The sequence below is a fragment of the Sphingopyxis sp. genome (assembly GCF_035686825.1).
Lineage (GTDB): Bacteria > Pseudomonadota > Alphaproteobacteria > Sphingomonadales > Sphingomonadaceae > Sphingopyxis.
On the sequence record NZ_DASRYZ010000003.1, the window covers coordinates 394986 to 450683 of the forward strand.

Here is a 55698-nt window from a genome sequence, read left to right on the forward strand (position 1 = left end):
AACCGCCGCTCCGGCCCTGCTCTTCTTCATCCTGCTCTTCGCGATTCCCAACAGCCCGCGCTGGCTGCTCGCCAAGGGGCGCCGCGAAGAAGCGAGCATGGCGATGGTCCGCATCGGCACGCCGGCCGCCGAACTCGACCGGATCGAAGCGGCGCTCGAACGCGATCCGCCGGGCGAGAAATTGTCGTGGCGCCGGCACCGCCGGCCGATGCTGCTCGCCATCCTGATCGCGATGTTCAACCAGCTCGCGGGCATCAACGCCGTCCTCTATTATCTGAACGATATTTTCGCGCGCGCGGGATCGCTTTCGCCCGATCGCCAGGCGGTGCTGATCGGGATCGCCAATCTGGTCTTCACGCTCGCCGGCATGGCGCTGATCGACCGCCTCGGGCGCAAGACGCTGCTACTCGCGGGTGCGGCGGGCATGACGCTGTGCCTCGCCGCCGCTGCCGGCGTGCTGTTCGGCGCTCTGGACAACGCGCTGATGCTGCCCGCGCTGATCGGGTTCATCGCCTTTTTCGCGACCAGCCAGGGGGCGGTCATCTGGGTCTATATTTCGGAGATTTTCCCGACCCCGGTGCGCGCACGCGGCAGCGCGCTCGGTGCCAGCACGCACTGGCTGATGAATGCGCTGATCGCCGGGATATTCCCGGTGCTTGCCGCCTGGTCGCCCGGCGCGCCCTTCGCCATCTTCGCCGCCGCGATGGTCGTTCAGTTCGTCGTCGTCGCAGCGGTCTTTCCCGAAACCAAAGGCGTCGATCTCGACGAGATGGCGCAGCGGATCGACTAGGGTCAGCGCCCCGCCTGCATCAGGATCGATTCCGACGGCAGGATATGATCGAGGAAGGGGATGATCGCGGCGCCGATCGCCGAGGCGTCGTCGGCCGCGCCCGCCCGCCGCACCGGCGCCACCACCGGAAGCTGGAGCCCCGTCATCCGGGCGTTGAGCCGCTCGACGAGGCCGTCGACCAATTTGCCAGGCAGCCGCCCGCCGATCAGGATGGCGGCGGGGTTGATCAGGCAGTTGACCGCGATCAGCGGCTGGACGAGCGCGTCGGCGGCATCGTCGAGCCATTTGAGGATCACCGCTTCGCGATCGGGCGAACTGCCGAGCAGCGCGTCGGGGCCGTCGACGTCGTGCCCTTCGGCTTCGAGCCGCGCGTAAAGCGCCGACAGCGACACGGTGTCCTGCACATTGGCGCCGTCGCCGCGTTCGGGGTCGGGCATCGCCCAAATCTCCCCCGAGCGCGAATCGGCGCCGCGAACATAGCTGCGGTCGATGACGAGCCCCCCGCCCAGCCCCGCACTGATCAACAGATAGAAGAAGCTCGGTAGCGCGATGCCGTCGCCGAGATGCACTTCGCCGAGCGCCGCCGAGGCCGCGTCATTGTCGGCGTGCAGCGGCCAGGGAAGCACCTCGCCGAGCAGCGCGCCGAGGTCGATCCCGTCCCACGCGTCATATTCCTTTGGTCGGTGCGGCAACGCGATGCGGCCAAGGTCGTCGGGGAGCGCGATCCCGACGCCGAGGATGCGCGTCCGATCGACCCCGCCCTCCTCGAGCAAGCCAGGGAGGATGTCGCGCACATGATCGACGACCGTTCCGGGAAGCGCAAAAGCGATCTCACGCGTGTGGCGGCTGCGGATCTTGCCGGCCAGGTCGAGCGTCACCAGCGTGATGTGATCGCGGTCGATGTTGAGCCCGATCGCAAAGGCGCCGTCGGGATCGATGACGATCCGCATCGCGGGCTGGCCGCGCTTGCCCTGCAGCCGGCCGGCGGGCTTGACGAGGCCGAGATCGATCAGCCGCTTTGTGATGTTCACGATCGTCGGCGGGGTGAGGCCGGTCACGCGTGCAAGGTCGCTGCGCGTCGTCTCTTCGGTCAGGCGGATCGCCTGCAGCACGATCCGCTGGTTATAATCGCCCGCGCGCTCGAGATTGGTGCCCGACAGGCTGAGCGTCAGCCGCGCGTCGCGCGCCTCGGGGCCGCTCGTGGCCGATTGGCGGCGGTCGCGACCCGGAAGGTTGAGGCTCATTGCAGGACTGTCCTCCAAGCTGGTTCGAATGCCCGGCGCCCCCCGCCAAACAGACTCATGCCATAAATATATATGCTTTAATAATTAGATTTTCGATAAAGCGAAGCGACGCCGCGCTGTCAATCGGCTGCGTTGAGGATTTCATCGTTTTGCCGCGATATAGGCGGCAACCTGTTCCTCAAGGATGTTCAGCGGCAGCGCGCCTTCGCCAAGCACCGCTTCGTGAAATTCGCGAATGTCGAAGCGCGGGCCGAGTTCGCGTTCGGCGCGCTCGCGCAGTTCGGCGATCTTCAACTGCCCGACCATGTAGCTCGTCGCCTGCCCCGGCCAATTGAAATAGCGGTCGACCTCGCGCGCGATGTCGGTGTCGGAAACCGAGCTGTTGGCGCGGAAATAGGCGATCGCCTGTTCGCGCGTCCACCGCTTCGAATGGATGCCGGTGTCGAGCACCAGCCGGATCGCGCGCCATACCTGCAGCGACAACATGCCGAACCGGTCGTAGGGCGTCTTGTATATGCCCATTTCGTTCGCGAGCCGCTCGGAATAAAGCCCCCAGCCCTCGATATAGGCGCCATAGCCGCCGAACTTGCGGAACTTCGGGATGCCGGCCAGTTCCTGCTGCCGTGCGATCTGGAAATGATGGCCCGGTGCGCCCTCGTGCGCGGCGATCGCCGCGACCTGAACCTTTTGCGTCTGGTTCATGTCGACGAGATTGACATAATAGATGCCGGGCCGCGACCCGTCGGCCGAGGGCGGGTTATAGAAAGCCGTCGAAGCGGTCGCCTCGCGCCATTTCTCCACCGCGCGCACCTCGAGCGCCGCCTTGGGCAGCACGCTGAAATAGCGCGGCGCCGCTTCCATCGCCGCCGCGATCACCGCGCGCGCATCGGTCAGATAGGCTTCGCGGCCGGCCTGCGTGTTCGGATATTTGAACTTCGGATCGGTGCGGATATGGTCGAAGAATTGTTCGAGGGTGCCCTTAAAACCGACCTCGCGCTTGATCGCTTCCATCTCTTCGCGGATCGCCGCGACCTGCTTCAAACCCAGTTCGTGGATCTGGTCGGCCGTGAGGTCGGTGGTGGTCGAATTTTTCAGCCGGTCTGCGTAATAGGCCTCGCCGTCGGGCAGGCTCCACACGCCGAAATTGCCCTTCGACTTCGGCTCGATCTCGTCGATCGCGGCGATCAGCACCTCATAACCGTGCTTGAACGGGCCGGTCAGCGCCGCGGTCGCATCGGCGATCAGCTTCGCCTTGACCGCATCGGGCGCATCGAGCGCGCCGACCTTTTTGCGGAAATCGGCGAGCAATGTCGAATCCGCGCCGTCGTCGAACGGTGCGCCGACGAGGATTTTCTTCGCATCGGCGCGCGCGGGCGCGAAATTGACCTTGTTGGGCACGGCGCCGGCGGCCGCTTGCTCGCGCATCGTCGCCGCGACCTCGCGCATCACGCGGTCGGTGTCGCGCAGGCGCGCGATATAGGCCTCGGCATCGGCGACCGTGTCGACCTTGTGATTGTTGATCAGCAGCACCGGAATATCGCCCGCCGGGCTGCCGTTGGTGGTCACCGGAAAACGAAGCTTGCGGAACGGCAAGGACGCACGGCGGCGCTCGACGTCATATTCGAACAAGCGGTAACTGACGCGCGCGCTCGCGCCCAATTGCTCGGGCCGAAAGCGCGCGTGCATTTCCTTGAGCTGGCGCTCGAGCAGCGCCTGCTCGCGCACCGCCGCGGCGTCGGTATAATCGTCGAGCCGGTCGTAGTTGGTCTTGAGCCCGAGCTGCGTCTGGCTTTCGGGCTGGAGCGCGATCCGCGCGTCGAAGGCGTCGTCGAGAAAGCCGAGCAGCGCTTCGTCCTGCGTCGTCGCCGGCGCGGCCGCAGCCATCGCCGCGGCGGGGAGGACGGCGAGCGGCAATATGGGCGCCAACATCAAGGCAAGTGCGAAACGCATGGAAATTCTCCTGTTGAATGCGTTGCTTGTAGCCACCGCTTGCGTCGGCGCAATCACTACCAGACGGCACCGGTCGATGGCAGGACGACCTCCCTTCGGCGATTGCAGATGCGAAACGGCCCGGCTAGCGACTTGCGCATGACAAAACGCCGTTTCCGCCGCTTTGGCCTGTTCGCCGCCCTTGCCTCCCTCGGTCTGGCGCTATCCCACACAACAGCGGCATCCGCCGACGCACCCCAGGCAACGCTTTATACCGGCGCGACGGTCATCGACGGCACCGGCGGCGCGGCGCGCGCCGATCAGGACATATTGGTCGAGGGCGAGCGGATCGTGGCGATCGGCGCGCATGACGCGCTGGCGTCGCGGGCCGGGACGGCCCGGCGGGTCGACCTGTCCGGGCGCTTCGTCATCCCGGGGTTGATCGACAGTCATGTCCATCTCGCGACGCCGCCGAACCGGAAACGCGCCGAGGCGATCCTGCGCCGCCAGCTCTATGGCGGGGTCACCGCGGTACGCGACATGGCCGACGATCTGCGCGCCGTCGGCGATCTGGCGCGCGCTTCACTGGTGGGCGAGATCGCCGCGCCCGATATCTATTATGCCGCGCTGATGGCGGGCCCGCCTTTCTTCGCCGACCCGCGCGTCCTGTCGGTCAGCCGCGGCTTTGCGCCGGGAACGGCGCCGTGGATGCAGGCGATCGATGCGGACACCGATTTGCGCACCGCGGTGACGCTGGCGCGCGGGACGTCGGCGACCGCGATCAAAATCTATGCCGATCTTCCGGCCGAGCGCGTCGCGGCGATCACCGCCGAGGCGCACCGCCAGAAGATGATGATCTGGGCGCACAGCGCGGTCTTTCCCGCCCGTCCCGCCGACGTCATCGCCGCGGGCGCCGATGTCATCAGCCATGTCTGCTATCTGGGTTATGAAGCGCAGCCGCGGATGCTCGCGGCCTATGAGGACCGCACGCCGGTCGACGAAACGCGCTTCGCGCCCACAGGCGACGATCCCGTCGTCGCCGGCCTCTACCGGGCGATGGCGAAGCAGGGCACGATCCTCGATGCGACCGGCAGCCTGTTCGTGAAGTTCGAGGCGGCGCGCAAGGCCGACGTCGAGGCGAAGCCGCTGCGGTGCAGCGGCGCGCGGACGATCCGTCTGACGCAGCAAGCGTGGCGTGCCGGCATTCCGATCGCGACCGGCACCGACTTCGTCGACCCCGCGAGCAACCCCTGGCCCGAGGTGCATGCCGAGCTGCGCTATCTGGCGGATGATGTCGGCATGCCGCCGCTCGCCGTCATCCATTCGGCGACGCTGGTCGGCGCCCGCGCGGCCGGGCAGGACAGGGATATGGGGTCGATCGAGCCCGGCAAGCTTGCGAACTTCGTCGTGCTGGGCGCCGACCCGCTTGCCGACATCGACAATATCGAACGGATCGAGATGACCGTGAAGCGCGGCCGCGAATATCGGCGCGCCGGCTATATCGCGCCGACGCGGGAGGAATTGAGCGAGGCGGATTGACCGGCTGGCTGGGGCGGCAGGATTCGAACCTGCGAATGGCGGCATCAAAAGCCGCTGCCTTACCACTTGGCGACGCCCCAACGGCCGGTGCGACGCGCGCTCTATAGCGCGTCGCCGCTTAATGCAAGGCGGGTCGGATCAGAGCCGCGTGACCCAGCCGTGCGGGTCGGCCGCGCGGCCGCGCTGGATGTCGACGAGTTTACCCTTCAGCATTTCGGTGACCTGGCCAGGGCCGCCGGCGCCGATCGTGAAGCTGGTTTCGCCGCGCGTCACCTTGCCGACCGGAGTGACCACCGCGGCGGTGCCGCAGGCGAAGCTTTCGGTCAGCTTGCCGCTTTCCGCATCGGCTTGCCACTGGTCGATCGCATAGGGTTCCTCGCGCACCGTCAGGCCCGCATCCTTCGCCAGCGTGATGATCGCGTCGCGCGTGATGCCGGGCAGGATCGTGCCGGTCAGCGGCGGCGTGACGATGCTGCCGTCGTCGAAGACGAAAAACATATTCATGCCCCCCAGCTCTTCGATCCAGCGATGCTCGGCGGCGTCGAGGAAGACGACCTGGTCGTGCCCCTTGGCGATCGCCTCGCGCTGCGCGACGAGGCTGGATGCATAATTGCCACCGCATTTGGCGGCGCCGGTGCCGCCGGGTGCGGCGCGGGTATAATCCTCCGACACCCAGAGCGAGATCGCGGGGGCGCCCGACTTGAAATAATTGCCGACCGGCGAGGTGATGACGAGGAACTGATATTCGGACGCCGGTTTGACCCCCAGAAACACTTCGCTCGCGAACATGAAGGGGCGGAGGTACAGCGCGCCGCCGTCGACGGGCGGGAACCAGCTGGCGTCGGCCGCCACCGCTTCCTTCACCGCCGCGATGAACATCTCCTCGGGAAGTTCGGCCATCGCCATCCGGCGCGCGCTCGCGTTGAAGCGCGCGGCATTGGCCTCGACGCGGAACAGCGCCATCGACCCGTCGTCGAGGCGATAGGCCTTCAGCCCCTCGAAGATTTCCTGCGCATAATGGAGCACTGCGGTCGCGGGATCGAGCGTCAGCGGCCCGCGCGGCATCACCTGCGCATCGTGCCAACCCTTCCCCTCGGCATAGCGGATCGACACCATATGGTCGGTGAAGACGCGCCCGAAAAGCGGGTCCGCAATCGCCGCCGCCCGTACATCCTCCGCCGCCGGATTGGGGTGCGACAGATGGGTGAAGGCGGGAGCGGACATGCGAAAACACCTTTGCTTTGCTGGTTTCGGGAGCGCGCCTCTTGCCAAAGAGCGGCACCGCGCGCAACGGTAGCGACTATGCCGGATGAAAATTTTCTTTCACAAGTTCCTGCCGCCTCAGCCCTTTTCTTGCGCGAGGAAGAAGTGCGTCGTGGCATCGAGTTCCTCTTTTTCGCCCACGCCTCGCTCTGGCGCGCGATCGATGCGCGGCTCGCCGAGAAGGAGCTGGGACGCGCGCACTACCGCGCGCTCTATTTCATCGCGCGGCAACCCGGGCTGACGATTTCGGACCTGCTCGCACTGCTCGGCATCACCAAGCAGTCGTTGGGACGGGTGGTGAAGGAACTCGAGGCGCGTGACTATCTGACGACGCGGCCAGGCAACCGCGACCGGCGCGCCAAGGAGCTGCGCCTGACCGACGCCGGCCGCACGGCCGAACGCGAGATATTCGCGGCGCTGCGCGATACGATGAGCCGCGCCTATACCCACGCGGGACAGCAGGCGGTGACCGGCTTCTGGCAGGTCAGCGAGGCGCTCGTTCCGCCGCGCGAGCGCCGCCGGATCGCGGAGCTCGGGAAGGAGCCGGGTTAGATCAGCCCTCGCCGCGCGCGATGTCGGCGAGTTCGCGCCCGCGATCGCGCGCCGCGCGCAGCACGTTGGTGAGTAGCGCCGCGAGCTGGCCGTCGCTGTCGAGCACGTCGAGCCCGGCCTGCGTCGTGCCGCCCTTGCTCGCGACCTGCGCGATCAGCACGCCGGGCTTTTCGCCGCTGTCGGCGAGCAGCGCAGTCGCGCCGCCGAAGGTCGCGGTCGCGAGCTTCAGCGCGTCCTCGGCCGACAGGCCGAGGCGCTCTCCGGCGGCCGCATAGGATTCGATCAGGCGAAAGACGAACGCCGGGCCGCTGCCGGTGAAAGCCGTAACCAGATCCATCGTCGAGTCGTCGGGGAGCGCGACGACCGTGCCGAGCGGATCGAGCAGATTGTCGATCGCCGCCTCGTCGGCGTTGCCGTCGCTCGCGACCGCCGACACGCCGGCGCCGATGCGCGCGGCGAGATTGGGCAGGATGCGGACCTGCGCCCGCGCCGCCGGGAAGCGCGCCGCGAGGTCGGCGAGCGAAACGCCCGCGAGGATCGACAGCAAATGCGTTTCGCCCGAGACGACCTCGGCGAGTTCGGCCGCGACTTCGCCTAGCTGCTGCGGCTTCATGCCGAGCATGATCCACTCGGCCGCGCCGCCCGCACCTAGCCATTCGGCGAGCGACGCGAATTGCGCGATGCCCGCACGCGGCGCCGCGAACGGATCGACGATCGTGACCACGGCCGGATCAAGTCCCGCTTTCAGCCAGCGGTCGAGCATCGCGCCCGCCATATTGCCGCACCCCACGAGCAGCATCCGGCCGGTAAAATCCTTCAAAGTCTTCGTCATGGTCCCTGGTTCTTCTTTGTTACCGGCAACTGCTCTCGGGACCCGAGATCAGGTCGAGGCAGCGGCCGTCGATCTTGTTTGCATCCACCGTCAAGCCGATCAGCGAGGCCAGCGTCGGCATGATGTCGACGGTCATCACGGCGTTCGGCTGTTCGAACGCGACCAGCCCCTTGCGCCAGAATAGGATCGGCACGCGGCGGTCATAGTCCCACACCGAGCCGTGCGTCGCGACATAGCCGACGCCCGCTTCGGGGATCGGGGTGACGCGCGGCTTCAACGCGATGATGAAATCGCCCGAACGCTGCGGATGATAGGAGGCGCGCAGCTTGTCCATCAGCGTCCAGGTGTCGGGCGCGCGCTTCGAGATCGGATGCGCTTCGAGTTCCTCGCGCGTCACCACCGCCTCGATCTGCGGATGCGCGCGGAGGCGCGGCAGGATTTCGGCGAGCACGGCCTTACGCTGCGCCGCGGTCAGCGTCTTGGCCAGATAATAGTCGCCCCCGTCGCCATAGAGGATGGGCTGCGGCAGGCCGAGCTTTTCGGCGACCACCTTACTCATCGCCTCGGGATCGAGCGCCTTGTCGACGCGCTGCGCATCGGGCCAGGCGTTCTGGCGGTTGCGCTCGGGCAGGTCATGGCCGCCATGGTCGGCGGTCAGCGCGACGGCGTAATCGATGCCTGTCGCATCGAGCCGCGCGAAGAAATCGCCGAGCTCGCGGTCGAGCCCCGCCATCTGGATGCACATCTCGCTGCCTTCGGTCCCGGTGCCGTGGCCGACATAGTCGGTCGCCGACAGCCCGACGATGAGGAGGTCGGTGCTGTCCCCCTCGCCCATCTTGCGCACCTGACGCAGCGCCGCGGCGGTCGCGAGCACGGCGCCGTCGGCTTCGGGCGACGCCATGAAGCGGCGGAAGTCGCCGGCGTCGCGCGCCATCCGGCCGGTACCGACCGAGCCGCCCTTGTCGAGCGGGATCGCGATGTCGTGCGGCGCGCAATCGGCGGGCAGCGTCAGCGCGGGGCGCGCCTGGCCGATCGCGGCGGCGATCGCCGCGCTCGCCTGCTGCGCGGTCGGCGACAGGGTAGTGCCGCGATATCCGGTGAGGCCGGTCGGCACGAGCCACATCAACTCGTCGGCCTGGCGCCCGCCCATCATGATCGCCGAACGGTCCTTGCCCGATACCGAGACGACCTGCGTCTTCGGATCGCGCGCCTTCATCAGATCGCCGAGCGTCGGAACGAGCAGATGATCGACCGATGGCGCGTATTTGCCACCGCCCGAGCTGGTGCCCGCGACCTTTTCGTCCTCGGCGCAATAGATGCGCTTGTCCTCGCGCGCGGCCGACAGGTCGAAATAATGGTTCGCGACGATGCCCGTGTGCGCCGGGTGGTTGCCGGTCAGGATCGTCGAATGGCCGGGGCAGGTTTCCGTCGCGCCGTGCGCCTGATAACCCGCCGGGAAGACGACACCCGAAGCGAGCCGCGCGAGCCCGCCGGTGAAACGGCCGCGATATTCGGCGAAAAGGTCGGCTGAAAACTGGTCGACGGCGATCATCACGATGAGCTTCGGCGCCGGGGTCGCCGCCGCAAGTTTTTGCACCGCCGGCGCCGAATCCTGCGCAAAGCCGGTCCCGGCGGCGGCGAGGCAAAGCGCGGTGGCAAGGGCGGCGGACAAGGATTTCAGCTTCATGGACGGTTTCTCCATAACAGGGTCAGGGTTTTGCCCCTAAAGCGCGGGCTGTCCTCTCGACGAAAGCCGCCTATATGGCAAGCCTTCGAACGACCAACAGCTGCGGACGGGCCATGAATTTGCTGAGTGAGGCTTTTGTGACACGCATCGGGCGCGCACTGCTCGCCGTGCTGGCGCTGATCCTCGCCGCTTTCGGTCCCGCACACGCGCAATCGACGCATATCCAGCCGAAACTCGTCGCCGAATCGGCAGCTCCCGCGCCCGGCGGCGCGACGACGCTGGCGCTGACCATGGCGCCCGACAAGACGTGGCATGGCTATTGGGTCAATGGCGGCGACGCGGGCTTCGGCCTGTCGGTCGAATGGAACGCGCCCGAGGGCGTGACGATCGCACCCTTCCGCTACCCCGTTCCCGATGCGCTGATCCTCTTTGGCATGATGAACCATGTCTATGAGCATCCCTATGCGCTGCTCGCCGAGGTGCGGGTCGACAAGAACGTCGCGCCCGGCACCGACCTGACGTTGTCGGGGATCGCCAACTGGCTGGCCTGCACCGACAAGGTGTGCGTTCCCGAAAAGGCGGTGATCTCGGTCGCCCTCAAAGCCGGCGACGGAACCGTCCCCGAAGCGGCGCGCACCCGCTTCGACGGCTGGCGCGCGCTGCTTCCGCAGCCGCTCGACCGGCACGGCGTATGGGAGCGGCGCGGCGAGATGGTGCGCTTCGCCATTCCGCTGCCCGCCAGCACCCAAGTCGACGCGCCGCATCTGTTCGTCGAGACGCAGGATGTGGTCGATTATGCCGCGCCCCAGAGTTTCAGCCGCAACGGCAATCAGATCATCGTCGAGACGCGCGCCAAGGGCGAGAAGGCCGGGCCGGTTTCGGCGCTGCTGAAGCTGGGCGGCGGGCGCGGCCTGTCGTTGACGCTCGAACCCGGCACCGTGCCGGCCGCGGGTGAGGCGATTGCGGGATCGCCGGACGCGATCGACGGGACGCTGTTCTGGACCGCCCTCGGCGGTGCGATCCTCGGCGGGCTGATCCTCAACCTGATGCCGTGCGTCTTCCCGATCCTCAGCCTCAAGGCGCTCAGCCTCGCGCGGTCGGGCGGCGACGCAAGGACCGCCAAGGTCGAGGCGCTCGCTTACACCGGCGGCGCGGTCGTCACCGCGCTGCTACTCGGCGGCGCGTTGCTCGCGCTCCGGGCGGCGGGCGGGCAGGTCGGCTGGGCCTTTCAATTGCAGCATCCGGTGAGCGTGCTCGCGCTGCTGATCCTCTCGCTGGCGATCACGCTCAACCTGCTCGGATATTATGAATTGCCGTCGTTCGGCGGCGGACAGGCACTCGCCGAAAAGGGCGGCGCGGCGGGCGGCTTCTGGACCGGCGCGCTCGCGGCGTTTGTCGCGACCCCGTGCAGCGGGCCGCTGCTCGGCGCGGCATTGGGCGCGACGCTGGTGCTACCGGCGTGGGCGGCGCTGCCGATCTTCGGCGGGTTGGGGCTCGGTCTCGCGCTGCCCTTCCTCGCGATCGGTTTCGTCCCCGCCTTGCGGCGCCGCCTGCCTAAGCCCGGCCCGTGGATGGACCGGTTCCGCAAATGGATGGCGTTGCCGATGGGGCTCACCACGCTCGCGCTGACATGGCTCTTGTGGCGACAACTCGGCAGCGGCGAGCAGCTTCTCTGGCCCAGCCTCGCCGTTGCGATGGCGCTTGTCCTTCTGACGCATTACGGCGCGATCCAGCGCGGCGACCGGCGGTCGTGGCTGTTGATCGCGTCGGGCCTGCTCCTCGTCGTCAGCCTCGCGGGCACGGTGGTCGAGGTTGCCGAAGCGGAACGCACCGCCGATGGCTCGGGATCGACCTTCTCCCTCGATGCGCTCGCCAAAGCGCGCTCCACGGGCAAGCCCGTGTTCGTCTATTTCACCGCCGACTGGTGCCTGTCGTGCAAGGCCAACGAAGCCGGCGCGATCAATCGCGAAGCGGTGCAGACCGCCTTCGACAAAGCGGGAGTCGTGACGCTCGTCGGCGACTGGACCAATGGCGATCCCGTGATCACGCGCACGCTTGCCGAACATGGCCGCAACAGCGTGCCGCTCTACCTCTGGTATGCCCCCGGCGCCGCCGAGCCGGAAATCCTGCCGCAAATCCTGACCCCGGGCCTGCTCACCGACAAGGCGGGCGGTTGATGGCGAAACAGCGCGCCGACCAGTTGCTCGTCGACCGCGGACTGGCCGAAAGCCGGACACGCGCGCAGGCGCTGATCCTCGCCGGGCTCGCCTTCGTCGGCGACCGCAAGATCGACAAGGCGGGACAGCAAATCGCCGACGATGCGGAAGTGAGCGTCAAGGGCCGCGATCATCCGTGGGTGTCGCGCGGCGGGATCAAGCTCGACCATGCGCTGACTCATCTGGGCTGGGACGTGACGGGCGCGGTCGCGATCGACGTCGGATCGTCGACCGGCGGCTTCACCGATGTGTTGCTGAGCCGCGGCGCGGCGCGTGTCTATGCGGTCGATTCGGGGACCAACCAGCTCGCCTGGAAGCTGCGGCAGGACGCGCGCGTGATCGTCCACGAACAGACGAGCGCGCGCATCCTGACGCCCGAGCATATCCCCGAACCCGTCGACCTGATCGTCTGCGATGCGAGCTTCATCGCGCTGTCGAAAGTCCTGCCGGTGCCGATGCGCTTCGCGAAACCCGGCGCCCGCATGGTGGCTTTGATCAAGCCGCAGTTCGAGGCCGAACGCCACGAAGTCGGCAAGAAAGGCGTCGTGCGCGACGCCGCGGTCCATGCGCGTGTCTGTGCCGAGGTGCGGGGCTGGCTGACCGGCGAAGGCTGGGACGTCACCGATCTTGTCGAAAGCCCGATCACCGGACCCGAAGGCAATGTCGAATTTCTGATCGCGGCGGTGAATCGAGCCGCTTGACGCTGCGCCGCACAATCGCGACACAAATGCAACGGATTCGCATTTGGGGGATATTGCGGACATGACCGAAATCGCGACACAGGGCCAGCTTCGCATGTCCTATTTACGCTGGGCGCTCGTCACCGTGCCGGCGATCGTGCTGATCGGCAGCCTGATGGGGCTGCTATCGAACAGCGGTTACGGCAATCGCTGGTTCGCGGCACTCGACCTGCCCTCGATCACGCCGCCGGGCTGGGTGTTCGGCACGGTATGGCCGATCCTCTACATCTGCCTCGGCCTGTCGCTCGCGATGATCCTCCATGCGCGCGGCGCGAAGGGACGCGGCTTCGCGCTGCTGCTCTTCTTCGTCCAGCTCGTCGCCAATTTCGCCTGGTCGCCGCTCTTCTTCGGCCAGCATCAGGTGACGACGGCGCTCTATCTGATCATCTTCATCCTGATGGTCACGATCGCGACCGCCTTCGCCTTTGCGCCGATCCGCAAGGCAGCCGCATGGCTGCTCATCCCCTATATGGCGTGGCTGAGCTTTGCCGCGATCCTCAATTTCCAGATCGATCAGCGCAATCCCCACGCCGAAACCCTTGTCCCCGCCGCCGCCAGCACCCAGATAGGGTGATGGCAAGGGGATAGCCCCCACTAAGGAATATCAGACATGCAGAGCGAAAACCGCTTTTTCGACGACCTCGCCAAGATGGTGAACGGCATTGCCGGGACCGTCGCGGGCGCCGGCCGCGAAGCCGAAGCCGCGATGCGCGACCGCGCGAAGGAATTTGTCGGCCGCATGGATTTCGTCAGCCGCGAAGAATTCGAGGCGGTGAAGCAGATGGCCGCCACCGCGCGCGCCGAAGCCGAAGCGCTGAAGGCGCGCCTCGACAAGCTCGAAGGCGTCGCGAAGCCGGCCGCGAAACCCGCTGCCAAACCCGCGGCGAAAATCAAGGCCGCTCCCAAAAAATGAGCGTCGCCCTCCGCGCAGGCGGGGGCCGCTATCGGCTTAGTGCAAGGTTGCCAGCGTCCCCCGCTCGCGGGGCGGCGGCGTTGCCGGACTCGCCAGCGTGGACGGAACCCGCTAAAGGCGCGCGCATGAGTGACGATCTATACGACGACGATGACGGCCAGGACGCGGCGCCGATGGAAATGCTGGCGTCCTATTTCGCCGCGCACGACTGGCCGCACGAGATGGTCGGCGAGGACGAGATCGTCGCGACCGCGCAGGGCAGCTGGACGACCTATGAATTGCGAGCGGTGTGGCGTCCCGACGACGGAGTGATCCAGCTCCTCGCCTTTCCCGACATTCGCGTCGTCGAGGACAAGCGCGCGGTGGCGCACGAGGCGCTCGCGATGATCAACGAGCAGCTCTGGCTCGGCCACTTCGAACTGTGGTCGAACAGCGGCACGATCCTCTTCCGCCACGGCATGCTCGTCGGTGCGGATGCGGCGCTGTCGCTCGACTTGACCGAGACGCTGATCGAAAGCGCGATCGACGAATGCGAACGCTTCTATCCGGTGTTCCAGTTCGTGCTGTGGGGCGGCAAGACCCCGGCCGAGGCGCTCGCGGCGTCGCTCATCGAAACGCGCGGCGAGGCTTAACCCCCTCCTTCCCCCCGGGTGCGGTGCGTTACCGCTTCTCGAACTTCGTCAGCCCCGTGCCCAGCTCGTTCGCCCCGATCGCCAGCGCCTCGCCGCTCCAGTCGGCAACGAATACCGACCGGCGATCGATGCCCGCGGGCAGGCTCGCGCGATTGCCCTCGATGACGAGCCCGCGCGACGGATTCTTGCGCTCTTCGGCCGCGACGGCGATAAACGCCGAATAATTTTCCTTGTCGCGCCCCTGCACGAACAGGTTGTTCGAAATCCGCCCGACCGATCCCGAGGACAGGTCGATCATATAATTGGTCGCCTTCCCCTGCGTGTCGTCGAAGCTGTTGTCGTTGACGTCGACCTCAGCCGCGCGCGTCTTCAGATAATGGCCGCCGCTGCCCTTTTCGAAGCGCGAGCGGGTGACGGCGACGCGGCCGTAGATGCCGGTGTAGACGCTGTGCGCGCAGCTCAATCCGCGGTCGCAGCGGCCGAGGCGCGAAAAGGTCGAGCGGTCGATCGTCAGCGTTGCTTCGGGATCGTCGGCGGTGAGGATGCCCTGTTCGCTGTCGCGGAACATCGCGTTCACGATGTCGAGATCGCTCGTTTCGAGCCGGATGCCTGCGCCATTGCCGTCGGGGACGCGCATATTCTGAAAGACGATGCCGTCGATGCGCGCGCCATCGCCGCGCAGCACGAGCGCCGCCTTGCCCTCGCAAGTCACGCCGTCGAAGATCGCCCGGCCCGGCTCGGCGGCGACGAAGGCGATGCGCCCGGCGGTCTGCACCGCGCAGTCGCGGTGATAGCCGGGGGCGATACGGATCGTCCCCTCGCCCTCGCCGATCGCATCGACCGCGTCCTGCAAGCGCGAAAAGCCTCGACCATCGACACTGTAGGGCGCACCGCCCGTTTGAGCGGGAAGCGGCACCGGCGCCAGAAGCAGCGGAAGGGCGAGCAGCGGCAGCATGGGCCGGCGAAGGATCGACGTGAACATGCGCCGCCCATAGCGGCTTTTGGCGCGCCCGTCGTCGGCGAAGCTGGTTAATCCGGCGGCTGTCCCCTTATCGGACAGCCGCCGGCAAGCGCGTTAATCGAGGTTGGGCCGCAGCCACCGCGTCGCGGTTTCGATATCGACCCCGCGGCGCGCCGCATAATCCTCGAGCTGATCGCTCCCGATCCGCGCGACGCCGAAATACTGGCTTTCAGGGTGACCGAAATAAAAGCCGCTGACCGCCGCGGTGGGTAGCATCGCGAAGCTTTCGGTGAGCACCAACCCCGCATTCTCGCCCGCCTGAAGCAGCTCGAACAGGATCGGCTTCAGACTATGATCGGGGCAAGCGGGATAGCCGGGGGCAGGGCGGATGCCGCGATATTCTTCCTTGATCAGCGCCTCGTTGGTCAGCTGTTCGCCCGGCGCATAGCCCCATAATTCGGTGCGGACATGCTGGTGCAGCCGCTCGGCAAAGGCCTCGGCGAAACGATCGGCGAGCGCCTTCAGCAAAATGTCCGAATAATCGTCCTTGTCCGCGCGGAAACGCTCCGAATGCGGCTCGATGCCGTGGAGGCCGACCGCGAAGCCGCCCATCCAGTCGCCCGCCGGATCGATGAAGTCGGCGAGGCACATGTTGGCGCGGTCGCGGCTCTTCTTGATCTGCTGGCGCAGGAAAGGAAGCGTCACATGGCGTTCCTCTTCGGCGAGATGGATCGTGACGCTGTCGCCGTCGCGCGCGCACGGCCAGAAGGCGCAGACTCCGCGCGCGGTCAGCCATTTCTCGGCAATCAGCTTGTCGAGCATCGCATCGGCATCGGCCTTGAGCGCGCGCGCCGTCTCGCCAACGACCTCGTCGTCGAGAATCGACGGGTAGGTGCCGTGCAGCTCCCACGCGCGGAAGAAGGGCGTCCAGTCGATGCATTCACGCAAATCTTCGAGCGACCAGTCGTCGAAGCGGTGCAGCCCGGGCTGCAACGGCGGCGCCGGCTTGTCGCTGAGATAGGCGTCGTAATAATTGGCGCGCGCTTCTTCGAGGGTGTGCAGCACGCTCTGCCCCTTGCCCGCGCGCACGTCGCGGACATGCTCATAATCGTCCTTGTAACCCTGCACATAGGCGTCGCGCCCGGTGTCGCTGACCAGCGCCGTCGCAACTCCGACCGCGCGGCTCGCGTCGAGGACGTGGAGCACCGGCCCCTTGTACGCCGGGTCGATGCGCAGCGCGGTGTGAACCTTCGAGGTCGTCGCGCCGCCGATCAGCAGCGGCATCGTCATGCCGGCGCGCTGCATTTCCTCGGCCACCGTCACCATCTCGTCGAGCGAGGGGGTGATCAGGCCCGAGAGGCCGATCATGTCGGCGTCATTCTCGTTCGCCGCCTCGAGGATCTTCGACCAAGGCACCATCACGCCGAGGTCGACGATCTCGAAGCCGTTGCACTGAAGCACGACCCCGACGATATTCTTGCCGATGTCGTGGACGTCGCCCTTCACGGTCGCCATCACGACCTTGCCCTTGCCCTTCGCGCCCGGTTCCTTCGACGCTTCGATGAAAGGCAGAAGGTGCGCGACCGCCTTCTTCATCACGCGCGCCGATTTCACGACCTGCGGCAGGAACATCTTACCCGACCCGAACAGGTCGCCGACGACGTTCATCCCGTCCATCAGCGGCCCTTCGATCACCTCGATCGGGCGCGGCATCGCGAGGCGCATTTCCTCGGTATCGCCGACGATATAGGCGTCGATGCCCTTGACCAGCGCATGTTCGAGCCGCTTTTCGACCGCCCAGCCGCGCCATTCCTCGGCCGCCTTTTCCTGTGCCGCGCTCGTGCCCTTGTAACGTTCGGCGAGCGCGATCAGGCGCTCGGTTGGGCTCAGCTCTTCGCCTTCCACCTTGCGGTTGAGGATGACGTCCTCGCAGGCATTACGCAGTTCGGGATCGATCGTGTCGTAGACGTCGAGCTGGCCCGCATTGACGATCGCCATGTCGAGCCCCGCCGGGATCGCATAATAGAGGAATACGCTGTGCATCGCGCGGCGCACCGTCTCGTTGCCGCGGAAGCCGAAGGAGAGGTTCGAAAGGCCGCCCGAAAAATGCGCGTGCGGGCAGCGGACGCGGATTTCCTTCACCGCCTCGATGAAGTCGACCGCATAATTGTCATGCTCTTCGAGCCCCGTCGCGACCGCGAAAATATTGGGGTCGAAGATGATGTCTTCAGGCGGGAAGCCGATGGTCATGAGCAGCTTGTAGGCGCGCTCGCAAATCTCGATCTTGCGCTCCCTGGTGTCGGCCTGCCCGACCTCGTCGAACGCCATCACGACGACCGCGGCGCCATAGGCCATGCATTTCCTCGCATGACCGAGGAACTGTTCCTCGCCTTCCTTCATGCTGATCGAATTGACGATCGGCTTGCCGGGAACGCACTTCAGCCCCGCCTCGATCACGTCCCATTTCGAGCTGTCGATCATCACCGGAATGCGCGCGATATCGGGTTCGGCGGCGATGAGCTTCAGGAAGGTCGTCATCGCATATTCGGCGTCGAGCAGGCCCTCGTCCATGTTGACGTCGATGACCTGCGCGCCATTTTCGACCTGCTGGCGCGCGACCTCGACCGCCGCGGTATAGTCGTCGGCGAGGATCAGCTTCTTGAACGCCGCGGAACCCGTGACGTTGGTGCGCTCGCCGATATTGACGAAGCTGGAGGAGGCGGAACTATTCTCGGTCATCGGGATCTTCTTCTCCCCTCCCGCTTGCGGGAGGGGTCGGGGGAGGGTCTGTCTAAAATTCTCGGGCGACGCGTCGGAAAGGGACAGGCCCTCCCCTAACCCCTCCCGCAAGCGGGAGGGGGACTAAGCCGCCATCGTAAAAGGCTCCAGCCCCGCCAGCCGCGTGCGCACCGGAACATCGGGAATATGCCGCGGCGCGAGGCCTGCGACCGCCTTTGCCATCGCGGCGATATGCGCGGGGGTCGACCCGCAACAGCCGCCCAGAATGTTGACCTGCCCATGCTCGGCCCATTCGCGCACCAGCTCGGCCGTCGTCTCGGGCATCTCGTCATATTCGCCGAGTTCGTTGGGAAGCCCCGCGTTCGGATAGACCATCACCAGCGCATCGGCGATTTCGGACAAAACCTTCACATGCGGGCGGAGCTGCGACGCGCCGAACGAGCAGTTGAGCCCGATCGTCAGCGGCTTCGCATGGCGCACGGCATACCAGAAAGCCTCGACCGTGTGCCCCGACAGATTGCGTCCCGACAGGTCGGTGAGCGTCATCGAGATCATCAGCGGCAATTCGCGACCGACCTTCGCCTCGGCCTCCAGCGTCGCGGCGATCCCCGCCTTCGCATTCAATGTGTCGAAGATCGTCTCGATCAGGATGAAATCGGCGCCGCCTTCGGCAAGCGCGACGACCTGTTCGAGATAGACGTCCTTCAATTCGTCGAAATCGATCTCGCGATAGCCCGGGTTGTTGACGTCGGGCGAGAGCGAGAGCGTCTTGTTCGTCGGCCCGACCGCGCCCGCGATGAAGCGGCGGCGGCCGTCGAGCGCCTCATATTTGTTGGCGGCTTCGCGGCCGAGCCGCGCGCTTTCGTGGTTGATGTCGGCGACGAGATGCTCGGCGCCATAATCGGCCTGGCTGATCCGGTTGGCACTGAACGTATTGGTCGACACGATGTCCGACCCCGCCGCCAGATAGGCCTCGCCGATCGCAGTGACGACGTCGGTCCGCGTCAGCGCGAGGATATCATTATTGCCCTTCTGGTCGTGCGACAGCCCGAGCGATCCGGCGTAATCGGACTCGACCAGCTTCCTGAGCTGGATCTGCGTGCCCCAGCCGCCATCGGTCAGCAGGATGCGTTCCTTCGCCGCCGCGGCGAGAGCTTCTCGTGCCCCCATTTTCAAACTGGCGCTCATGCTGCCTGATCCTTTGCGGTCGAAACCGGCCGCAGCCCCAGCAGATGGCAGATCGCATAGCTGAGCTCGGCGCGGTTGAGGGTGTAGAAGTGGAAATCGCGCACGCCGCCCGCATAGAGGCGGCGGCACATTTCGGCGGCGATCGTCGCCGCGACGAGTTGGCGCGCGGCGGGATGATCGTCGAGCCCCTCGAACAGCGATACCATCCACGCCGGGATCGCGGTGCCGCACATGTCGGCCATGCGGCGCGTCTGCGACACGTTCGACACAGGCAGAATGCCGGGAATGATCGGCGCATCGATCCCCGCTGCGGCTGCCGCATCGCGAAAGCGCAGGAAGCTGTCGGGCGAAAAGAAGAATTGCGTGATCGCGCGCGTCGCGCCGGCATCGAGCTTCCGTTTCAGATTGTCGAGGTCGGCCTGCGGACAATCGGCGTCGGGATGCGTTTCGGGATAGGCGGCGACCGAAATGTCGAACGGCGCGATCGCCTTCAGCCCGGCGACCAGTTCGATTGCATTGGCGTAACCTTGCGCGTGCGGCCGATAGGGCTCCCCGCCGGGGACGTCGCCGCGCAGCGCGACGATATGCCGCACGCCCGCTTCCCAATAAGCGCGCGCAACCTCGTCGATCTCGGCGCGCGAGGCTTCGACGCAGGTCAGGTGCGCGGCGGGCGGCACGCGGCTTTCGGCGGCGATGCGCGCGACGGTCGCATGAGTGCGCTCGCGCGTCGACCCGCCCGCGCCATAGGTTACCGAGACGAAGCTGGGCGCCAGCGGCTCAAGCGTGCGGAACGTGTCCCACAGCTGCGCTTCCATCTTCTCGGTCTTCGGCGGGAAGAATTCGAAGCTGACGCCGATGTCGCCTTCGAGATTGGCAAAGAGCGGCGACGCCGCGGCGCGGCGCGCCTCCGCCAGCGAGTTCAAGTTCGACGTCATGCCGCAAGCCTTTTACTTTGTCCGCCTTCACTGACGGGAGGTTGATCTTCGTCGCTGCGACGTCGGCCGAGCCACAACTTCACGGCCAGCTCCCCGCCTTCGAGCGTCTGGGTGGTTTCGAGCAAGAGCCCCGCCGACGCGAACCAGCCGCGAATCTGGGCATCCGAAAAGCCGAGGCGCGCGTGCGCGGCGAGCGCGCGCAGTTCCTCATCCTCGTGCGGCGCGAAATCGACGACGAGCAGATGGCCGCCGCCGCGCAGCACGCGGCTCGCTTCGGCGATCACGCGGTCGGGCTCGTGCGCGAAATGGAGCGCCTGATGGATGACGATGCTGTCGATGCTGGCATCGGCGACCGGCAGGTCGAGGAAGTCGCCTTGCAACAGATCGACGGGCACCGGCTGCCGCTCCAGCTTCGTGCGCGCGATGCGCAGCATTTCGGGGCTGCGGTCGAGCGCGGTGATCCGGCGCGCGGTCGGCGCGAAAATCTCCGCCATCCGGCCGGTGCCGGTGCCGATGTCGAGCAGATGGCCGAGCCGGCGGTTGTGCATCATCGCCAGCATTGCGGCTTCGACTTCGCTCTCGGCGATATGACGCGATCGGATCGCGTCCCATTCGGCGGCATGTTCGGCGAAATAGCGTTCGGCCGCCGCGACGCGCTCGTCGCGCACCGCCGCCAGCCGCCGCGCATCATGCGCAATGACGCGCGTTTCGCGCGCGGAAAAGGGCCATTTCTCGGCCTGACCGATGATCTCGGCGACCGGCCCTTCGCCGGCGATGCGCAGGAAAACCCAGCTTCCCTCGCGCCGCCGTTCGACGATTCCGGCCTCGACGAGGATGCGGACATGGCGCGATACGCGCGGCTGACTCTGGTCGAGCACGATCGCGAGTTCGCCGATCGCAAGCTCCATCTCGCGCAGCAGCGCGACGACTCGCAGTCGCGTCGGATCCGCGAGAGCGCGGAAAATGTCGATAAGCTCGCTCACGAAAAGACATATAAAGCTTTCTTTATATCTGGTCAACCGAGCGCCGTGCCACGATTTTCCGCCGTGCGCGCCGCGGTCGTCGCGGCATTGTGACGCAACAGCGGGGCCAATCGTCAAAAGGACGGTTGCACGCCATTTGGCGAGTGGGTAATTCTGCGCGCGATTGGCAATGTTCGGGATCGATCAGTTCCTGTGCCGGTCGATCAGTCCAAATTGAGAGGGGTATTCCCACATGAAGAAATCGATCACTCTGTCGCTCGTCCTCGCCGCTTCGATGGGCCTCGCTGCTTGCGCCGAAAAGGCTGCCGACGACACGGCCGCCACGACCGAAGACGCAGCCGCGACCGTCGAAGGCGCTGCTGACGGCGCGATGGAAGCTGCCGAAGGCGCCGCCGACGCGACCGCCGCTGCCGCTGGCGAAGCCGGCGCCGCTGCCGATGCTGCTGGCGATGCCGCCGCTGCCGGCGACGCCGCCACCGCCACCGACAAGGCGGCCGAAGCTGCCGGCGCTGCTCAGGAAGCCGCCGACGCCGCCAAGGGCGCGATGGAAGAAGCCAAGAAGTAAGCTTCTTTCCGGCCTCTTCGGGGCCGAAGAAACAGGAAGGGGTCGACGGCTTGCCGGCGGCCCCTTTCCTTTTCGGGACAGGCTTCGCAGCGCGGTTGCCAAGCCCCTGATCCCCGGTTAACTCTCTTCCCATGGCCGGCCACCCGGTCATTGCATTCGAAAGGATTACCCATGCGCAAGATCATCATCGCCTCGATGGCCGCCGCGGCCTTCAGCCTCGCCGCCTGCTCGGAAAAGACGCAGGATGCCGCCGGTGAAACCGCCGATTCCATGGCTGACGATGCCGCCGCCGCCGGCGACGCAATGGCCGAAGGCGCCGCCGACGCTGCCGATGCGACCGCCGATGCCGCTGCCGATGCCGGTGCCGCCGTCGAAGGCGCCGCCGACAACGCCGGCAACGCCGTCGAAGGCACGGTGAACGCCGCGGGCGAAGCCGCCGACAAGGCCGGCGACAAGATCGCCGAAGAAACCAAGAAGGCCGAAGCCAACGACAAGCAATAATCGTCGGCACGCCCTTGGGCTGTTAAAGAGGGGCTCCATCCGGACGGGTGGGGCCCTTTTTCATGGAAGGCATATGATGCGAAACCTCGTGCCCGCTGTTGCCCTGCTCGGCCTGCTCGTGACGGGATGCAGCCGCACCGACAATGAGCCGGGCCCCGGCGGCGTGACCGTCAGCGAAGCCAAGGCGCTCGACGACGCAGCCGAGATGCTCGAAAGCCGCGACAGCACGCCGCCAGCGGACGAAGCATCGGCAAGCGAAACGGCCGAATAGTCTTTCCTCGCCGCGCTGCGAAGGTTAGGCTGATGCCGTCCCGCGACTGGCGCTGAAGATGGAGTTCCATCGGGGAACGGGACCGATGCGAGCCGCGCGCCTGGGTGATCCACGCCAGCGAAGGACCATCCGCATGACCGACACGACCACCATCGTATTTCTGCTCTTTCCGGGCATCACCCAGCTCGACTTCACCGCGCCCGCGCAGGCGCTGTCCCGGATGCCCGGCGCGGTGCTGGCGGGCGCGGCGGCGCGCCTCGATCCGATCGCGACCGACAGCGGTTTCGCAATTTTGCCCACGCATGATTTTGCGAGCGCGCCGCAAGCCGACATCCTCTGCATCCCCGGCGGGCACGGCGTGACCGACGCGGTGAACGATGCGGCGACGATCGACTTCATCGCGCGGCAGGCGGCAGGCGCCGAGCGGGTGACGAGCGTGTGCACAGGCGCCTTCCTGCTCGGCCGCGCCGGATTGCTGCAGGGCAAGCGCGCAACGACGCACTGGGGTTATACACATCTGCTGCCGCTCGTCGGGGCGCGCCATGAAAACGCCCGGGTCGTCGAGGACGGTCAAGTCGTGACGAGCGGCGGCGTGACCTCGGGGCTCGATTTCGCGCTGACGCTGATCGCGCGACTGAAGGGCGATGGCGTCGCGCAGGCGATCCAGCTCGCGATCGAATATGACCCCGCCCCGCCCTTTCCCGGCGGTCATCCCGATCGCGCGCCCGCGGCGGTGACGGCCGGGCTGAGAAAGCGCGCCTATGACGCGGCGGCGGCGCGGATGGAGGCGGCGCTCAGAAGCTAGCGGCAGTCGGCGAGCGCGATCTCGTAGAGCTTGAGCCAGTTCTTGCCGGTCACGAACAGGCGCTTCCCCTTATCGTCCCACGCAATTCCGTTGAGCACGCTGTCGGTGCCGCTCGCGCCGGCATCGGCCTTGAGCGTCGTGAGGTCGAGCAGCGATACGACATGACCGGTCGCGGGGTCGATGCGGACGATGAAGTCGGTCATCCAGACATTCGCCCAGACCTGTCCGTCGATCGTCTCGAGCTCGTTGAGCATCGGGATCGACCGGCCCGCGAAGCGCACCGTCACGCGCTTTTTCTCCTTCATCGTCGCCGGGTCGAAAAAGCGCAGGTCGGGTGTGCCGTCGCTCAGCACCAGACTGTCGCCTACCATCGTCACGCCCCAACCCTCGCCTTCATATTGGAAGGTGCCGATGGGCTTCAGATCCTTGACCGACCAGCGATTGCCCACGCCGCCCTGCCATGTGACGCCGATGATCTGGTCGCCCCAGCGCGTGATCCCCTCGCCGAACTGGTTCGATGGAAGTTTCGTTTCGGCGATCGCCTTGCCGGTGTCGAGGTCGAGGCGAGCGACCCGCGACCGGCCATATTGGCCGGTGGATTCGTAGAGATGCCCGTCGTGCCAGAAGAGGCCCTGGGTGAAAGAGGACGGGTCGTGCGGATAGCTTTGTACGATGCGATAGCCGCAGCGTTCGACCCGCGGCGGTGCGGGCGGCGCTGCGACCGGCGGTTCAGCGAGCATGGCGAGAGCGAGAACAAGCATCATCGATGCTTAGCTATGTCGCCCGGGCTGAACTGGCAATGTCCCGCCTCTCCTATTTCGTCATGGTGACAAATAGAAAAAGGGCCGGAGGATTGCTCCCCCGGCCCCGTTTCTCGTTGGCTGAGCGCCGAACGGTACGGACTTAGAAGTCCATGCCGCCCATGCCGCCCATGCCGCCGCCGCCCATGGGCATCGCCGGCTTGTCTTCGGGCAGTTCGCTGACCGCCGCTTCGGTGGTGATCAGCAGGCCCGACACCGACGCAGCGTCCTGAAGCGCGGTGCGCACGACCTTGGTCGGGTCGATGACGCCAGCGGCCTTCAGGTTTTCATAGACGTCGGTCGCGGCGTTGAAGCCCTGCTCCTGATTGTTTTCGCGCAGCAGGTTGCCGGCGACAACCGCACCGTCGTGGCCGGCGTTGGCCGCGATCTGGCGCAGCGGCGCTTCGATCGCCTTGCGGACGATGTCGATGCCGCGGGTCTGGTCGTCGTTGGCGCCCTTCAGGCCTTCGAGAGCATTGGTGGCGTACAGCAGAGCCGTACCGCCGCCGGGGACGATGCCTTCCTCGACCGCGGCGCGGGTCGCGTGCAGCGCGTCGTCGACGCGGTCCTTGCGCTCCTTCACCTCGACTTCGGTCGCGCCGCCGACCTTGATCACGGCAACACCGCCGGCGAGCTTCGCCAGACGTTCCTGCAGCTTTTCACGGTCATAGTCGCTGGTCGTGGTTTCGATCTGCGCGCGGATCTGTTCGACGCGGCCCTTGATCGCATCATGGTCGCCAGCACCATCGACGATGGTGGTGTTGTCCTTGTCGATCGTGACGCGCTTCGCCTGGCCGAGCATGTTCAGCGTGACCGATTCGAGCTTGATGCCCAGGTCTTCGCTGATCATTTCACCGGCGGTCAGGATCGCGATGTCCTGCAGCATCGCCTTGCGACGATCGCCGAAGCCCGGCGCCTTGACGGCCGCGACCTTCAGGCCGCCGCGCAGACGGTTCACGACGAGGGTGGCGAGCGCTTCGCCTTCGATGTCCTCGGCGATGATCAGCAGCGGACGGCCCGACTGCACAACCGCTTCGAGGATCGGAAGCATCGACTGGAGGTTCGACAGCTTCTTTTCGAAGATCAGGATGTACGGATCGGCGAGTTCGACGATCATCTTTTCGGGGTTGGTGATGAAGTAGGGCGACAGGTAGCCGCGGTCGAACTGCATGCCTTCGACGACGTCGAGTTCGAATTCGAGGCCCTTGGCTTCCTCGACGGTGATCACGCCTTCCTTGCCGACCTTTTCCATCGCTTCGGCGATCTTTTCGCCGACTTCGGTGTCGCCGTTGGCCGAGATGATACCGACCTGGGCGATTTCCGAGGTGCCGGCGACCGGGGTCGAACGCGCGGCAAGGTCAGCGACGACCTTGCCGACCGCGAGGTCGATGCCGCGCTTCAGGTCCATCGGGTTCATGCCGGCGGCAACCGACTTCATGCCTTCGCGAACGATCGCCTGGGCAAGCACGGTCGCGGTGGTGGTGCCGTCACCGGCCTTGTCGTTCGCCTTCGAGGCGACTTCGCGCAGCATCTGCGCACCCATATTCTCGAACTTGTCCTTGAGTTCGATTTCCTTGGCGACGCTGACGCCGTCCTTGGTGATGCGGGGCGCGCCGAAGCTCTTGTCGATCACGACGTTGCGGCCCTTGGGGCCCAGCGTGACCTTGACGGCGTCGGCGAGGATGTCGACACCCTTCAGGATGCGCTCGCGCGCGTCGCGCGAAAATTTAACGTCCTTGGCAGCCATTGGCTCATTCCTTTCAAAGGCGCAGAAAACTACGCAACTTCACTCGTGATTTGATGGAGACGCTCAGGCGATGACGCCGAGGATGTCCGATTCCTTCATGATCAGCAGCTCTTCGCCGTCGACCTTGACTTCGGTGCCCGACCATTTGCCGAACAGGATGCGGTCGCCGGCCTTGACGTCGAGCGGGGTGACCTTGCCGTCGTCGGCGCGGGTGCCCGAACCGACCGAGACGACTTCGCCTTCCTGCGGCTTTTCCTTGGCGGTGTCGGGGATGATGATGCCGCCGGCCGTCTTTTCTTCGGCTTCGATACGGCGGACGAGCACGCGGTCGTGCAGCGGACGAAATTGCATGGATAACCCTCCAGAGGTGCAAATGATGTCGCTTAGCACTCACAGGACGCGAGTGCTAACAGGCGGGCATATGGGTGGGAGTCAAGGGGGCGTCAAGCGCCGCCGCAAGATTTTTGCGTCAGGCCGGGAGGAGACCGAGACGACCGCGCATCCGCCAGCGCAGGAGCAGCACCGCCGAGACCACGACGAGCCCGACCGCGAGGCCGATCCACACGCCGACGCCCGCGAGCGGGGTCCAGAAGCCGAGGTAGATGGCGGTGCCATAACCCGCGATCCAGTAGCCGCAGATCGCGATGATCATCGGCGTGCGCGTATCCTGCAGGCCCCGCAGCACGCCCGCGGCCACCGCCTGCGCGCCGTCGAAGAGCTGGAAGGCGGCGGCGACGACGAGGAACTGCATCGCGAAACCGACAAGCGCGGCGTTACGCGCGGCATCGACATCGACATAGATCGACAGCACGAGCGAGGGGAAAAGCCACATGATCAGCGCGGTCAGCCCCATGAAACCGATCCCGAGTATCAGCGACGCCTGCCCCGCGTGCGCGATACCGTTGTGGTCGCGCGCGCCATAGAACAGGCCGACGCGGATCGTCGCCGCCTGCGCGACGCCGAAGGGAATCTGGAACGCGAGCGCGGCGACCTGGAGCGCGATCGTGTGCCCGGCGAGTTCGCTCTCGCCGATCCGGCCCATCAGGAAGGCGGCGCCGGTGAACAGCCCCGCCTCGGCGAGAATGGTCAGGCTGATCGGGGTGCCGATGCGCACCATCTCGAAAAAGCGCGTCCATTCGGACCGCCACCAGTTTCCGAAGAGATGATAGCGCCGCAGCCGCCGGTCGGTCTGGATGACGACGACATAGGCGAACAGCATGAGGAAGCTGGTCGTCACGCTCGAAATCGCCGAACCGTGGAGGCCGAGCGCGGGCATGCCGAGATGGCCGAACACGAGCACCCAATTGCCGAGCGCGTTGACGAATAGCGCGCCGAAAGTGATCGCGGTTGCAATGGTCGGCCGTCCGAGCGCCGAGACGAAGATGCGCAGCACCGCCGCCGCGATCATCGGGAACATGCCCCACATCAGGACGAGCAGGAATCCGGCGGCGCGCGCCGATGTTTCGGGCGGCTGCCCGGTCGCGACCATGATCGGCCCGCCGGCGGCGCAGATGCCCATGAACAGGATCGAAACCAGCGCGCTGAGCCAAAGCGCCATGCGCACGGTACGCCGCACCTCGCGCACCGCGTGCTTGCGGCGCCCGAGTTCGGCGGCGATCAGCGGCGCGGAGGCGCCGACGAGACCCGATCCGGTCCACAAGAGGAGCCCGAAGATCGCGACGCCGAGCGACGAGGCGGCGAGCGCCGCGTCGCCGAGCCGCGCCACGAAAATGACGTCGATCGCGTGGACGAGCATCTGCAACAGATTCGCCGCCGCCAGCGGCACGGCGAGCGCCAGCGTCGCGCGAAATTCGGCGCGAAGACCCTGCGGTGTTTCCGCGGTCAGAGGGGTAGCCCGCTGCAGCATAGCCGGCCCGGATAGGCGCGCGAATGTTACCGTTCAAGTGCGGCGAGACGGCGGCGGATGATTTGTCGGCCGGGGTGGCAGAATGGCAACAGCAGGCGCGTCGCCCTTCACCTTATCCACCCCAAAGCCCCGCCATCTCGACCCCGAACGCGACGAAGGTCAGCGTCAGCCCGACCACGAACAGCCGGTAGGCATAAGCGAGATAGCGATATTTGCGCCGCGCGAGCACGACGCCGTTCTGATAGGTGTCGCGCAGCATCGTCTCGTACAGATCCTCCTCGCTGCGCAGCCGCTTCTTCACCTCGGCGATGAATTCATCCTCGTCCATCTGGGCGAAGCGGCCGAAGAAGAGGATGTTGCTGTGATCCTTGCCGTCCTTGTAAACGACCGGCGGGCCCTTGCCGACGCGCGGGAGCACCGCCGACACCGCGAGCAGCGCCGAGAGAAAGGAAAAGGTCGCGAGTATGGCGAGCGGCATCGCGAGCGCGCCGCCGCCCGACCGCGCCTGTCCGATCGCGAGGGTGAAGACGACGAAGGTCGCGCCCATCAGGATCGACGCTTTTTGATCCGCCATCTGCGACAATTGCATCGTCAGCTGCTGATTGGTGCGCACGAGATGCACCGCATTCGGCGGATAGGAGACCGCCGGCGGGTCCCGCGATACCTCTGATTCTGCGCTATCCATGCCAAGCTGCCCCTGCTGGCGACCCGCAACAGGGATGGCATGAAGTCCCGCGAGCGGCAAGATGCTGCCCTGTTCCCGCCGCAATCGCTTGCCAATCGGAAGCCTTCGCGGCATGCCCGCGCGCAACTTTATTCCGCTATAGGACACAGGATATGAGCACCGCCATCAAGGACCAGATTTACGGCCTGATCGCCCCCTTCAACAAGAAGGGCGTCGAACTGAGCGACGCGACGACCTTTGCCGGCGATCTCGAATGGGACAGCCTGACGGTGATGGATTTCGTCGCCGAGGTCGAGGACACGTTCGACATCATCATCAGCATGAACATGCAAGCCGAGATCGAGACCGTCGGCCAACTCGTCGCCGCGGTCGAGAAGCTGCAGGGCTGAACCACCGCGATGACCGACCTCTTCTCCAAATTCGACCCGCTGATCCAGCAGCGCGAGGCGCTGCTTGCCACCGGCGTCACCGACCCCTTCAGCCTGGTGATGGAAAAGGTGGTCTCGCCGACCGTCGCGATCTGTAACGGGCGCGAGACGATCCTGCTCGGCACCTATAATTATATGGGCATGACCTTCGACGAGGACGTCATCGCCGCGGGCAAGGAGGCGCTCGACAAGTTCGGCAGCGGCACCACCGGCAGCCGCGTGCTCAACGGCACCTATCAGGGGCACAAGGAGTGCGAGGACGCGCTGAAAGAGTTCTACGCCATGGATCATGCCATGGTGTTTTCGACCGGATATCAGGCGAACCTCGGCATCATTTCGACGATCGCCGGCAAGGGCGACTATGTCATTCTCGACATCGACAGCCACGCGTCGATCTATGACGGGTGCAAGATGGGCGACGCCGAAATCGTCGCCTTTCGCCACAACGACGTCGAAGCGCTCGAGAAGCGCCTGAAGCGCCTGCCCGCCGACGCCGGCAAGCTCGTCGTGCTCGAAGGCGTCTATTCGATGCTCGGCGACGTTGCGCCGCTGAAAGAGATGATCTGCGTCTCGAAGGAAGCCGGCGCGATGGTGCTGGTCGACGAGGCGCATTCGATGGGTTTCATCGGCGAGCACGGCCGCGGCGTCGCCGAGGCGCAGGGCGTGATCGACGATGTCGACTTCATTATCGGCACGTTCAGCAAAAGCGTCGGCACCGTCGGCGGTTTCTGCGTGTCGAACCATCCGAAGTTCGAGATTTTGCGGCTCGTCTGCCGCCCTTACGTGTTCACCGCATCGCTGCCGCCGAGCGTCGTCGCGACCGCCGCGACGAGCATCCGCAAGCTGATGCACGGGTCGAACAAGCGCGCGCATCTGTGGGAAAATTCGAAGATGCTCCACCAGGGGCTCAAGGATCTGGGCTTCCAGCTCGGCACCGACGAGCCGCAGTCGGCAATCATCGCGGTGATCATGCCCGACCTCGAAAGGGGCGCGATGATGTGGGAGGCGCTGCTGGAGGAAGGCCTCTACGTCAACCTCGCGCGTCCGCCGGCGACCCCCGCGGGCATGACGCTGCTGCGCTGTTCGCTGTGCGCCGAGCATAGTAGCGAGCAGGTCGGCGAAATCCTCGGCCGCTTCGAACGCGCGGGCAAGCGCACGCAGATTATCGGCTGAACCGAGCACTTACGCCGACCAGCGGATTCCTTTTCGCGGCGAATTGAAGCCGCGCGACCTTCGGTGCTTTGCGGCGCACCGCTTGTCCGGTAAGAGATGCGCGTGTTCGAGCGGGATATCGACAGCGAAAATGACGGCCGGCGGGAGCGTATGCGCTTCTGGTCGACGATCGTCCTCGGTGCGATCCTGACCGGTGTGGTCGGGGCGCTGGTCCTGCTGCTCGCGCGCGCCAACGACAATTACGACCGTTCGCTCGGCTGGCAGACGCAGAGCATGGAGGTCATCTCGCAGACCCGCTCGGTCGACGCCGCGATCGCGCGGGCCGAGGCGGCGCTCGGCCGCTTCGCGGTCGGGCTGCAAAAAGAAGACGGGCGCATCTATGAATATCAATGGGGCCGCGCGCGCCAGTTCATGACGCGGCTGGGGCGCAATGTGCGCGACAATCCCAAGCAGGTCGCGCTGGTCGAACAGCTGGCGCGCGAGATGGACAGCCGCGGCGAACAGCTGGGCGATGCGGCGCTCAGCGCCAATTATAATCAGACCGTCGCCGCCATTTCGAAATTTTACGCCGCCGGTCAGGGCGACGGGCTGGCCCGGATCGACAATCTGCTGAACGAAATCATCGCCAATGAACGCGCGCTGTTGCGTGAGCGCAACCGGTTGGCGGCGGCCGACCGCGCGAGCCTCAACCAGGCAATCCTGCTCTTTTCGCTGCTCGGCGCCGCCGCGGCGGTTATCGCGATCGGCGCGACCTTCTCGCTGATCCGCGCCGAAGGCGAACGGCGCCTCGCCCGGCGCGAGCAGCTGGTCGAAAGCGACCGTGCGGCGCAGCTCGAGGCGGCGGTCGAGGAGCGGACCGCCGAACTCGCCCATGCGAACGCCGCGCTGCGCAGCGAGATGACCGATCGCGAAGCGGCGGAGGCGCAGCTGCGCCAGGCCCAGAAGATGGAAGCCGTCGGCCAGCTGACCGGCGGCATCGCGCACGACTTCAACAATATGCTGGCGGTCGTCGTCGGTGGGCTCGAACTGGCGCAGCGCTGGCTTCCCGATACGCCGGACAAGGCGCAGCGCCACCTTACCAACGCGCTCGACGGCGCCAATCGCGCCGCCGACCTGACGCGGCGCCTGCTGACCTTCGCCCGCTCGGAGCCCGCGCGCCCCGAAATGACCCCGGTCGACGAGTGCATCGCGAGCTTTGCGCAGCTGATCGAGCGCACGATCGGCGACCGGATCGCGCTCACGCTCGACCTTCAGGCCGGCGACCTCGCCTGCTGGGTCGACCGGCAGCAGTTCGAAAACGCGCTGCTCAACCTCGCGGTCAATGCGCGCGACGCGATGGACGGCCATGGGTCGCTGACGATCCGCACGCTCGATGACGGCGAGAACAAGGCGGCGGCGCTCGCGGTGCAGGTGATCGACACCGGCTGCGGCATGTCGCCCGAGGTGCTCGAACGCGTCTTCGATCCTTTTTACACCACCAAACCCGCCGGCCAGGGAACCGGCCTCGGCATGAGCCAAGTCTTCGCCTTCTGCCGCCAATCGGGCGGCGAGGTGCAGATTTCGTCGACCGAGGGCGAAGGCACGAGCGTCGCCATGATGCTGCCCGTCGCCAAGCCGCCGATCAGCGACGCGGACGAAGCGACACCGGACGATACCGAAGTCCCCGCGGCACCCGCCGACGCGCTCAGCATCCTGGTGGTCGAGGACGACGCGCGCGTCCTTGCCGCGACGGTCGATGCGGTCAGCGAACTCGGCCATAATGCGGTCGGGTGCGGCAACCCGCTCGAGGCCGAGGCGCTGGTCGAAGGACGGCTGGCCGAAGGGCGCGGCGGGTTCGACCTGATCCTGTCCGACGTGTTGATGCCCAAGCTCACCGGCCCCGAAATGGTCGCGCAGTTGAAACAGCGCTGGCCCGAACTGTCGGTGCTGTTCGTGACCGGCTATGCCGGCGATGCGAGCGAGGACGCCGCCTTTGGCGATCATGACGTGCTGCGCAAACCCTTCACGCTCAGCGCGCTCGATCGGGCGATCCGGCGGAGCGGCGAAACGCGGCCCGACGGCCAGCGGCTGGCGAGCTAGCGGATCGCGCCGCCCCTGATCAACCGCGGCACCAGCGTCAGCGCGGCGACGAGCGGCCAGCGGCGCTGCCAGGGCTTGATCTCGATCTTCGTTCCCGCGTGGCGATTGATCTTCCACGCCAGATAATCGATTCCGCCGGCATAGGTCAGGCTGGCCTTGGCGAGCCGCGCGACGCTGAGCAGCTTGCCCTCCAGCCGCCGTCGCGCCCAGCCGCCCGCGCGTGCGCCAGCCGGGATCGCCGCGATCGCGGGAGCGCTGAACCGTTCGTAACGGGCCGCATCGGCATCGACGACCGACTGCGCGCGGCCCGTGCGTTCGGCGCGCAGCTCGACCGAATAGGTGAGCGAAAAGGCGCGCCGCCACCAGTCGAGCGGGGCTTCGCCCTCGACCCGTCCCGCCGCCGCGAGCAAGGTCGGCGCGGCGCGCGCCACCGCGGCGACCGCGCGGCGCGCCGCGGTATCGTCGACCGCCCAGACGAGCCGCGACGGCTGGGCGAAACGCGCCCACACCGACACATTGCGCGTCTCGGCGCCGTTCAGCCGGTCGAAGTCGGCTTCGCTGAGCACGGCATATTTGGCGATCAGCCCGCCGTGCTGGAAGGGGAAGACATTGGGGGGGATCAGCCGGTTCGCCGCCGCCATCCAGCCTTTGGAATAAGCGTCGCCATAATCGGAGACGATCAGGTAGAAATCGAGCATCAGCCCGTCGAGTTCGCTCTCGCGCAGGCAGCTGCCGTAAAAGAGCACCGCGCGCGCGCTGCCCGGATAGTCGGCCGCGATCGCCGCCGCCATCGCGGCGACGCGCGGGTCGACGGGACCAGCGAGTTCTTCGCGGACGAGTTCGGACAGCGCGGACATGAGGGAGCTCAGGCGGCGAGGCGCAGGAAGGGAACCGGCTGCGTCGAGGTCAGGATGATCGGCATGCCGTTCTTCGCCTGAAAGATTTCGCCGTCGAGGATGACATTCGAACGCTCGCCCTCGATACGAATCTCGTCACCCTGCTGGAAATGCACGCCTTCGAGCTGCTTTTGCCCCAGCGTCCCGCGCCAGGTCGCGCCGAGCATACGGAACAGCGCACCGACGCTGCTGTCGGTCGCGAGCAGCTTCATATTGCCGTTCGTGCCATAGGCTTCGCTGGTGCGGATGCTGAGCAGCAGTTTCTCGAGCGTCGTCACGATCAGCAGCGAGAATTTGCCCTTGAATTCGCCCTGGCGGATCAACGACACCGTCATCGGCTCGGGCTTGGGCGGCAGACGTCCGCCGCCGACGCCGAAGATGATCGCGAACAGCCCGAGGATCGCCGCGAGGAAATGCGAGATCCCGTTGGGTAGACCGAGCGGATAGATGCGGTTGCGGCAATAGAGCATCACGTCGGCGAGATAGGCGCCGCCGAGGAACATGCCGAGCACCGGACGCGATTCGTCGCCGCTGTCGAGCGAGATCAGCTGGCGTTCGATCACATGATCCTCAAGCCGGCCGCTTCCGACCAGATCGACGACGCGCTGCAGCGCCTTGATCGGATCGCCTTCGGCGCCGAGGTCGAGCGCGATCAAATTGGTCTTGCCGTTCGGAAGCACCGCGACCGGCGGCGGAGATCCGCCGAAATGACCGCCCGAATAAAGTTCGGTCAGCGCCGCCTGCACCGTGCCGTCGCCGCCGTTGATGACTACGATGCGAGGGGACACCATCGCCATCGTGCGGATCGCTTCGCCGATCTGGTCGACGTCCTCGACCTCGTAATGAAAAATGTCGGGGTGCGCCGCGCAATATTCGCGAACCCGCGGCAACAGGGCACGGTTGCCCGTCGAACGTGGATTCGAAAGGAGCGCGACGCTGGCCATGTCCGTTACATATATTTCATCGAGATGGAGATCGTCTTGGGCGCATCCCCGACCGAAAAGGCGGTCTTCTTGTAGCTCGGCTTGCCGAGGTTGAAGATGTTGATGCTGGGATTGTTCGACATCCCGCCGCCGTCGCGCGTGATGTCGGTCTTGCCATTACCGTTTACATCGTGGCGCACTGCGATGCCATAGACGCCGGCTTCGGGCAGCGGCACGCAGACGGTCATCGACCCGGCGCGCGCCGGCATTTCGATGCGCGCGAGCCAGCGGCCCTTCTCGAGCCAGTCGGCAGCGGTGCCGCGATAGCTTTGCACGCGAATCTTGCCGGTCGACGCCTTGACGCCACTGATCCGGACCAGCGTCGACGGGCCGCTTTTGCACTGCGACAGATCGTTCGAGATGACCCGGCCTTCCGCCTGCGCCGTCGCGGCGACAGCCAGCACGGAAACGCCAAGCAGCGCGGATACAAATTTCGACATGACCTCAAAACCTCCAGAGGCTATAGCCACATCCGCACACGCTAAGCGCGCGCCGACGTGGGTCCCTGTCGCCCTTGAATCGGCATATCGGAAACAACTGCGGCCAAATCATGGTGATGGGGCGACGAAAGATTGAATAAGCTTCCTGCCATCGACCGCTACATCGCGCGGCTCATCTTCTTCCCGATGCTCGGCACGCTCGTCCTGTCGGCGATGCTGCTCGTGCTCGAAAAGATGCTGCGCCTGTTCGACTTCGTCGCGACCGAGGGCGGCCCGGTCAGCGTCGTGTGGCGCATGCTCGCCAACCTGATCCCCGAATATCTCTCGCTCGGCATCCCGATCGGCCTGATGCTCGGGATTCTCCTTGCTTTCCGAAGGCTTGCGACATCGAGCGAGCTCGACGTGCTGAAGGGCGTGGGGATGAGTTTCGGGCGGTTGATGCGCATTCCCTTCGCCTATGCGATCGCGCTCGCGGCGCTCAATCTGGCAATCGTCGGCTTCATTCAGCCCGTCGCGCGCTACGCCTATGAAGGGTTGCAGTTCGAACTCCGCTCGGGCGCGCTCGGGGCATCGATCAAGGTCGGCGAATTCACCAAATTGGGCGACCGCATGACGCTGCGCATCGAGGAAAGCTATAACGACGGGCGCGCCTTGCGCGGCATCTTCGTGCGCGGCGACCAGCGCGACGGGCAGCGCGTGTCGGCGACCGCGGCGCGCGGGCAGTTCCTTGCGACCGACGATCCCAACACGATCATCCTGCGGCTGTCGCAGGGCGTGCTGATCCATGAATCGCCCAAATTCTCGGTGCCGCGCGTCCTGACCTTCGACAATCACGATCTGCCGATCCCGCTGCCCAAGATCGAGGCGTTCCGTCTGCGCGGCGGCGCCGACCGCGAGATGACGATCCCCGAACTGTTCGTCGCGGGCAAGGACAGCAGCCAGCCCGAACAGACGCGGCTTGAATCGCGGGCGAATTTCCACTTCCGCATCGTCGAGGTGATGTCGATGTTCCTGATCCCGCTGATCGCGGTCGCGCTCGCGGTGCCGCCGAAAAGATCGACCTCGTCACTCGGCGTATTCCTGTCGATCGTGCTGCTCGTCACCCAGCACAAGATCAACCAATATGCCGAGGATCTGGGCGCGCGCGGGACAATCGACCCGCTGATCGCGCTGTGGGTTCCCTATCTGCTCTTCGCGGCGCTCGCGATCTGGATGTATTATACGATCGCGCATGTTCCCGGCGGGCAGCCGATCGGCGCACTCGAGCGCGTCGCGGCCAAGGCGGCGCAGAAGATCCGCGGACTGCTCAGCATGTTCCAGCGCGACAAGGCCCGGCTCACCTGATGCACCAGCTTCATTTTTTCCCGTCGCGCACGATGGCGATCTATGTCGGCCGCCTGTTCCTCGTCCGCTCCTTCTCGATCCTTTTCGCGCTGGTGCTGATCCTCCAGACGCTCGACCTGCTCGGCGAAAGCGGCAAGATCCTCGCCGTCGCCGGCAACAGCGATTCGGACGTGTGGCGCTATGTCGGGATGCGGCTGCCGCAGATCATCGAGACCTTCCTGCCTTTTTCGGTGCTGCTCGGCACGATCCTGACGATGATAACGCTCAACCAGAACAGCGAGGTCATCGCGATGAAGGCGTCGGGCATGTCGGCGCATCAGGTGCTCGCGCCGCTGTTCCTCGCCGCGCTGCTCGTCGCGGGGATCAGCTTCGCGTTCAACGAACGCATCGTCACGCGCTCGACCGCCGCGCTCAGCGCCTGGCAGAAGGTCGAGTATAAAAAGGTCCCCAAGGACAGCGGCATCCGCACCAATATCTGGGTTCGCGACGGCGACGACCTGATCAACGCGACAACGGTCGATACCAGCGGCCCGGCGATCACCCTCGGCTATATCACCATCTATGAACGCACCGGCGGCGTGCTGTCGTCGATGCTGTCGGCCGACAGCGCGCGCGCGGTCGCGGGCGGCGGCTGGGAACTGACGAACGCGCGGCGCTTCATCCGTCGCTCGGGCACCGTCGAACCCTTGGGCACGATCGTCGCGGCGAAAAATGTGCGCCCCGACCAGTTCACGCTGGCGCAGGTCGATGGCGACGAACTGCCCTTCCTCAAGCTCAAATCGGCGATCGACGACCTCGAAGCCGCGGGCCGCCCCGTCGGCGCGCTGAAGGGCGTGTTGTGGCACAAGATTTCAGGGCCGCTGTCGGCGATATTGATGCCGCTCCTGGGCGCGGTCGCGGCGTTCGGCCTCGCACGCTCGGGCAAGCTGTTCATCCGCGCGATCATCGGCATGGGGCTGGGCTTCGCCTATTTCGTCGCCGACAATTTCGCGCTCGCGATGGGCGATCTCGGCGCCTATTCGCCCTTCCTCGCGGCGTGGGGGCCGTTCATATTGTTCGCGCTGATCGGCGAGATGATCTTGATCCGGACCGAGGAATAGGGCGGCTTTCGGTCGGAAGCGGACCCATCAATTCTCGTCACCCCGGACTTGATCCGGGGTCCCGCTTGCGGTCGAAGCCAATATCAGGCCGCCGAACCCCGCGCCGACCCCGCAACCAGATTCATCACCAGTTTGGGCAGGCTGTCGTAATTCGCGCCATGATATTGCGAGTCCGACGGCAGCGCATCCTTCAGGCGGCGGTGCGCCTCGGCGAGCGAATGATAGGGGACGCCGGGCAGCAAATGGTGCAGCGCGTGATAGCGCAGCCCGACCGGCGCCCACAATTCGGGGAGCAGGCCCGGCGGGGGCACGTTGACGCTGTCGAGGAACTGGCCGGTCACCGTCAGCACCTCGCCATCATTTTCCCAGAGATGCGCGACGAGCGTGCGGATCTGGTTGAGCACCAAGGTCGCCGACGCGATGGCGCCGAAAATGACGAGCGCGCGCAGCGGCACCCAGCCGAAGACGCCCGCGGCGATCAGCAGGCTCGACCACGCCCAGGCGCCGCCTTCCTGCCACGCCCACTGGCGGCGGAATTCGCCCTCGGGCGGCTTGCGGCGGAACAGCGGGTTGATGATCATCCCCGAATAGCGTTCGACCACGACACGGCGCAGCGGCGGGATCAGGAATGAGAGCGGGGTGAGCACGCCGTAGCGGAAGACGAGCGCGAGCGGCGCGAAGGCCGCGGCGACGACGAACAGCGGCACCGTCCACGGCTTCATCAGCGCGAGCGGCAGATATTCGGGATCTTCGACCGTGCCATATTTGGTGCGGTTGTGATGCAGGCTGTGGATCCCCTCATACATGAAGGAGGGAATGAGCAGCGGCACGCCGACGAGGATATTCCACGCGAGGCGGAAGCCCGGCAGCGCATTTTTGCGAATATGCGTGAGCTCATGGATGAAGCTGCCGGCGCGATAGAGCGCCACCACGGCGATCACCGCCGCGACCAGCATCCACGCCGTCGAAGGCGCGAGGATCGCTGCCGCGATGCCCGCATAGCCGATGAAGGTCGAGGCGAGGAAGTCGGTCCAATAGATGCGCGCGCTCGGCTGCACGAGATCGCGCGTCAGCTCCGACGCCGCGCGGATCATCGCCATATCGTCGGCGATCGCGGACTTCGGGGCCGCCGCCGCGGCGGGCACCGACAGGCGGTCGACAAGGGTGTTCATCGCTAACATAGGCGGCTCTTCATCATATTTTCATGGCAGCAAAATGGCCGAAAGCGGGTCGCCAGCGCCCCATCTATGCCCTAATGCCTCGCCACAAATATAGGACGCCCCTTTCAGGAAACCACCCATGAGCGGACATTCGCACGGCCCGATCACGATCCATACGGTCAAGGACAAGAATGATTTGCGCGAGTTCGTCGAGCTCGCCTATCGCCTCAACCGCGGCGATCCGGCGTGGGTGCCCCCGCTGAAGGGCGAGGTCTATGGCCTGCTCACCCCCGGCAAGAATCCGTGGTTCGAGCATGGCAAAGCGCAATTTTTCCTCGCGCGGCGCGACGGCCGCACGATCGGCCGCATTTCAGCGCATATCGACGAACTGGCGCTCGCGCAGCCCACCGAACAGGGAATGGGGCCCGGCACCGGTAATTGGGGGCTGATCGAGGCCGAGGACAAAGAAAGCGCGCAGGCGCTGATCGCCGCGGCCGAGGATTGGCTGCGGACACAGGGCATGACGCGCGCGCTCGGCCCGCTGTCGATTTCGATCTGGGACGAGCCGGGCTTGCTGATCGAGGGGTTCGATAACCCGCCGACGGTAATGATGGGACATAACAGCCCGCTCTATCGCGGGTGGATCGAGGGCGCCGGCTATCGGCCAGTGAAGCAGCTTCTGAATTATGACGTTGCGATTCGCGACGGTTTCCCGCCGATCGTCAACCGCATCGTCGCGGCGGGCGACAAGAATGCGCGCATCCGCATTCGCAAGGTCGACAAGCGCCGTTTCGATGCCGAAGCGAAGCTGATCATGGGCCTGCTCAACGACGCATGGTCGGACAATTGGGGTTTCGTGCCCCTGACCGACAGCGAGATCGCCTATGTCGGCAAGAAGCTGAAGGATATCGTGTTCGAGGATCTGATCCGCGTCGCCGAAGTCGACGGCGAACCGGTCGCCTTCATGATCGTGTTGCCGAACATCAACCAGCTCTTGATCGACATGGACGGATCGCTGCTGCCCTTCAACTGGGCGCGGCTGCTCTGGTGGCTGCGCAAGCCCAAGAGCCGCATCCTGCGCGTGCCGTTGATGGGCGTCGCCAAGAAATTGCAGAACAGCCGCATGGCGAGCACGCTGGCCTTCATGATGATCGAATATATCCGCCGCGACGCGGTGGTCGACTATGGGACGGAGCGCGGTGACATCGGCTGGGTGCTCGACGATAATCAGGGGATGAATGCGGTCGCCGAGGCGATCGAGGCCAAGGTCAACCGCGTATATCAGATCTACGACAAGACGCTCTGATCGCTGGGATAGCTTTGCGACAAACGGCGGCCATCGTGCGTTTCAAGGCACGGAAAGGTTTGTCATGGCAGTCCAGTATCTTGCCGCCAATCGCTTCGGGCTCGGCCGCCGCTTCGACGAACCGGCTATCGAGGACCCCAAAGACTGGCTGATCCGCCAGATCGGCGAATATGACCCTGCCCCCGCGGCGATCGCGGGGCTGGCGGGGCGCGAAGCGATCGCGACCGCCTATGCCGAATATCGCGACGAGCGGCAGGCGATGCGCCGCGAAGCGAAGAATGCCGCCGACGAAGGCGCGGAGGTCGAGGCGATGCGGCGCAGGTCGCGTGCCGATTTTCGCCGCCATTATGCCGATGCCGCGAGCGCGCGCCTCGCTGCCGCGGTCGCGACGCCGACCCCCTTCGCCGAACGCCTCGTTCATTTCTGGGCCAATCATTTCGCGATTTCGGCGGACAAGCAGACCGTCCGCGGCTTTGCGGGCAATTACGAGAATGAAGCGATCCGGCCGCACGTCATGGGCAAGTTCGCCGATCTGCTGACCGCGGCGGTCCACCATCCCGCGATGCTGCTGTTTCTCGACCAGGCGCAGAGTTTCGGCCCCGACAGCCAGTTCGCGACGCGCGTGCGCAATCGCGGCAGGCGGCAGGCGCCGGGGCTCAACGAAAATCTGGCGCGCGAGATCATGGAATTGCACACGCTCGGCGTGCGCGCCGGCTATACGCAGGCCGATGTGACGAATTTCGCCAAGGCGCTCACGGGTCTCACCGTCGCGGGGATCGGTCGCGGCGCGGGACAGCGACTGATGCCCGCCGACGCGCGGCGGGGTGAGACGCTGTTCGTCGACCGGCTCCACCAGCCGGGGGCGCTGACGATCCTCGGAAAACGCTATGATCAGCCCGGTGGGAAACAGGCCGAGGCGGTGCTCCGCGACCTTGCTGTCCATCCCGCCACCGCGCGCCATGTCGCGACCAAGCTCGCACGGCATTTCACCTCCGACGAGCCGCCCGCAACGCTCGTGGACCGGCTCGCAGGCGATTTCGAAAAAACCGGCGGCGACCTTCCCTCACTCTATCGCACGCTCATCGCGTCGCCCGAGCCCTGGACCGCCACGCCGACGATGTTCAAATCGCCATGGGACTGGACGGTGTCGATGCTGCGCGCGCTGAAGACGCCGGGGCTTGGCGAACGGCAGAATATCGCCGCGATGTTCACCCAGCTCGGGCAGCCGGTGTGGCGTCCCGGATCGCCCAAGGGCTATGACGATATGGTCGCGACCTGGGCCGGGTCGGCGGCGCTGATGCAGCGCGTCGAACTGGCGAGCCGCATCGCGGGCCGGATCGGCGACCGCGCCGACGCGCGCGCGCTCGCGCCGCTCGTGCTCGCCGACGCGCTCACGCCCGAAACGAGCCAGGCGATAAGCCGCGCCGACAGCCCGGGCCAGGGCCTCGCGATGCTGTTCGCGAGCCCGGCCTTTTTGCGGAGATAGATGATGATCCTCTCACGCCGATCGATCCTCCTGTCCGGAATCACCGTCGCCGCGGCGGGCGCTCTCCCCGGTTTCGCCTATGCCGCCGCGAGCACGCCCAAGCGCCTCGTCTTCGTCATCCAGCGCGGCGCCGCCGACGGGCTCGCCACCGTCGCACCGACGGGCGATCCCGCCTTAGCCGCCGCGCGCCGCGCGATCGCCGACGAAACGGCGGGGGGGCCCAAGCTCGACGGCATGTTCACGCTGCACCCGTCGCTCGCGCAGACCGCGGGTCTTTACACCGGCAAGCAGGCGCATTTCGCGCACGCCGTCGCGACCGCCTATCGCGACCGCTCGCATTTCGACGGGCAGAATATGCTCGAGGGCGGCGGGTCGCGCCCCTATGGCCGCGACGATGGCTGGGTCGGGCGGCTGCTCACTTTGCTGCCCGCTGCCGAGCGCGACGCGATCGCCATCGCCCCCGCGGTGCCGCTCGCGCTGCGCGGATCGGTGCAGGTCGGCACCTATGCGCCGAGCCGCCTGCCGCAGGCCGACGCCGACCTGATCGCGCGGCTGACCGCGATGTATGCCGACGACCCGCTGCTCCACCCTTTGTGGGACAGCGCGGTGAAGACGCAGGAACTGGCGAGCGACATCGGCGGCAACAACGGTCGCAACGGCGCCGATCTCGGCAAGCTCGCGGCGTCGCTGATGCTGCCGGCCGACGGCGCGCGCGTGATGATGGTCGAAACCGGCGGCTGGGACACGCACAGCGGCCAGCGCGGGCGCCTCGCCGCGCAGCTTCGCGGGCTCGATCAGTTGATCGGCGCGCTGCAGGCGGGACTTGGTCCTGCGTGGAACGACACGCTCGTCATCGTCGCGACCGAATTCGGTCGCACCGTCGAAGTCAACGGCACCGGCGGCACCGACCATGGCACCGCCTCGACCGCGATGCTGCTCGGTGGCGGGCTCGAAGCGGGTGGCAAGGTCTCGGCCGACTGGCCCGGGCTCGGCGCCGCGGCGCGTTACGAAGGGCGCGATCTCAAGCCGACGCGCAGCCTGGAGGGCGTGATCGCCAGCGCGGTCGCGCATCACTATGCGCTCGATCCCAAGCGCGTGATGACGACGCTCTACCCCGACGTTTAGTCGAGTACCGCCCAGGTCGGCGCGTGATCGCTCGCCTTCTCGCGCCCGCGATGATCCTTATCGACGCCGGCATCGACCAGCCGATCGGCGAGCGCGGGGCTCAAGAGCAGATGATCGATGCGGAACCCATGGTCGCGCTGCCAGCCGCCCGCCTGATAGTCCCAGAAGGTCCAGACGCCGCCCGCCGGGTGGCGGCTGCGGATCGCGTCGGTCCACCCGTCGCCGAGCAGGCGAAACCAGGCGTCGCGCGAATCGGGCTGCATCAGCGCGTCGGTCGCCATCGCGCGCGGGTCCCACACATCGTCGTCGTGCGGGATGACATTATAGTCGCCGGTCAGGATCGTCGGGATTTCAGAGGCGAGAAGAAATTTCGCCCGCTCGCGCAGCCGCGCCATCCAGCGCAGTTTATAATCGAACTTTGGCCCCGGCTGCGGATTGCCGTTGGGGAGGTAGATGCACCCGACGCGCAGGCCGTGGACATCGGCTTCGAGATAGCGCGACTGCTCGTCCTCGGCCTCGCCGGCGAGGCCGCGCTGCACCTCGACCGGCTGCGTGCCCTTTGCGAGGATCGCGACGCCGTTAAAGCCCTTTTGCCCGTGATAGAGGAAGCCATAGCCCGCCGCCTCGATCTCCTTCGTCGGCATCGTCTCGTCGCTCGATTTCAGCTCCTGCAAGCAGGCGATATCGGGCTGCGTTTCCTCAAGCCATTCGACGAGGCGCGGCAGGCGGGCCTTGATCCCGTTGATATTGAAGGTCGCGATTTTCATGGCCGCTTCTATGGCAGCAAGCCGGCCGCTGTGAAAGGCGTCAGATCGAGAAGCTCGACCCGCAGCCGCAGCCCGCGGCGGCGTTGGGGTTTTCGACCTTGAACGAAGATCCGCCCAGCGAATCGACGAAATCGACGACGCAGCCGCGCACCAGATCGATGCTCACCGGGTCGACGACCAGCTTCACCCCGTCGGTTTCGGTGACGATGTCGTCGGCGTCGATTTCTTCGGCAAGGCCGAAGCGATAGGTGAAGCCCGAGCAGCCCCCGCCGTCGACCGCGAGGCGCAGCGCGGCGTCGGCCTCGCCCTTGCGGTCGGCGATCCAGCGGACGCGCGCCGCGGCGGCGGGCGAAAGGGTGATATCGGAAAGCTGCGTGGCCATGACCGCTAGATAGGAGCCTTATCCCCAAATAAAAAGGGCGCCTCGACGGTATCCCGCCTGGCGCCCCTTCCTCTCCGACCCAGGAAAGCTGTTATTCGGGACCGCCCATCGCGACATTCTTGCCCGTGATCGCGGCGATCGCCATCTGGTCCGAACGGACGAAGGGCATCGGATTGACCGGCGCGCCTTCGATGCGGACTTCATAATGGAGGTGGTTGCCGGTCGAACGGCCGGTCGAACCGACATAGCCGAGGATGTCGCCCTTCTTCACCTGCTGCCCGGAGCGCACGATGTAGGAGGACATATGGCCGTAACGCGTCTGGATCGCGTTGCCATGTTCGACCTCGACATAATTGCCATAGCCGCCGAGGCGCTGGGCGCGGCCGACGATGCCGTCGGCGGTCGCATAGATCGGGGTGCCGCGCGGCGCCGGAATGTCGATGCCATTGTGGCGCGCGACCCGGCCGGTGACGGGGTGGACGCGCATGCCATAGGACGACGACAGCGACATCTGGTCGATCGGGCGGCGCGACGGGATCGCAACGCCGATCGAGGCGGTCAGGCCGGTGTCGAGGCGCTTCCACGCCTGAAAGATCGCGCGCGCTTCGCTGTCTTCGCTTGCCGAGGGAACGCCAGCGTCGAAGCTGTCGTCATCGGGTTCGTCGGGAGCGACAATGCCGGCGTCGGCGCTGGTATCGGCGGCGTGGACGGCCGGGGTGGCCAATCCGAAACATGCTGCCGCGCAGATAATTGCGACTTGGTGCAACTTTTGCGCCAGAAGAGTGTTAGTCAAAACAGCGACCCCGCATTTGCCATGTCGCCAAAGCCCGGAAATAGGCCTTGGCGCCGGTGTTTCTTGGTTTGGATGATTGCTCATCCCCCGCGGAAGCCTGTGTGCTGTTCCAATCCTTACGAAGCAATAACGGTGTAGAATTCTTGCGTTAAACCGGCACGCGTGCGCGCCGAGTCGTTGAACGGTGGCTTCAAACTGCCCCGAAAGCGCGATTTTACTAGGCTGTGCCACGTTTCGACGGCGTTGAATCCCATTTCATCGCACTTTTGCCGGAACCAGACGGTGCCCGCGGTCACATGCCGGATTTCATCCTTGTAAATACGCGATAAAATCTTCGCGGAGGCCGCATCACCCGCCGCCTCGAAGCGGTCGATCGTCGCCGGGGTGACGTCGAGCCCGCGCGCTTCGAGCACCATCGGCACGATCGCGAGGCGGGCGAGCGCATCGTCGGCGGTCGCCTCAGCTGCTTCCCACAATCCGGCGTGCGCCGGCAGCGCGCCATAATGGCTGCCGAGCTGGCGCAGCCGCCGGTCGAGCAGCGCGAAATGCATCGCCTCGTCGGCGGCGACGCCGATCCAGTCGTCGACGAACGCGCGCGGAAATTCACCGCCAAAACGCCCGACCAGATCGACCGCGAGGTCGATCGCGACGAATTCGATATGCGCGAGCGCGTGGAGCAGCGCGATACGGCCACGCTCCGACCCGCCCTTGCCGCGCTTGGGCATCTGATTCGGCGCGAGCAGCTCGGGCTCGGCTGGCCACGCAGGCCGGTCGGGCATCGCCGTGTCGCAGCGATGGTCGATCTCGCCGCGCCGCCACGCCCGCGCCAGACCGCGCGCCGCGCGGCGCTTGTCGTGCGGGTCGGCGGTCAACAGCACCGCGCGCGCGGCTTCGCCCAGCGTCGGCATCAAAGCGCCTTGGCGGCCTCCAGCACGGCGTCGGCATGGCCCTTCACGCGCACCTTGCGCCATTCCTTCGCAAGCTTGCCGTCGCGGCCGAACAGAAAGGTCGACCGTTCGATCCCCATATAGGTGCGGCCGTAATTCTGCTTTTCGACCCAAGTCCCGAACGCCTCGCACACCGCGCCGTCCTCGTCCGAGGCGAGGCGGACGGTCAGGCCATATTTGTCGCGGAACTTGCAGAGCTTCGCCGGCGCGTCGCGCGACACCGCCAGCACCTGCGCGTCCAGATGCGCGAATTCGGGCGCGAGGCGGGTGAAGTCCTGCGCCTCGGTCGTGCAGCCGGGGGTGTCGGCCTTGGGATAGAAATAGACGACCAGAGGCGCGCCCTTCATCGCGGCAAGGTCGATCGCCGCGCCGTCGGCATCGAGAAGCTTCACATTGGGAATCGGGTCGCCGATCGCGGGTGCGCTCATGTCTCAAATCTCCTGCTGTGCCGGGGCGGCAGGCCGAATCGATGCCCACCAGTTCGCAATCTCCTGCCGCGCCTGATCGTGCGCGGCAAGCAGCTGCGGCCAGCCGGGCTCGCCGCACGCGGCCGCGACGAGCCCCCGCGCCGCCGCGGTCGCGGGTTCGCCATCGGGGGCGGTGAGGCGCAGCATGACGAGCATGCGCGCGAGCAGTCCGTGGGCGTCGATCACCTCGGACGGCGCCAGCCCCGCCGCCTTCATGCACGCAAGCGCCGCCGAAATATTCGGGTCGTGGCATTGGCCGCTGACAAGCTGCGTCACCTGCATCGCGAATTCGAGATCGACGAGCCCGCCCGGCCCGCCCTTGACGTCGAGCGCGCCCTTCGGCGGTTTGTGCGCGGCGATCTTGTCGCGCATTTCGGCGGCGTCGGCGGCGAGTTTCGCGGGGTCGCGCGGGGCCGCGAGCAGGTCGGCGACGATGCGCTCGACCTCGCCCTTCGCCGCGTTCGAGCCATAGACCGGCCGCGCGCGGAGCAGCGCCATATGCTCCCACGTCCACGCCTCCTCGCGCTGATAGCGTTCGAAGCTGTCGAGCGTAACGACGAGCGGCCCCTGCGCCCCCTGCGGCCGCAGCCGCGTGTCGACGTCATAGAGTTTTCCCGCCGCGGTGGGCACCGACATCGCCGCGGTCAGACGCTGCGCGAGACGGTTGTAATAGGTCGTCGCGCCGAGCGAACGCGGCCCGTCCGATTCGGCGAGATGGTCGCCGGTGAAGAGATAGATGAGGTCGAGGTCCGACGCGTGCGTCAACGCCCTGCCCCCGAGCCGCCCGAGCGCGAGGACGACGAGTTCGCTGTCCGCGATGCGGCCATGCGCCGCGATGAATTCGGCGACCGTCGCATCGGCGAGCACCTGCAGCGCGGCTTCGGCAAGTTCGGAATAGCCGCACGCGATGGCGAGCGGGTCGTTCGCGCCCGCGATCAGCTGCACGCCATAAGCGAAGCGTCGCTCGCCGACGCGGTCGCGCACCCGGTCGAGCAGCCGCTCATAGTCGAGGCCCGCCAGCCCCGGCGCCCATTCGCCGAGCAGGTCGGCCTTCGTCGCCGGCGCCTCGAACGCGCGCTTGTCGATCAACCCCTCGATCAGCTCGACCCGCGCGGCGAGCGCGTCGGCCAGCGTCGGGGCGAGCGACAGCGTGCGCGTCGCGATCCGGGCGAGTTCGGGCTGCGCCGCGAGCAGGTGAAAAAAGCCCACCGCGCTAGGCAGCCCTCCGACGAGCTTGTCGAAGCGTAGCAGCGTCGCTTGCGGATCGGGCGCTGCACCCAGCGCCTTGACCAGCTCGGGCAGCACCGTCTCGAGCGCGCCCTGTGCCGCCGGGCTGCGCAGCGCGCGCAGCTTGCCGCCGCGCCATTCGGCGATCGTGCGCAGCGCCGCATCGGGGGGATCGAACCCCGCCGCCGCGAGCTCCGCCGCGAGGCCGCCCTCGTCGCGGGGGAGGCCCGTCGTCGCCGCGCGCTCGGCGACGAGTCGGTCGTAACAGCTGCCGACGTCGGCGACGACGGGCTCGAGCGCCGCGAGCAGCGCCGCGCCGTCCGTCTCGCCGTCGAACCGCGCGACGCAATCGAGCGCCGACACCTGCGTCGGCAGGCTGTGCGTTTGCTGGTCCTCGATCATCTGCAGCCGGTGCTCGATGCGGCGAAGCGTCGCATAATGGTCCGACAACCGAACCGCGACGTCGGGTTCGATCCGCCCCGCCGCCGCGAGCGCGGCGAGCGCATCGACCGTCGCCGGCACGCGCAGCGACGGGTCGCGCCCGCCGTAGATGAGCTGGTGGACCTGCGCGAAAAACTCGATCTCGCGAATCCCGCCGCGACCGCGCTTCAGATCGAAGCCCGGGCCGAACGCCTGCCCCTGCGCGAAATGGTCGCGAATCCGGTCGCTCATCGCGCCGATTTCCTTGAGTTGCCGGAAATCGAGGCTGCGGCGCCAGATGAAGGGCTGGATCGCGGCGAGGAAACCTTCGCCGAGCGCGCGATCGCCGGCCGAAGCGCGGCTGCGGATGAACGCCGCCTGCTCCCACGCCAGCGCTTCGGACTCGTAATAGGAGATCGCCGCGCTTTCGGGGAGCACTATCGGCGTCACCTCGGGATGCGGGCGAAGACGCAGGTCGACGCGCAGCACATGGCCGTCGCCAGTACGCGCCGACAGGATTTCGGTCATCCGCCGCGCGATCCGGACCGCCGCCTCGTCGGGATCGTCGCGCGAACGGCGCGGCAGCGTTTCGGGGTCGAAAATCAGGATCGGGTCGATGTCCGACGAGTAATTGAGTTCGTGGCTGCCGAGCTTGCCCAGCGCGATCACGGCGAGCCCGCGCGGCTCCTCATCCGGCACGCGTTCGGCAAAGGCGGCGGCGAGCGCGGCGTCGCAGGCCGCGTCCGCGAAACCGGACAGCAAGCGCGTCGTCGTAGCTACATCATGCTCGCCCGACAGGTCGCCGAGCGCGAGCAGCAGCGCCATACGCCCGCGCCATCGGCGGAGCGTGCGCATGATATCGTCGTCGACCGGCGGCGGTGTGACGCGATCGAGCGCCGTGTCGGTACCATCGGTCAGGAAACGCGTCACATCGTCGGGGTTGAGCTCGGCGAGCCGTGCGAGGAAGGGCGCGTGCGCGGTAAGCCGGTCGAGCGCCGACTGGCGGCTGGAAGCGTCGGATGCGGTCATCGCGCGCTGCTATCGCCCGCGATCTGGCGCGAGGCAAGGCGGTTCCGCCGCCCCGTGTTCGCGAGGCGGCGGCAAAGCTCAGGCCGGGATCGTGCTTTCGTCGAAGAACAGCACCTGCGAGATCGCCGCGCGCAGCGTCGCGGGCTGATACGGCTTGGTGAGGAGGAAGGCGGGTTCGGGCCGGTCGCCGGTGAGCAGCCGTTCGGGAAAGGCGGTGACGAAGATGACCGGCACTTTGAGGTCGCCCAGGATTTCCTGCACCGCCTCGATCCCCGAGCTGTTGTCGGCGAGCTGGATGTCGGCGAGCACGAGACCGGGCTGGTGCTTCTGCGCTTCGTCGACCGCCTCGCGGTGCGTCGTCGCGACGGCGACGACGTCATGGCCCAGATCGCGGACGATCATTTCGATGTCCATCGCGATGATCGGTTCATCCTCGATGATCAGGATGCGCGCGCGCGTCTGGCGATCGATCTCGTCGGTCGCTTCGGCGATCAGCGACCGCACCGCCTCGGCATCGCGGCCGATGATGCGCCCCGTGTCCTCGGCGCTGAAACCCTCGACCGCGGTGAGCAGCAACGCCTGCCGCGCGAGCGAGGGAATACGGCGGAGGCGCGCGTCGGCGATCGCGATGTCGCTCAGCGCGCCGGCGTCGTTCGCCGCCGCCTGTTCGGCCATCAAACCGAAATTGTCGTGCACCATCCGGTACAGCTGGATGCGCAAGTCGGCGCCGGTATCGATCGCGCCCGGATCGGCCACCAGCGTTTCGAGCAGCCGGGCGACCAGCGCATCGCCATTCCGCTGGCTTCCGGAAATGGACCGGCCATAACGCCGCAGATAGGGAAGATGCGGCGCAACCGACTGACCCAATGACATATTTTACCTCCTGATAGCCCTAAAAACCGGGGCGGACGCGTCCGGAAAAGGGACAATCCCCCATGCCTCCCCGCCACCATCCGATATATTTCAACCTTTGGGAACGATTTAGCCTTAAAATAGTTTCATGGCGAAGGAACAAACGCGCCATTGCGCTTTGGTGTATGCGCGGTTAGCAAAAGGCCCCATGTTCAGCGGATGCTTCGATAATGTCGTCTAAAACCGGTTCGCCGCGCAACGAGGCTTCCGGAAAGAACGCCGATAAAAAACCTTCCGCCAAGGGGCAGGACGTCAATGGCGCCCTGCGCCGCGCGTATGAATCGACCGTGGATGAGGTTATTCCGCAGTCGTTGCTCGACCTGCTCGGCAAACTCGACTGATTTTCAGCGCCGGTAACGCGCGTCAAAATCGCGCTGGAACGCCGCGAATGTCCCCGCGGCGATCGCATCGCGCATGCCCTGCATCAAATCCTGATAGAAGTGCAGATTATGCTGCGTCATCAGCATCGCGCCGAGCATCTCGCCCGAACGGACGAGGTGATGCAGATAGGCGCGCGACCAGGTCGTGCAGACGGGACAATGGCAGTCCGCGTCGAGCGGCGCCTGGTCCTCGGCATGTTTCGCGTTGCGGATATTGATCGGGCCATCCCAGGTGAATGCTTGTCCGTTGCGTCCCGACCGCGTCGGCAGCACGCAATCGAACATGTCGACCCCGCGCGCGACCGCGCCCACAAGATCGTCGGGCTTGCCGACCCCCATCAGATAGCGCGGCTTGTCGGCGGGAAGCTGGCCGGGCGCATAATCGAGCACGCCGAACATCGCCTCCTGTCCTTCCCCGACGGCAAGTCCGCCGATCGCATAGCCGTCGAAGCCGATGTCGGCGAGCGCCGCGGCCGAGCGGGCGCGCAGCTTTTCGTCGAGCGAGCCCTGCTGGATGCCGAACAGCGCTGAGCGCGCCGCATGATCCCCGCCCGCGTCGAAGCCCGCGCGGCTGCGCGCCGCCCAGCGCATCGAGCGTTCCATGCTCGCCTCGGCGCGCTTCGTATCGACGCCGCTGGGCGGGCATTCGTCGAACGCCATCACGATGTCGCTGCCGAGCAGGCGCTGAATCTCCATCGATCGTTCGGGGGTCAGCATGTGGCGCGAGCCGTCGAGGTGGCTCTTGAACGCGACACCCTCTTCGCTCTGCTTGGTGAGCGCGGAGAGGCTCATCACCTGATAGCCGCCGCTGTCGGTCAGGATCGGCCGGTCCCAGCCCATGAATTTGTGCAAGCCCCCGAGCCGCGCCATCCGCTCGGCGGTCGGGCGCAGCATCAGGTGATAGGTATTGCCGAGGATGATGTCGGCGCCGGTGGCGCGCACTTCGGCGGGGCGCATCGCCTTCACCGTCGCGGCGGTGCCGACGGGCATGAAGGCGGGGGTGCGAATCTCGCCGCGATGCATGGCGATCACGCCCGTGCGCGCGGCGCCGTCGGTTGCGCTGATCTGAAAAGCGAATCTGTCGGACATGGCGCGCGCCTATGGCGAGCGCCGCGCCAAAAGTCGAGGGCGGCGACTAATCGCGCGCCTCTTCGCTCGACGGTTCCTCTTCGGCCGCCTTGGCCTTTTCCTTCGGCTTTTCCTTTTCGAAGATCTTGATCAGTTCCTTCTTGCGCGCGTCGGAAAGCTCCTTTTCGGCCGCCGGGAACATCTCCTCCTCTTCCTCGTCGATATGGTGGAGATAACGGTCCTTCATCGTCCGGAACCGCGTCAGCCAACCGCTCGACGAAAAATCCATCTCGTATAATTCGGTGAGGAAATCCTCGATTTCCTTATGCTCGGCGACGCTGTGCTGCGCCTCGTCGCGCAGGTCGGGATTCGCGAGCATCGTCGCATAGAGCGACATTTCCTCGGACGCCGCATGCGCGGTCACTTCGACCCGGAACGCCTCGAAGAGCGCGCGGCGCTCGTCGCTGTCGCCATGGGTCGCGTCGATGCGCTCCAGCAATTCGCGATGGCGGTCGTGATCGGCCTTCAGCCGCGCGAAAATCTTGGTCTCGGTCATATATGTCTCCGTCCATCAGGGTCGAAGACAAAACGGGGCAGGCCGCGACGAGTTCCGGCGTCAGGCCGCTTTCCAGTCGTTGGTGGTCGTGAAGGTCGGCAGCGCCAGCGCGCTCGTCTGCTGCGCCGCCGCGGCGATCAGATAGGGCGACACGCGGTGGCGCGTGCACAGCCCGCCATTGCCGTCGCTGACCATCGTCTGTTCGAACTCGATGCCCTGCTGGTGCTTCGCCGAGCGGCGCACGGTCGCGGTGACGAGCTGCCCCTCGCCGAAATCGATCACGAAGCGCGTGCCGACGGGCACGTCCAATATGCCCTCGATAAAGGCGCCGGTCGTCGACAGGTTGCGGATGACGACGGCGTAGCGGTGATTGTCGTGGATCGCGCCGACCTTGCGGAACAGCGAGAAACGGTCGTTGCGCTGGCGCGCGGGGCCCGACGGCTTGATCGTCCACGATCCCGCTTCGGCATGCTCCATCAGCTCTGCCTGCGGCACGGGCTTGCTATAAACATAGCCCTGGACGTGGCTGACGTGGAGCTTGCGGATCAGGTCGAGTTGGTCGAGCGATTCGATGCCCTCGGCGGTCGTTTCCATCTCAAGCGCCTCGGCCAGCGCGACGATCGCGGCGATGATCGCGCCGTTGCGCGAACCGGGCACGGTCGCGTCGCGAACGAAGCTCTGGTCGATCTTGATCTTGTCGAATGGCGCCGATTGCAGATAGCCGAGCGACGAATATCCGGTGCCGAAGTCGTCGAGCGCAAGGCGGACGCCGAGATCTTTCAGCGCCTTGAACATCTGGTTGGTTTCGGCGGTGTCGCCCAGGAACACGCTTTCGGTGATCTCCAGCTCCAGCCGGTCGGGCGCAAGGCCCGACGCCTCGATCGCCTTTGCGATGACCTTCGGCAGGTCGGCGTTCGCAAACTGGATCGGCGAGACGTTGACCGCGACGCGCATGTCGCCCGGCCAGCTCGCCGCATCCTCGCACGCCCGGCGGAGCACCCATTCGCCGAGCTTCCAGATCAGGTTGGTTTCCTCGGCGATCGGAATGAACAGCGCCGGCGAGATCACGCCGCGGTCGCGGTGGGTCCAGCGGATCAGCGCCTCGACCCCCGTCACCATGTTCGACTTGGCGTTGACGACGGGCTGATAGCAAAGCGTAATCTCGCCGCGCGACAGCGCGTCGCGCAAATCCTCTTCGAGCACGCGCCGGTCCTCGGCCGCCTGATGCAAGTCGCTCGAATAGAAAGCAAAGCGGCCGCGCCCGTTACCCTTTGCCGCATAAAGCGCCAGATCGGCGTTGCGAACGAGGTCGTCGCTGCCCTGTCCGTCGAAGGGCGCGATCGCGACGCCGACCGACGCGCCGATGATGCAGCGGCTGCCCTCGACCGAATAGGGCTGCGACAGGCTGGCGATGATGTCGGTCGCCATCTCGCCCAATTTGCCGCGATCCTCGATGTCGGGAAGGATGATCTGGAATTCGTCGCCGCCAAGACGGCTGACCATTTCGCGGTCGCCGACGATCTTGAGCAGGCGCTGGGCGACTTGTTTCAGCAGCGCATCGCCCGCCGGATGGCCGAGCGTGTCGTTGACCTGCTTGAACCGGTCGAGGTCGATCAGCATGATCGCGCACGAGCGTTGTTGCTGCGCGAAGGCCGCGAGCGTCGCGTCAAGCTTTTTCGAGATGTTGAAGCGGTTGGCGAGACCGGTCAGCGAGTCATAGAGTGCGAGCCGCGACGCGTCCTCGGCGGAGCGGCGCTGTTCGGTGATGTCGGTGCCGCTCCCCCGGTAACCGGTGAATTTGCCCGAACCGTCGAACTGCGGCCGGCCCGAGATCGCCCACCAGCGATCATCGCCTTCGAACGCGCTGCGCAGTGGCAGTTCGTGGAATTTCGACTGCTTGGTCAGCAGGAAGGGCAAGGTGCGCTGGCGTTCGCCCTGGCTGTCGACGGGAAGAAACAGGTCGGTCAAAGCGGTGCCGAGCAGCGCGCCGCCGGTTCGCCCCATCAACCGGGCCACCGCATCGGTGATATAGGTCAGCCGCCCCTGGGCATCGGTCGACCAGAACCAGCCCTGGCCGCTTTCTTCGTAATTGCGGAGCAGCAACAGTGCGTCGTGCGTGTGCAGATTCGCCGCGGCCTCGCCGCGCTGTTTGCCGATGCGGGAACCGATCTTACCGAAAAAACCGCGCTGGGCTTCGTCGGTATCCCCCTTTCCCCGGTCGCCGGAATCGATCCGCGATGGCACGTCCATCCAACAAACTCTTTATCTGATCCCCATTGCCCAGCCGCTATGCGCGGCAAGAGATTGCGATAGAGTAAATATCCAAGGCTTTGCCCCAAAGCGAAACATCGACGGGATTTGAAGGCGATCGTACCCCTCCCGCGCGTTCGTGACTTTCGTTCGTCCTGTCCCGTTAACCTTCCCGCGAAGTCAAATCTTAATCTTGGCATCGCGATGGATTGCCACATGGCGATGACCGTATATCTGAACGATGTTCCGCGATCGGCGGGCAAGGGCCGCGCGTCGCGACGGCAACTGCGGCTGCCGCTGCACGGGTCGAAAGCGGCGGGCGCCGAAATCGAGGCGCTGGTCCATAATATTTCGGCGACGGGAATGCTCGTCGAAAGCACCGCGCCGCTGGAAATCGGCGAGGTGATCGAGATCAACCTGCCGCACAGCGGAAAAACGGCGACGAAGGTCATCTGGACCAGCGGCCGGCTTGCCGGGTGCCAGTTCGAAATGCCGATCTCGCCCGCGACGCTCAGCGCCGCGCAGCTTCGCAGCGTGGTGGTCGAAGCCGAGCCCGATGCGGCCCAAAACCGGCCGTCATCCTCCGCCGAAAGTTTCGGAGCTCGCCTGCAGCGACTGCGAACCGCGCAAGGTCTGACGCAGGGACAGCTTGCCGTGCGTCTGGGCGTCAGCGAACCGTCGATCTCGGCTTGGGAGCTCGACAAGGCCCGGCCCAAGGCCGGTCGGGTCGAAGCATTGGCAGATATGCTCGGCGTCGAAATTCACGAGCTTCTCGGGCTGGAGGAGACCGAAAACCTGCGCGATCTTGTCGCCCGCGCGAAAGAGCGGATTGCGAAGGCGGCTGGCGTCGCTCCCGACAATATCAAGCTGACCATCGAGATATAGTCGCCCCGCCACGCGGCGGCAGAGCTCTCCCCGACTTCGATACGTCAGGAGATGGCCGGCGTCAGGTCGGAATGATCCGCAATTCGAAACGATCGGTGTCGAAACCCTGTTCGCCGGGCACTGCCGCGATCGGCCGCTCCCTGACTCGCGGTCCGGTCGCGCGGCTGAGCACCGCCTGGCCCGAACCGTTGAGAATGATCTCGTCGTTCCCCGCGATGATCCGCGCGCCTTCCAGCGAACCCGGCTCATAGTTGATCACCAGATTGTAACCCGCCGGCGCGTTGCAATATTCGCGGAAGGTTCCGAGCGACACGGCGTCGCCGCTGACGATACCGAAACCGGTCGCCCGATGCTGCACGTTGCACTGCACCGCGACCGTCAGGCGGAGATTGAAACCGTACGATGCCGCCATGGCGGTCGTCGGTGCCGCAACGAGCACGACACTCGCAAGGCCGAGCGAGAATTTCCTGATCATCCGTAACCTTTCCGCCAGTAGGCCGAAGCTTTGGATGATTATCTAGGCTCGCGAATCTAACATTCAGTTAAGGGGCGTCAGAAAATTGACAATGGAGGACGGGCGAAGCAGGCTGCGTCAGCGCGCGGTCACCGAGATCGAGACGACGTCGCTATACACACCGGCGCGGCGATCGGACGTGTCGCCGATCAGGAACTGGATCGGCAGCGCTTCGCGGCGCAGCCCGCCATTCGTCTGCCCGGATATCGTGCGCACGCCCGTCAGATTGACCGAATTGCTGCCGATCGCAAGGCTGTACGGCACGTACCAATCGCTCGAGCCGAGCCGCAAGCGGCCCGAATTGGCCGAGGTGACGTTGAGATCGTAGGAACCGGTACTGGCGACGCGAAGCTGGAGCGGCACCGGCGCGACACCCGGCCGCAGTTCGCCGAGGTCGACCACCGCATGCCCGTCGTTCATCGTGTAAGCGCCCGCAAGGCCAATCCGCGCCGAGGGCAGGACATTGATGCCGAGGACAAGCTGGGTGCCACCGAGCGAACGGAAGCTGCCGTCCTGCGCCTCGATCGTCACATCCTGGGTGAAAACACCTGAATCCTTCACATCGTCGGCGTCGGCGACAAGCTTGTACAACAAGGTGCGCGACCCGTTCGCTCCCAGCGTCAGCATCCGCTGCGACGGATTGCGTTGCGTCCGCCCGGCACGCGGCGTCACATCCTGCGTGTCGGTCAGGTTGAGTAGCGCGTAGCCGATCCGCTTTCCGCTGCCCTTTGACAGGCCGAACGGCGGCTGGACCAGCTCGAACGTCGGCGTGAAACGGCACTCGCCCGTACCCTCGTTTACGAAGGTGACACCGAACGTGCCCTCGGGAATGGCTCCGTCAAACGGGTCGTACCCCTGGATCAGCCAGCTTTGCGGTGTCGCATTGATCCGGACGAGACATTCGGCACCGGGAATAGCGGCGCCCGGCGTCGGCGCCTGCGCATAAAGCGGCATCGCCATCGCCGCCGCAGCGAGGAACAGGGTTGGGCGCAGCATAATGCCTCCTAATTTTTCGTACCGGGGCGAACCGTACCGAGGTTCAACAGACCATCGGTGTCCGCCGGCACCGTGAATTCGAAGCTCCGGTCGATTGTACCATTGGGACCGTAGGTTTCCACCAGATAGCGCCGTCCCGGCAGCAGGTTGGTGATCGCGAAGCGCCCGATCGAATTGGTGAAGAAGGGAATCGGCTTCGGC

At 66.0% G+C, this 55698-nt stretch carries 54 protein-coding genes, 1 tRNA gene and 1 riboswitch (2 of these 56 running past the window's edge); of the genes, 22 read left to right on the top strand and 33 right to left on the bottom strand.

Features of this window, described 5'->3' with window-relative positions; all coding sequences use genetic code 11:
- Positions 1 to 790, top strand: partial view of a sugar porter family MFS transporter gene (locus tag VFG17_RS06445; protein WP_325028629.1) — the 3' portion only. Its footprint begins 566 nt before the window's first position; the window shows 790 of its 1356 coding nt (coding positions 567–1356); the start codon falls outside the window, past its left edge; its stop codon occupies positions 788 to 790.
- 2 nt (positions 791 to 792) lie between these two features.
- Here the strand turns inward: VFG17_RS06445 and VFG17_RS06450 are convergent, their stop codons facing one another.
- A complete protein-coding gene (locus VFG17_RS06450; RefSeq protein WP_325028630.1) occupies positions 793 to 2034 on the bottom strand; it encodes an ROK family transcriptional regulator in 1242 nt (413 codons plus the stop codon).
- 141 nt (positions 2035 to 2175) lie between these two features.
- On the bottom strand, positions 2176 to 3984 hold the full coding sequence (locus VFG17_RS06455; protein WP_325028631.1) for a DUF885 domain-containing protein: 1809 nt from the start codon (positions 3982 to 3984) through the stop codon (positions 2176 to 2178).
- Between the two features lie 138 nt (positions 3985 to 4122).
- On the opposite strand from VFG17_RS06455, the gene VFG17_RS06460 reads away from it, so the two are divergent.
- A complete protein-coding gene (locus VFG17_RS06460) occupies positions 4123 to 5502 on the top strand; it encodes an amidohydrolase family protein (RefSeq protein WP_325028632.1) in 1380 nt (459 codons plus the stop codon).
- A 5-nt stretch (positions 5503 to 5507) separates the two neighbouring features.
- Here VFG17_RS06460 and VFG17_RS06465 read toward each other — a convergent pair.
- Both VFG17_RS06465 and VFG17_RS06470 read right to left on the bottom strand, forming a co-directional pair.
- Positions 5508 to 5582: transfer RNA gene (locus tag VFG17_RS06465), tRNA-Gln, on the bottom strand.
- Positions 5583 to 5640: 58 nt separating this feature from the next.
- On the bottom strand, positions 5641 to 6726 hold the full coding sequence (locus tag VFG17_RS06470; RefSeq protein WP_325028633.1) for a branched-chain amino acid aminotransferase: 1086 nt from the start codon (positions 6724 to 6726) through the stop codon (positions 5641 to 5643).
- Positions 6727 to 6804: 78 nt separating this feature from the next.
- On the opposite strand from VFG17_RS06470, the gene VFG17_RS06475 reads away from it, so the two are divergent.
- On the top strand, positions 6805 to 7317 hold the full coding sequence (locus tag VFG17_RS06475; RefSeq protein ID WP_325028634.1) for a MarR family winged helix-turn-helix transcriptional regulator: 513 nt from the start codon (positions 6805 to 6807) through the stop codon (positions 7315 to 7317).
- 1 nt (position 7318) lies between these two features.
- Here VFG17_RS06475 and proC read toward each other — a convergent pair whose 3' ends face one another.
- Positions 7319 to 8149, bottom strand: a complete 831-nt coding sequence (gene proC, locus VFG17_RS06480) for a pyrroline-5-carboxylate reductase (RefSeq protein ID WP_325028635.1) — start codon at positions 8147 to 8149, stop codon at positions 7319 to 7321.
- Between the two features lie 19 nt (positions 8150 to 8168).
- Complete coding sequence (locus VFG17_RS06485) at positions 8169 to 9836, bottom strand: alkaline phosphatase family protein (RefSeq protein ID WP_325028636.1); 1668 nt, start codon at positions 9834 to 9836, stop codon at positions 8169 to 8171.
- Positions 9837 to 9949: 113 nt separating this feature from the next.
- Between VFG17_RS06485 and VFG17_RS06490 the strand changes: the two genes are divergently transcribed.
- The 5 genes from VFG17_RS06490 (at position 9950) to VFG17_RS06510 (ending at position 14337) form a co-directional block, all read left to right on the top strand.
- Positions 9950 to 12013: a protein-disulfide reductase DsbD family protein gene (locus VFG17_RS06490; RefSeq protein ID WP_325028637.1), complete on the top strand. Its 2064-nt coding sequence runs from the start codon at positions 9950 to 9952 to the stop codon at positions 12011 to 12013.
- Positions 12013 to 12753 carry a TlyA family RNA methyltransferase gene (locus VFG17_RS06495; protein ID WP_325028638.1) on the top strand — a complete coding sequence of 247 codons (741 nt, stop codon included), beginning with the start codon at positions 12013 to 12015 and terminating at the stop codon, positions 12751 to 12753. The genes VFG17_RS06490 and VFG17_RS06495 overlap by 1 nt, the downstream gene beginning before the upstream one ends.
- 61 nt (positions 12754 to 12814) lie before the next feature.
- Positions 12815 to 13366 (top strand): TspO/MBR family protein, encoded by a 552-nt coding sequence (locus VFG17_RS06500; RefSeq protein WP_325028639.1) that lies wholly within the window; start codon positions 12815 to 12817, stop codon positions 13364 to 13366.
- A gap of 36 nt (positions 13367 to 13402) precedes the next feature.
- Entirely contained in the window at positions 13403 to 13705 is a 303-nt protein-coding gene (locus VFG17_RS06505; RefSeq protein WP_325028640.1) for an accessory factor UbiK family protein, read from the top strand.
- A gap of 125 nt (positions 13706 to 13830) precedes the next feature.
- Complete coding sequence (locus VFG17_RS06510; RefSeq protein ID WP_325028641.1) at positions 13831 to 14337, top strand: YbjN domain-containing protein; 507 nt, start codon at positions 13831 to 13833, stop codon at positions 14335 to 14337.
- A gap of 28 nt (positions 14338 to 14365) precedes the next feature.
- On the opposite strand, the gene VFG17_RS06515 is transcribed toward VFG17_RS06510, so the two are convergent.
- From VFG17_RS06515 to VFG17_RS06535, 5 genes are all read right to left on the bottom strand, one after another.
- Entirely contained in the window at positions 14366 to 15319 is a 954-nt protein-coding gene (locus VFG17_RS06515) for a right-handed parallel beta-helix repeat-containing protein (protein ID WP_325028642.1), read from the bottom strand.
- Between the two features lie 93 nt (positions 15320 to 15412).
- Positions 15413 to 18037, bottom strand: coding sequence for a methionine synthase (gene metH, locus VFG17_RS06520; protein WP_325028643.1), 2625 nt, complete (start codon positions 18035 to 18037; stop codon positions 15413 to 15415).
- Positions 18038 to 18160: 123 nt separating this feature from the next.
- The gene (locus VFG17_RS06525) at positions 18161 to 19207 is read right to left on the bottom strand and encodes a homocysteine S-methyltransferase family protein (protein ID WP_325029090.1); all 1047 of its coding nucleotides are present in this window, start codon (positions 19205 to 19207) and stop codon (positions 18161 to 18163) included.
- Positions 19208 to 19221: 14 nt separating this feature from the next.
- Positions 19222 to 20160: a methylenetetrahydrofolate reductase gene (metF, locus tag VFG17_RS06530; protein WP_325028644.1), complete on the bottom strand. Its 939-nt coding sequence runs from the start codon at positions 20158 to 20160 to the stop codon at positions 19222 to 19224.
- Positions 20157 to 21143, bottom strand: coding sequence for an ArsR/SmtB family transcription factor (locus tag VFG17_RS06535; protein WP_037554146.1), 987 nt, complete (start codon positions 21141 to 21143; stop codon positions 20157 to 20159). Before VFG17_RS06535 ends, metF begins: the two co-directional genes overlap by 4 nt.
- A gap of 232 nt (positions 21144 to 21375) precedes the next feature.
- Between VFG17_RS06535 and VFG17_RS06540 the strand changes: the two genes are divergently transcribed.
- The 4 genes from VFG17_RS06540 (at position 21376) to VFG17_RS06555 (ending at position 23285) form a co-directional block, all read left to right on the top strand.
- Entirely contained in the window at positions 21376 to 21708 is a 333-nt protein-coding gene (locus VFG17_RS06540; RefSeq protein ID WP_037554099.1) for a hypothetical protein, read from the top strand.
- A gap of 171 nt (positions 21709 to 21879) precedes the next feature.
- A complete protein-coding gene (locus VFG17_RS06545) occupies positions 21880 to 22209 on the top strand; it encodes a hypothetical protein (RefSeq protein WP_037554100.1) in 330 nt (109 codons plus the stop codon).
- Between the two features lie 73 nt (positions 22210 to 22282).
- A complete protein-coding gene (locus VFG17_RS06550) occupies positions 22283 to 22480 on the top strand; it encodes a hypothetical protein (protein ID WP_325028645.1) in 198 nt (65 codons plus the stop codon).
- Between the two features lie 32 nt (positions 22481 to 22512).
- Positions 22513 to 22593: riboswitch (ZMP/ZTP riboswitch) on the top strand.
- 20 nt (positions 22594 to 22613) lie between these two features.
- A complete protein-coding gene (locus tag VFG17_RS06555; RefSeq protein ID WP_325028646.1) occupies positions 22614 to 23285 on the top strand; it encodes a DJ-1/PfpI family protein in 672 nt (223 codons plus the stop codon).
- Here the strand turns inward: VFG17_RS06555 and VFG17_RS06560 are convergent.
- The 5 genes from VFG17_RS06560 to VFG17_RS06580 form a co-directional block, all read right to left on the bottom strand.
- The gene (locus VFG17_RS06560) at positions 23282 to 24046 is read right to left on the bottom strand and encodes a glutaminyl-peptide cyclotransferase (RefSeq protein ID WP_325028647.1); all 765 of its coding nucleotides are present in this window, start codon (positions 24044 to 24046) and stop codon (positions 23282 to 23284) included. The two genes, VFG17_RS06555 and VFG17_RS06560, sit on opposite strands and share 4 nt — an antisense overlap.
- A gap of 142 nt (positions 24047 to 24188) precedes the next feature.
- On the bottom strand, positions 24189 to 25832 hold the full coding sequence (gene groL / locus VFG17_RS06565) for a chaperonin GroEL (protein ID WP_325028648.1): 1644 nt from the start codon (positions 25830 to 25832) through the stop codon (positions 24189 to 24191).
- Positions 25833 to 25895: 63 nt separating this feature from the next.
- Positions 25896 to 26183, bottom strand: coding sequence for a co-chaperone GroES (gene groES / locus VFG17_RS06570; RefSeq protein WP_037554105.1), 288 nt, complete (start codon positions 26181 to 26183; stop codon positions 25896 to 25898).
- 118 nt (positions 26184 to 26301) lie between these two features.
- Positions 26302 to 27699 (bottom strand): MATE family efflux transporter, encoded by a 1398-nt coding sequence (locus VFG17_RS06575; protein ID WP_325028649.1) that lies wholly within the window; start codon positions 27697 to 27699, stop codon positions 26302 to 26304.
- A 112-nt stretch (positions 27700 to 27811) separates the two neighbouring features.
- Positions 27812 to 28384 carry a Pycsar system effector family protein gene (locus VFG17_RS06580; RefSeq protein WP_325028650.1) on the bottom strand — a complete coding sequence of 191 codons (573 nt, stop codon included), beginning with the start codon at positions 28382 to 28384 and terminating at the stop codon, positions 27812 to 27814.
- A 152-nt stretch (positions 28385 to 28536) separates the two neighbouring features.
- On the opposite strand from VFG17_RS06580, the gene VFG17_RS06585 reads away from it, so the two are divergent.
- The 3 genes from VFG17_RS06585 to VFG17_RS06595 all read left to right on the top strand — a co-directional run bounded on the left by VFG17_RS06585 (position 28537) and on the right by VFG17_RS06595 (position 32064).
- Positions 28537 to 28773: an acyl carrier protein gene (locus tag VFG17_RS06585; protein ID WP_325028651.1), complete on the top strand. Its 237-nt coding sequence runs from the start codon at positions 28537 to 28539 to the stop codon at positions 28771 to 28773.
- A gap of 9 nt (positions 28774 to 28782) precedes the next feature.
- On the top strand, positions 28783 to 29985 hold the full coding sequence (gene spt / locus VFG17_RS06590) for a serine palmitoyltransferase (RefSeq protein ID WP_325028652.1): 1203 nt from the start codon (positions 28783 to 28785) through the stop codon (positions 29983 to 29985).
- Between the two features lie 96 nt (positions 29986 to 30081).
- On the top strand, positions 30082 to 32064 hold the full coding sequence (locus VFG17_RS06595) for an ATP-binding protein (RefSeq protein WP_325028653.1): 1983 nt from the start codon (positions 30082 to 30084) through the stop codon (positions 32062 to 32064).
- Here VFG17_RS06595 and VFG17_RS06600 read toward each other — a convergent pair.
- The 3 genes from VFG17_RS06600 to VFG17_RS06610 are packed head-to-tail and all read right to left on the bottom strand — an operon-like array spanning position 32061 to position 34383.
- On the bottom strand, positions 32061 to 32921 hold the full coding sequence (locus tag VFG17_RS06600) for a hypothetical protein (RefSeq protein ID WP_325028654.1): 861 nt from the start codon (positions 32919 to 32921) through the stop codon (positions 32061 to 32063). The genes VFG17_RS06595 and VFG17_RS06600 overlap by 4 nt on opposite strands.
- Positions 32922 to 32929: 8 nt before the next feature.
- Positions 32930 to 33904 (bottom strand): acylglycerol kinase family protein, encoded by a 975-nt coding sequence (locus VFG17_RS06605; RefSeq protein ID WP_325028655.1) that lies wholly within the window; start codon positions 33902 to 33904, stop codon positions 32930 to 32932.
- A 5-nt stretch (positions 33905 to 33909) separates the two neighbouring features.
- Complete coding sequence (locus VFG17_RS06610; RefSeq protein WP_325028656.1) at positions 33910 to 34383, bottom strand: DUF2141 domain-containing protein; 474 nt, start codon at positions 34381 to 34383, stop codon at positions 33910 to 33912.
- 132 nt (positions 34384 to 34515) lie between these two features.
- Here VFG17_RS06610 and lptF point away from each other — a divergent pair, with 132 nt between their 5' ends.
- The gene (gene lptF, locus VFG17_RS06615) at positions 34516 to 35727 is read left to right on the top strand and encodes an LPS export ABC transporter permease LptF (RefSeq protein ID WP_325028657.1); all 1212 of its coding nucleotides are present in this window, start codon (positions 34516 to 34518) and stop codon (positions 35725 to 35727) included.
- Positions 35727 to 36827 carry an LPS export ABC transporter permease LptG gene (gene lptG / locus VFG17_RS06620; protein ID WP_325028658.1) on the top strand — a complete coding sequence of 367 codons (1101 nt, stop codon included), beginning with the start codon at positions 35727 to 35729 and terminating at the stop codon, positions 36825 to 36827. Before lptF ends, lptG begins: the two co-directional genes overlap by 1 nt.
- 83 nt (positions 36828 to 36910) lie before the next feature.
- Here the strand turns inward: lptG and VFG17_RS06625 are convergent, their stop codons facing one another.
- A complete protein-coding gene (locus VFG17_RS06625; protein WP_325029091.1) occupies positions 36911 to 37999 on the bottom strand; it encodes a fatty acid desaturase in 1089 nt (362 codons plus the stop codon).
- Between the two features lie 127 nt (positions 38000 to 38126).
- On the opposite strand from VFG17_RS06625, the gene VFG17_RS06630 reads away from it, so the two are divergent.
- The 3 genes from VFG17_RS06630 (at position 38127) to VFG17_RS06640 (ending at position 41904) form a co-directional block, all read left to right on the top strand.
- Complete coding sequence (locus VFG17_RS06630; protein WP_325028659.1) at positions 38127 to 39293, top strand: N-acetyltransferase; 1167 nt, start codon at positions 38127 to 38129, stop codon at positions 39291 to 39293.
- Positions 39294 to 39357: 64 nt separating this feature from the next.
- Positions 39358 to 40779, top strand: a complete 1422-nt coding sequence (locus tag VFG17_RS06635) for a DUF1800 domain-containing protein (protein ID WP_325028660.1) — start codon at positions 39358 to 39360, stop codon at positions 40777 to 40779.
- A gap of 3 nt (positions 40780 to 40782) precedes the next feature.
- Complete coding sequence (locus tag VFG17_RS06640) at positions 40783 to 41904, top strand: DUF1501 domain-containing protein (protein WP_325028661.1); 1122 nt, start codon at positions 40783 to 40785, stop codon at positions 41902 to 41904.
- Here the strand turns inward: VFG17_RS06640 and xth are convergent.
- The 7 genes from xth to VFG17_RS06675 form a co-directional block, all read right to left on the bottom strand.
- The gene (gene xth, locus VFG17_RS06645) at positions 41901 to 42671 is read right to left on the bottom strand and encodes an exodeoxyribonuclease III (protein ID WP_325028662.1); all 771 of its coding nucleotides are present in this window, start codon (positions 42669 to 42671) and stop codon (positions 41901 to 41903) included. The two genes, VFG17_RS06640 and xth, sit on opposite strands and share 4 nt — an antisense overlap.
- Positions 42672 to 42711: 40 nt before the next feature.
- Positions 42712 to 43053, bottom strand: coding sequence for an iron-sulfur cluster insertion protein ErpA (gene erpA, locus VFG17_RS06650; RefSeq protein WP_325028663.1), 342 nt, complete (start codon positions 43051 to 43053; stop codon positions 42712 to 42714).
- Between the two features lie 91 nt (positions 43054 to 43144).
- Positions 43145 to 43777, bottom strand: coding sequence for a M23 family metallopeptidase (locus VFG17_RS06655; protein WP_325028664.1), 633 nt, complete (start codon positions 43775 to 43777; stop codon positions 43145 to 43147).
- A 185-nt stretch (positions 43778 to 43962) separates the two neighbouring features.
- Positions 43963 to 44754, bottom strand: coding sequence for a ferritin-like domain-containing protein (locus VFG17_RS06660; protein WP_325028665.1), 792 nt, complete (start codon positions 44752 to 44754; stop codon positions 43963 to 43965).
- Complete coding sequence (locus VFG17_RS06665) at positions 44754 to 45221, bottom strand: peroxiredoxin (RefSeq protein ID WP_325028666.1); 468 nt, start codon at positions 45219 to 45221, stop codon at positions 44754 to 44756. The genes VFG17_RS06660 and VFG17_RS06665 overlap by 1 nt, the downstream gene beginning before the upstream one ends.
- Before the next feature lie 3 nt (positions 45222 to 45224).
- Positions 45225 to 47936 (bottom strand): bifunctional [glutamine synthetase] adenylyltransferase/[glutamine synthetase]-adenylyl-L-tyrosine phosphorylase, encoded by a 2712-nt coding sequence (locus VFG17_RS06670; RefSeq protein ID WP_325028667.1) that lies wholly within the window; start codon positions 47934 to 47936, stop codon positions 45225 to 45227.
- Between the two features lie 78 nt (positions 47937 to 48014).
- Positions 48015 to 48809: a response regulator gene (locus VFG17_RS06675; RefSeq protein WP_325028668.1), complete on the bottom strand. Its 795-nt coding sequence runs from the start codon at positions 48807 to 48809 to the stop codon at positions 48015 to 48017.
- A 209-nt stretch (positions 48810 to 49018) separates the two neighbouring features.
- On the opposite strand from VFG17_RS06675, the gene VFG17_RS06680 reads away from it, so the two are divergent.
- The gene (locus tag VFG17_RS06680; RefSeq protein ID WP_325028669.1) at positions 49019 to 49189 is read left to right on the top strand and encodes a NepR family anti-sigma factor; all 171 of its coding nucleotides are present in this window, start codon (positions 49019 to 49021) and stop codon (positions 49187 to 49189) included.
- Positions 49190 to 49192: 3 nt separating this feature from the next.
- Here the strand turns inward: VFG17_RS06680 and tgt are convergent, their stop codons facing one another.
- Genes tgt through VFG17_RS06695 form a run of 3 tightly spaced genes read right to left on the bottom strand, consistent with a single transcriptional unit; the run spans position 49193 to position 53102 of the window.
- The gene (gene tgt / locus VFG17_RS06685) at positions 49193 to 50317 is read right to left on the bottom strand and encodes a tRNA guanosine(34) transglycosylase Tgt (RefSeq protein WP_325028670.1); all 1125 of its coding nucleotides are present in this window, start codon (positions 50315 to 50317) and stop codon (positions 49193 to 49195) included.
- 46 nt (positions 50318 to 50363) lie between these two features.
- Positions 50364 to 50852, bottom strand: coding sequence for a hemerythrin domain-containing protein (locus VFG17_RS06690; RefSeq protein ID WP_325028671.1), 489 nt, complete (start codon positions 50850 to 50852; stop codon positions 50364 to 50366).
- Between the two features lie 60 nt (positions 50853 to 50912).
- Positions 50913 to 53102 (bottom strand): EAL domain-containing protein, encoded by a 2190-nt coding sequence (locus tag VFG17_RS06695; protein WP_325028672.1) that lies wholly within the window; start codon positions 53100 to 53102, stop codon positions 50913 to 50915.
- A 216-nt stretch (positions 53103 to 53318) separates the two neighbouring features.
- Here VFG17_RS06695 and VFG17_RS06700 point away from each other — a divergent pair, with 216 nt between their 5' ends.
- Positions 53319 to 53987 carry a helix-turn-helix domain-containing protein gene (locus tag VFG17_RS06700; protein WP_325028673.1) on the top strand — a complete coding sequence of 223 codons (669 nt, stop codon included), beginning with the start codon at positions 53319 to 53321 and terminating at the stop codon, positions 53985 to 53987.
- 61 nt (positions 53988 to 54048) lie between these two features.
- Here the strand turns inward: VFG17_RS06700 and VFG17_RS06705 are convergent, their stop codons facing one another.
- The 3 genes from VFG17_RS06705 to VFG17_RS06715 form a co-directional block, all read right to left on the bottom strand.
- Positions 54049 to 54462: a hypothetical protein gene (locus VFG17_RS06705; protein WP_325028674.1), complete on the bottom strand. Its 414-nt coding sequence runs from the start codon at positions 54460 to 54462 to the stop codon at positions 54049 to 54051.
- Between the two features lie 117 nt (positions 54463 to 54579).
- Positions 54580 to 55497, bottom strand: a complete 918-nt coding sequence (locus VFG17_RS06710) for a hypothetical protein (protein ID WP_325028675.1) — start codon at positions 55495 to 55497, stop codon at positions 54580 to 54582.
- 8 nt (positions 55498 to 55505) lie between these two features.
- On the bottom strand, positions 55506 to 55698 hold the 3' portion of the coding sequence (locus VFG17_RS06715; RefSeq protein WP_325028676.1) for a hypothetical protein. Its footprint extends 2291 nt past the window's final position; 193 of the gene's 2484 nt are visible here — the last part of the coding sequence; its start codon lies off the right edge, out of view — the gene reads right to left on this strand; its stop codon occupies positions 55506 to 55508.

Excerpts from the sequence above, each read along its gene's own strand:
- spt (WP_325028652.1), top strand. The coding sequence starts at position 28,783 with ATGACCGACCTCTTCTCCAAATTCGACCCGCTGATCCAGCAGCGCGAG.
- VFG17_RS06660 (WP_325028665.1), bottom strand. The coding sequence starts at position 44,754 with ATGCCGACGCTGGGCGAAGCCGCGCGCGCGGTGCTGTTGACCGCCGAC.
- VFG17_RS06575 (WP_325028649.1), bottom strand. The coding sequence starts at position 27,699 with ATGCTGCAGCGGGCTACCCCTCTGACCGCGGAAACACCGCAGGGTCTT.
- VFG17_RS06510 (WP_325028641.1), top strand. The coding sequence starts at position 13,831 with ATGAGTGACGATCTATACGACGACGATGACGGCCAGGACGCGGCGCCG.
- VFG17_RS06710 (WP_325028675.1), bottom strand. The coding sequence starts at position 55,497 with ATGCTGCGCCCAACCCTGTTCCTCGCTGCGGCGGCGATGGCGATGCCG.
- VFG17_RS06635 (WP_325028660.1), top strand. The coding sequence starts at position 39,358 with ATGGCAGTCCAGTATCTTGCCGCCAATCGCTTCGGGCTCGGCCGCCGC.
- VFG17_RS06640 (WP_325028661.1), top strand. The coding sequence starts at position 40,783 with ATGATCCTCTCACGCCGATCGATCCTCCTGTCCGGAATCACCGTCGCC.
- VFG17_RS06525 (WP_325029090.1), bottom strand. The coding sequence starts at position 19,207 with ATGGGGGCACGAGAAGCTCTCGCCGCGGCGGCGAAGGAACGCATCCTG.
- VFG17_RS06585 (WP_325028651.1), top strand. The coding sequence starts at position 28,537 with ATGAGCACCGCCATCAAGGACCAGATTTACGGCCTGATCGCCCCCTTC.
- VFG17_RS06455 (WP_325028631.1), bottom strand. The coding sequence starts at position 3,984 with ATGCGTTTCGCACTTGCCTTGATGTTGGCGCCCATATTGCCGCTCGCC.
- VFG17_RS06485 (WP_325028636.1), bottom strand. The coding sequence starts at position 9,836 with ATGAAGCTGAAATCCTTGTCCGCCGCCCTTGCCACCGCGCTTTGCCTC.
- VFG17_RS06475 (WP_325028634.1), top strand. The coding sequence starts at position 6,805 with ATGCCGGATGAAAATTTTCTTTCACAAGTTCCTGCCGCCTCAGCCCTT.
- VFG17_RS06690 (WP_325028671.1), bottom strand. The coding sequence starts at position 50,852 with ATGACCGAGACCAAGATTTTCGCGCGGCTGAAGGCCGATCACGACCGC.
- VFG17_RS06670 (WP_325028667.1), bottom strand. The coding sequence starts at position 47,936 with ATGACCGCATCCGACGCTTCCAGCCGCCAGTCGGCGCTCGACCGGCTT.
- VFG17_RS06555 (WP_325028646.1), top strand. The coding sequence starts at position 22,614 with ATGACCGACACGACCACCATCGTATTTCTGCTCTTTCCGGGCATCACC.
- VFG17_RS06695 (WP_325028672.1), bottom strand. The coding sequence starts at position 53,102 with ATGGACGTGCCATCGCGGATCGATTCCGGCGACCGGGGAAAGGGGGAT.
- VFG17_RS06680 (WP_325028669.1), top strand. The coding sequence starts at position 49,019 with ATGTCGTCTAAAACCGGTTCGCCGCGCAACGAGGCTTCCGGAAAGAAC.
- VFG17_RS06600 (WP_325028654.1), bottom strand. The coding sequence starts at position 32,921 with ATGTCCGCGCTGTCCGAACTCGTCCGCGAAGAACTCGCTGGTCCCGTC.
- VFG17_RS06540 (WP_037554099.1), top strand. The coding sequence starts at position 21,376 with ATGAAGAAATCGATCACTCTGTCGCTCGTCCTCGCCGCTTCGATGGGC.
- VFG17_RS06700 (WP_325028673.1), top strand. The coding sequence starts at position 53,319 with ATGGCGATGACCGTATATCTGAACGATGTTCCGCGATCGGCGGGCAAG.
- VFG17_RS06630 (WP_325028659.1), top strand. The coding sequence starts at position 38,127 with ATGAGCGGACATTCGCACGGCCCGATCACGATCCATACGGTCAAGGAC.
- VFG17_RS06595 (WP_325028653.1), top strand. The coding sequence starts at position 30,082 with ATGCGCGTGTTCGAGCGGGATATCGACAGCGAAAATGACGGCCGGCGG.
- VFG17_RS06500 (WP_325028639.1), top strand. The coding sequence starts at position 12,815 with ATGACCGAAATCGCGACACAGGGCCAGCTTCGCATGTCCTATTTACGC.
- VFG17_RS06490 (WP_325028637.1), top strand. The coding sequence starts at position 9,950 with ATGAATTTGCTGAGTGAGGCTTTTGTGACACGCATCGGGCGCGCACTG.
- VFG17_RS06705 (WP_325028674.1), bottom strand. The coding sequence starts at position 54,462 with ATGATCAGGAAATTCTCGCTCGGCCTTGCGAGTGTCGTGCTCGTTGCG.
- VFG17_RS06470 (WP_325028633.1), bottom strand. The coding sequence starts at position 6,726 with ATGTCCGCTCCCGCCTTCACCCATCTGTCGCACCCCAATCCGGCGGCG.
- xth (WP_325028662.1), bottom strand. The coding sequence starts at position 42,671 with ATGAAAATCGCGACCTTCAATATCAACGGGATCAAGGCCCGCCTGCCG.
- metH (WP_325028643.1), bottom strand. The coding sequence starts at position 18,037 with ATGACCGAGAATAGTTCCGCCTCCTCCAGCTTCGTCAATATCGGCGAG.
- groL (WP_325028648.1), bottom strand. The coding sequence starts at position 25,832 with ATGGCTGCCAAGGACGTTAAATTTTCGCGCGACGCGCGCGAGCGCATC.
- lptG (WP_325028658.1), top strand. The coding sequence starts at position 35,727 with ATGCACCAGCTTCATTTTTTCCCGTCGCGCACGATGGCGATCTATGTC.
- VFG17_RS06450 (WP_325028630.1), bottom strand. The coding sequence starts at position 2,034 with ATGAGCCTCAACCTTCCGGGTCGCGACCGCCGCCAATCGGCCACGAGC.
- metF (WP_325028644.1), bottom strand. The coding sequence starts at position 20,160 with ATGACGTCGAACTTGAACTCGCTGGCGGAGGCGCGCCGCGCCGCGGCG.
- VFG17_RS06580 (WP_325028650.1), bottom strand. The coding sequence starts at position 28,384 with ATGGATAGCGCAGAATCAGAGGTATCGCGGGACCCGCCGGCGGTCTCC.
- VFG17_RS06560 (WP_325028647.1), bottom strand. The coding sequence starts at position 24,046 with ATGCTTGTTCTCGCTCTCGCCATGCTCGCTGAACCGCCGGTCGCAGCG.
- tgt (WP_325028670.1), bottom strand. The coding sequence starts at position 50,317 with ATGTCCGACAGATTCGCTTTTCAGATCAGCGCAACCGACGGCGCCGCG.
- VFG17_RS06460 (WP_325028632.1), top strand. The coding sequence starts at position 4,123 with ATGACAAAACGCCGTTTCCGCCGCTTTGGCCTGTTCGCCGCCCTTGCC.
- groES (WP_037554105.1), bottom strand. The coding sequence starts at position 26,183 with ATGCAATTTCGTCCGCTGCACGACCGCGTGCTCGTCCGCCGTATCGAA.
- VFG17_RS06515 (WP_325028642.1), bottom strand. The coding sequence starts at position 15,319 with ATGTTCACGTCGATCCTTCGCCGGCCCATGCTGCCGCTGCTCGCCCTT.
- erpA (WP_325028663.1), bottom strand. The coding sequence starts at position 43,053 with ATGGCCACGCAGCTTTCCGATATCACCCTTTCGCCCGCCGCCGCGGCG.
- VFG17_RS06505 (WP_325028640.1), top strand. The coding sequence starts at position 13,403 with ATGCAGAGCGAAAACCGCTTTTTCGACGACCTCGCCAAGATGGTGAAC.
- VFG17_RS06550 (WP_325028645.1), top strand. The coding sequence starts at position 22,283 with ATGATGCGAAACCTCGTGCCCGCTGTTGCCCTGCTCGGCCTGCTCGTG.
- VFG17_RS06545 (WP_037554100.1), top strand. The coding sequence starts at position 21,880 with ATGCGCAAGATCATCATCGCCTCGATGGCCGCCGCGGCCTTCAGCCTC.
- VFG17_RS06610 (WP_325028656.1), bottom strand. The coding sequence starts at position 34,383 with ATGTCGAAATTTGTATCCGCGCTGCTTGGCGTTTCCGTGCTGGCTGTC.
- VFG17_RS06675 (WP_325028668.1), bottom strand. The coding sequence starts at position 48,809 with ATGTCATTGGGTCAGTCGGTTGCGCCGCATCTTCCCTATCTGCGGCGT.
- VFG17_RS06605 (WP_325028655.1), bottom strand. The coding sequence starts at position 33,904 with ATGGCCAGCGTCGCGCTCCTTTCGAATCCACGTTCGACGGGCAACCGT.
- proC (WP_325028635.1), bottom strand. The coding sequence starts at position 8,149 with ATGACGAAGACTTTGAAGGATTTTACCGGCCGGATGCTGCTCGTGGGG.
- VFG17_RS06625 (WP_325029091.1), bottom strand. The coding sequence starts at position 37,999 with ATGAACACCCTTGTCGACCGCCTGTCGGTGCCCGCCGCGGCGGCGGCC.
- VFG17_RS06495 (WP_325028638.1), top strand. The coding sequence starts at position 12,013 with ATGGCGAAACAGCGCGCCGACCAGTTGCTCGTCGACCGCGGACTGGCC.
- VFG17_RS06665 (WP_325028666.1), bottom strand. The coding sequence starts at position 45,221 with ATGAGCGCACCCGCGATCGGCGACCCGATTCCCAATGTGAAGCTTCTC.